Raw genomic sequence first — 57,671 nt, 5'->3', positions numbered from 1 at the left:
TAAGCGTAACGTTGAAGGCGGTCCTCGACAAGATGATTTACGACATACATCTACACGTTATGTCGTTGGTGTAAAAGGTGAAATCAATGATAGCTGGACTTACGACGCCTATGCGAATTTTGGCGAAGTATCTTTTGTTCAAACCTACCAGAATGACCTATCAAAAACAAATATCGCCAGAGCACTGGATGCTGTTAAAGATGACCAGGGTAATATCGTTTGTCGTTCTGTGGTCGAAGGGTACGATACAAACTGTGTGCCTTGGAATATTTTTGAAACCGGCAAAGTTACCCAAGAGCAACTAGATTATCTCATCATTCCTCTTTATTCGCGCGGTGGCACTAAATCGACTCAGATCAGTGGTTATGTTGCCGGTGATTTGACTGATTACGATATTATGATACCTGGTACAACAACAGGTGTTGGCGTAGTGCTTGGTTTGGAACACCGTAAAGAGACACTCACATTCAACCCTGACAGAAACTTCCAAACAGGTGATGGAGCAGGTCAAGGTGGTGAAACTTTACCAGTAAATGGTGAGTATGAAGTAGATGAATTCTTTACAGAATTAAATATCCCATTACTAGAAGATAGCTTTGTTGATAGCTTAACATTAGAGTTGGCGTACCGTTACTCTGATTATTCAACAGGCCACTCAACAGATACATATAAAACGGCTTTTGATGTACGTATCACCGATGGGTTAGGTGTTCGAGCTAGTTATCAGCGCGCGGTGCGTGCAGGTAATATCCGTGAATTGTTCCGCCCGCCAGGCCAAGGGTTGTGGAATGGTGTAGATCCATGTTCTGGTGAATCTCCAGCGTTAACGTTTGAGCAATGTGCTAGAACGGGTGTCACCGAAGAGCAGTATGGTTCAATAGGTGCAAACCCGGCAGGCCAGTACAACGCCATCAACGGTGGTTTTAAAGATCTAGAGCCTGAAGTATCAGACACTTATTCATATGGTGTATTATGGTCACCGGAAGCAATTGAAGGGCTAGATATTGTCATTGATTATTTCGATATCTCCGTTGAAAAAGCAATCCAAAAAATCCCAGAAGCCATTGTTCATAGAAATTGTGCTGTCAACAACGACCAAGAATCGTGTGATCTGATCCAACGCTTACCAAGTAATGGCAGCTTATTTATAGATGGTTCTGCAATTACATCTATGGATAGAAACGTTGGTTATGTTGAAACATCAGGGATTGATTACGATATTTCTTATCGTTATGACATCAATGATTTGGGCGCTCTTCGTTTCTCATTAAAAGGTACTTGGTTAGACAAGTTTGCTACACAAAACTATCCTGGAGAATTTGCGGATGACTGCGCAGGTTATTGGGATAGAGGTATTTGTGAAAAGCCGGTACCTGAGCTAAGACAGAACTTAGTGACAACATGGATCACACCATGGGATGCAAATATCACAGCCACAGTACGCTACTATGGTGAAGTGGATGAGTACACCAAAGATGAAAACAATGTTGTGTCTAATGGCCCTACAACGCTAAAAGCAATGACATACTTTGATTTAGCAGCGACATGGAATGCAACAGATAACATCACGCTTCGTGCGGGGATTAATAACCTGTTTGATGTCTCACCACCATTGGTGCCAAATGGACCTTCTGGTGAAGCGAATGGTAATACATATCCTGGTCAATATGATGCATTGGGACGTTACCTATTTGCAGGGGCAACGTTTACGTTCTAAATCTTAACGCTTGGCGGGCTTAGCCCGTCATTTAGTGATAATAAAAAAAGCAAACCCGTTGGGTTTGCTTTTTTTATTTCTGTTACCAGTAAATATTGTGAGCTGATTAATCTCGACGCAAATAACTCTCAATGTTTGGGGTAATTTACTCCCCTCCCTGACGGCCAACACTGTTCCCGCGAGTATCTAACATGCGCTTTGCTTCTTCTTCTTGACGGTCTATTTGCTCTTGGGTACGGCATGTCCGTTTGCCAAACCGTGTTCCTGTTCTTGCTTCTCTCGTACAAATAAGGCCATTCTCAGCGGCTACTTTATTTTCTGCGGTAGCGTCTTGGCTATCTGTCGGTCCTGTTGCATTACACCCAGCGAGCAGAGCGATTGCAATTGATAAAGGTATCATTTTCATATCAAACTCCTTCTTATTTTATATAGTTAAATTGTGTACGTGGCGTGAAAGTCGAGCTTTTATACCACATATGAATACCTTAGCGGCTTTACATAAACTATACAACACGAGCGGGATTTGAATTACTTTTTACATAAAATGTAAACTTAAATGTTATATTAATTTTTAAGTTTATTTCTGTTTATTTTAAAAATGGAAATATAAAATGGGGTGGCGACTGTTTTTAGCTTTTTATAGCGTTATTTGATTTTTAATTTTAAATTAATGTTTATTTGGTGTGTTGTTTTTGTCTTCGTTGTCATTTGTATTATTTCTTAAATTTGAATTGTTTTGCCTCTCTCAATTGGGATGGATAAAAATACGAGTGGGATAAGCTTTGTAGCTGTACTCCTATACTTCGCTCATGCAGACCTGTCTTAGGTGAAGGGAATGCTCAGGTAGTGAAGACACATTTCATTTTTAGTATGCGCTTGCTATAAAATGATTTTTTCAAAAAAAGTTAGTGTTGGGAATTTTCTACCCATTTAAGATATAATCTGGATCTTTTTTACTCAGAGCCGTCACTCTATGCAAACTTCTAAAGCTGCACCGCTTCAAGCTGAGCGTTCGCTATTTTCTTATCCAAAGTACTGGGCTGAATGTTTTGGTCCGGCCCCATTTTTGCCAACATGCCGCGCAGAAATGGATGCGCTCGGTTGGGATAGTTGCGATATTATCATTGTTACTGGGGATGCATACGTTGATCACCCGAGTTTTGGTATGGCCGTGATTGGGCGAGTGTTAGAAGCTCAAGGGTTTAGGGTGGGGATTATTGCTCAACCTGATTGGTCTGATAAACGTGCATTTGAGTCAATGGGTAAACCTAATCTGTTCTTTGGTGTCACCGCGGGTAATATGGACTCAATGATCAACCGCTACACAGCAGAAAAGCGTATTCGCCATGATGATGCTTACACACCAGGCAATGTTGGGGGGAAGCGTCCCGATCGTGCGGTGGTTGTATATAGTCAAAGATGTCGAGAAGCCTACAAAGATGTACCGGTGATAATTGGAGGCATTGAAGCCAGTTTACGCCGTATTGCGCATTATGATTACTGGCAAGAAAAGGTTCGCCGTAGTGTTATTTTTGATGCGAAGGCCGATATCCTTATATACGGCAATGCCGAGCGCCCCTTAGTTGAGGTGGCTCATCGTATTGCCAATGGTGAATCGATTGGAACAATCCAAGATGTGCGCGGTACTGCCGTTATTCGAAAGCAGCCGTTGGAAGGGTGGCGTGGTAGTGACTCTACCGCGATTGATAAAGTTGGAAAAATAGACCCAATTCCCAACCCATATGGGGCTGATGACATGGGGTGTAGCAAGTCTGAATTTGCGAAAGCTGGCATCGATTTAAAGGCTGATTTGGCTAAGCCTATCACCGTACAGCCTCCGCGGTTAAAACCTTGGGAAAAAGTCTATGTTAAGTTGCCTGCATTCGAGCAAGTAAGTGTTAATAAACCTTTGTATGCTCATGCCTCACGCATTTTGCACCAAGAGACCAACCCAGGGTGTGCGAGGGCGCTATTTCAACGTCATGGCGATCGTTCCGTTTGGGTAAACCCTCCTGCATTTCCACTAGAAACAGACGAAATGGATCACGTCTTTGGTTTGCCTTATCAACGGATTCCACATCCAGTTTACGGAGAAGATAAAATCCCTGCATATGACATGATAAAAACATCGGTTAATATTATGCGGGGTTGTTTTGGGGGGTGTAGTTTCTGCTCTATCACTGAGCATGAAGGGCGTATCATTCAAAGTCGCTCAGAAGAATCAATCATTGAAGAAATTGAGCAAATTCGTGACAAAGTGCCTGGTTTTACAGGGGTCATCTCAGATTTAGGTGGACCCACTGCCAATATGTATAAGTTGCGTTGCAAAAGCAAAAAAGCAGAAAGTACTTGCCGCAGATTGTCATGTGTTTATCCGGATATTTGTAAGCATATGGACACAGATCATACGCCGACAATTGAGTTATATCGCAAAGCAAGGGATGTTGAAGGTGTTAAGAAAATCCTCATTGCATCAGGTGTACGTTATGACTTGGCGATTGAAGATCCTCGCTATGTGAAAGAGCTAGTGTCTCATCATGTTGGTGGCTATCTTAAAATCGCGCCCGAACATACCGAAACAGGGCCGTTGTCTAAAATGATGAAACCAGGAATGGGGACGTATGACAAATTCAAAGAACTGTTCGACAAGTACTCAAAAGAGGCAGGTAAAAAACAGTATTTAATCCCTTATTTCATATCAGCACACCCGGGTACGACAAACGAGGATATGGTGAATATGGCACTATGGCTTAAAGCGCACGACTTTAAATTAGATCAGGTGCAAAATTTCTACCCGTCACCAATGGCAAATGCCACAACGATCTATCACACCGAGATGAACTCGCTGCGCAATATTAAAAATAACCATGAGCAAGTACCTGTGCCCAAAGGCGCTCGTCAACGTCGGTTACACAAAGCTATTTTGCGATATCATGATCCGGCAGGGTGGCCGATTATCCGTGAAGCACTAAAGGAGATGGGGAAAGCGCACCTCATTGGACGCGGCCCTGAGTGCTTAGTGCCAGAGGAAAATAGTCGAGAGCGGCATAATAAAGGGGCAAGTAAGCGAAGTAACAAAGCATTGACTAAGCATACAGGCTTTAGCCAGTTTAATCAGGCTAATACCAAACCTCGAGTTGGCAAAAATAAGCGTAAGCCAAATAAGAAAAAACCAACTCACCATTAATAAAAAAGCCGCTGTTAACAGCGGCTTTTTTTATGGTTTACTCTTCAGGACGATGAGGTTTGCCTGACTTTATCCACTGCGCAGCCGGCATGCCACGCAAATAATGATCAAAATATTCCATCATTCTGACAGAGAAATCGACTTGATTTGGAAACTTTTTCAAGTGATGAGGTTCTCCTTCGTACTGCAGGAAAATCGCATCTTTGTCATGACGGCGCAGGGCTAAGTAGTATTGAATACCTTCTTGCCAGGGAACTGCGCCATCTTTATCACCAAACATAAGTAGAATTGGGGTGTTGACTTTATCTGCGAAAAACACGGGTGAATTCTCAATGTATAGATCTGGTGCAGCTGTCAGCGGTTGCCCAATGCGACTCTGTCCAGATTCGTATTGGAATTGTCTGGCCAACCCAGTTTTGAGTCTGATACCACTGTATGCTGATGTCATATTTGATACTGGAGCCCCTGAGACAACCGCCTTGAACATATCTGTCTGAGTAACTGCGAAGGCACTTTGGTACCCGGCCCAAGAGTGCCCTTGTAGGCCTATTTGGTTTTTATCTGCAACGCCCATATCAATTAATTTCTGTGTTGCATTGATCAGCGTTTGCGTTGAAGAAGGGCCTGGTTTGCCAATTTCAAAACGAATATCTGGTAGGAAAATAGCGTATCCGTTAGATGTGAACATTGGGAAGTTTGGTCTATGATTTAACTCCATTTTAGGGAAGTCATACATGCGCTGACTCATGTAACGGTAAAAATAGATAACCACAGGTAACTTTTGACCTGGTGTGTAATCAGCAGGTTTAATCAGCACCCCTTGCAATGGTTCACCATTATAGCCTTCGTATTGCACCAACTCAGGTTTTTGACCCCACGCAAAATTGGCAACTTGTGGGTTCAAGTTTGTGATTTTTTGCGGTGCACTAAATTGACTTGTCGTCTGCCAAAAGTCGGGGAATTGATGATATGTTTGTTGGGTGAATATCAGCTTGTCAGCCTGTTTTGCTTTTTTCACCAAATCAAAACGCGCAGCGCCTTTTAAAACTGTTTTGAGCGAGCCTGATTTTAGATTGAGCGTGGCAATGTGAGTTTGCTTATTCTGTAAGTTATGTGCCGATAAGAAAAGTGTTTCGTCAGCATCGAATCCTACCTGCTTATTATCCAGTTTAATAACACGATATTGTGTATTACTCTCTTTACCTTGTGTCAGCCTTTTGGCTTGGCCAGTATGACTATCAAACGCCCAAATATCATATTTACTGTAGGCATAGAGTGTACTGCCATCCAGTTGCCAACCTGCAAACCCATAGCCAGGGTTCGGTTCTGGATAATCGTGTTTGTCGTCGGCAAAAATGGCGTCACGCACAGCTTTACTTACCGCATGCTCTTTTTGCTCGTGCAGGTCTTTGAGCCAAAGTTGATCATTCAAAAAGTAAGCTGCATGTCGCCCTGAGGGTGACAGACTAGGGCGGTTTGGGCTGTCTTTCACAATATAGCCTTTTGCACCAGTACTTACTTTAACGGCGTAGTAATCTGAATAAAAACCATCGTACATGATCTTTTTCAGATAAGGCTGATTGTTGCGGCCCAAAATAAAGTCAGCTTCAGTATTGAGTGTCACATCGCGAACGGTTTCATCCGCTAACTGTACGACTTTCTGAGATTCAATATGATAGACCGCTTGATATTGGCGGTCGCGATTGGTTGTTTTCCAAGTGTGCTGTTCACGTGGTTTGATTTCAGGGTCGTGATTGTGCCACAGCTTTAGTCCTGACTGTGCCCGGATGGTATCGAATTGTCGCAGCGAGGGTTCATCACTATATTTGCGAACGTCAACTTTCTCTTCCAATACGGGTCTATTTTCAAAGTACAGCCTTTGACCTTGTTCTGACCATTTCAATTTGGCTGTTTTTGCACTGTACCACCCACTGGGGTTTTGAACTTTGGTAATTTTATTGGTGTTTGCGTCCCAAAGTGTCACATCGTAGCTACGACGGCGCTTGTCTTCATTTACGTAGTTACCGAGGTTGAAAGCGACGATGCTTGAATACGGGTGCCAGGCAATCGCACTCACTGTGACGCCAGGTTCATTAAACAACGAATCGACAGCTTGCGTGTTTAAATCCAGATATTGCACCTGATTGTTCGCGGTGATGGCATCGTGCTGGCTAAATAATATACCGTATTCTGCGGGGCTGAGTCCGTATGCGACGACATTTTCAAGGCGTTGCGTTTGGTTTGTTTGTAAATCTAATACTACTAACGTGAGCGGTGTGTCTTTTTTATCAGCCTTTATTGCTGCTTTTTCTGGGGTCGATTGGTCTTTTTTTTCTTCTTTTTTATTATCTTCGCGATAGGCTAACCAACGACCGTCATCGCTCAATTGATAGTCTTTAACATTGTCAAAACGCTGTTGTTGACCTGTTGTGGTATTTACCAAAACTAAGTTATTAGCCAGTTTTTTGCGTTCTTTTTTTGTCGCTGTTTCAGATTCCAATAAAGTAGGTACTTGGGTAAAGGCAACCCAAGTCGACGACCGATTGATTTGGGCTTTGGTTCCCCGTTCAACGGTGGCAATAAGGGTGTTACTTGTTAGATCATAAACTTGACCCTGTGCGTTTCCTCGATAAGGCGTGGCACTGAAAGCTAAAAACTTCCCATCCTCTGCAAGTTTTGTTGCATGGGGGTATTTAAAGTCGAAAACATCGTCAAATTTTAATGGCGCTTTGTTGGCCATAACTTGGCCTGAAAACAAAGCTGCTGCGACGAGCGAGTATGCAAGCTTCATGGTTTTATCTGTTGTTGTTTTATCACGTTGTGTCTTTGTAACACTTTTATCAGATAAACAAAATCAAGCTGCGTTGTGTGGAAGTGAAAAATCGATAAAAGCGGCTTTCACCGCTTCTTTACAACCAAATCCGTTGTAGCTCTTGCCATTGAGTAACAAAAGTCGTTGTCGGTTTGGCCTTGAAGTCACTGCGAACAAACTGGTTCATTTTCCCTTCGACATGCGCAAGAAAAAGATTCGCAAGTGCAGCCTCGTCAATATTAAACGTTTTGCCTTCACGTAACTTTCTTTCCCTAAGCACCTGTTTAAACTGGGTTTCAAGTTTTTCGAATAGGCTTTGTACACGTTCTCTCAAGCGCTCTTGTTCGCCTTGTAGTGCATCACCAGTCAAAATACGGGTAATACCAGGGTTTTTCTCAGAGAAGGTCAAAAGTAGCGTTAAAATATTATAGACACGGCTTTGTGTATCTTTTTCATTTTCTAAAATTAAGTTAATACGAGAAAGTAACGTATCTTCAATAAACTCAATAAGCCCTTCAAACATGCGTGCTTTACTCGGGAAATGGCGATATAAGGCTGCTTCAGAGACTCCAACTTCAGCGGCTAGCTTTGCAGTGGTGATTCTTTGACCTGGGCTAGTTTCAAGCATTTGCGCAAGAGATTGAAGAATTTGCTCTTTGCGATTACTGCGTTTGGTCGCTGGCATGAACTTTCCTTTAATAATTATCGTTATTCTGGTCTGTATGGTGTATTTTTATTAGGTCCATACTAAGTAAAGGCCTATGTTAATGTTTTATTCAGCTTCTTTCCAGCCTTTTAACATCAACTCAATCAAGTTTACTTGCAATCGCTTTAATGACAGTAAGTGCTAACTCTCTTTTGCTGGAAGCTGGCAAAGAAATCTGATTATCTTGCCAAAATAACGTTAAGGCATTGTTATCTGAGTTAAAACCAAGCCCTTCTTGTGATACATCATTGGCACAAATCATATCGAGTTTTTTATTCTTCAGTTTGCCCTTTGCGTATTGTTCAACATCTTGGGTTTCAGCTGCAAAGCCTACAGTGTAAGGTCGGTTTTGAGATAAAGAAGCAACTTGGGCAATGATGTCGGGGTTTTTTACCAAAGTTAGGGTCATTTCATCGCCCTGTTTTTTGATTTTTTGTGCCGCAACATCCGCAGCTCGGTAGTCCGCAACTGCGGCACAGCCAATAAAAATATCTGACACGATGGCTAAACGAAGTGCTTCATCACACATTTCTACCGCACTATTGACGTGACTGACACACACCCCAGATGGTGCACTGAGCTTTACAGGACCTGATATTAAATGAACGGTCGCCCCCATTTTAACTGCCGCTTCGGCAAGTCCATAGCCCATTTTTCCAGAGCTGTGGTTGCTAATATAACGTACGGGATCGAGCGCTTCTCTAGTGGGACCTGCCGTGATTGTGACGACTTTCCCCTTCAGGGGTTGTTCCTCAGGTACGAGTGCCGTCATGCACCGCTCAACAAGGTCATTAGGCTCAAGCATCCGGCCTTTGCCGATGTCTCCACATGCTTGCTCACCTTGCCCTGGTCCCCAAATTTCAATGCCGTCACGCGCGAGCGTAGCCAAATTACGCTGTGTCGCAGGATGAGCATACATTTGTTGATTCATCGCGGGCGCGATGGCCACTTTAGCGGGCGTTGCCAATAGTAGCGTGGTGATTAGGTCGTCGGCGATACCTGCGGCCATTTTGGCAATGACGTTACTGGTTGCTGGTGCGACAAGGATTAAGTCAGCCCACTTGGCAAACTCAATGTGACCCATGGCAGCTTCTGCATTTGGATCTAGCAAGGAATCTGATACAGGCTCGCCAGAAACGGCTTGCATAGTGAGGGGGGTAATGAAGTGTTTGGCCGAGTCCGTCATTACAACTTTGACTTCGCATTGACGTTCTTTTAGGCGCCTAACTAACTCTGCACATTTATATGCGGCAATCCCACCGCTGATCCCTAACACAATTCTTTTGCCAGATAAGTTCATTTCACAATTCTCACGACTCAAACAGCCCCTAAGATATCATAGCCCATAGGCAGTTTTGAAATGTTCATATACCAAGCTTGGGCAAATTGAATAATTGTGCACCTAGTGGGCGGTTTTTTTATCATCATAAGTGATAAATATGGTGCTGCACTTCAAAAGGAAACCGCTTCAAAGGAGTTGATATGCAAATAAATGCGCTACCCAAGCAATCTAGGCCCAGAGAAAAGTTACTGACTTTGGGACCAACATCCTTAACCGACGCAGAGCTTTTAGCAATATTTATACGCACCGGCGTAACAGGAATGAATGCCATTGAACTGGCTGAGTCACTTTTACTACAAAGTGGTTCGTTACAACGATTATTTAATAGCTCTCAACACGATTTGGTAAAATTAAAGGGCGTGGGTGACGCGAAATATGTGCAATTTCAAGCTGTTTTAGAGCTGTGCAAGCGCTATCTCAAAGAGGGATGTTGCCGCGAAGTCTGTTTTGATAACCCCAAACGGGTCTATGATTACCTCTGTATTCAGTTAAAAGGGCTTGAGCATGAGGTGTTTATGGCACTTTATCTTGATAGCCAGAATCAACTTATCACAGACGAAGTGTTATTTAATGGCACGATTAACGCGGCTTCGGTGTATCCGCGAGAAGTGATTAAAGCGGCATTAAAGCACAACGCGGCAGGGATTATTTTTGCACATAATCACCCTTCCGGTATTTGTGAACCGAGTTGTGCAGATAAAGTTTTGACAGAGAAACTGCAAAAAGCGCTGTCACTTTTAGATATCAAAGTGTTAGATCACATCATTGTGGCTGGAAATCGGCACGTTTCATTTGCACAAATGGGGTTACTGTAGGCACTTTGTGTGTGATTTTTAGTCCGCAACCCATTATTTCGCCTAAAAATTATAAAATAGTTTAATTTAAATGCAGTTTTTACTTTCCACATGGCCCCATGATCATTATAATTGGCCGCTATCAAATTTACCCATGAGCTGACTAGGATATCATCAGATCCTTGATCTCTGCCTGCAGATGCTGTATAAAGAGCGCCCTTTGATTTTACCCGGGGCACACCAGTGTAAGGCCTAAGGGGAAATTAAGCTCGAGCGAAGTTATTGGAGATACATAGACATGTCTAAAGTCTGTCAAGTTACAGGTAAGCGCCCGGTTGTTGGTAACAACCGTTCACACGCGCGCAACGCAACTAAGCGTCGTTTCCTACCTAACCTACAAACACACCGTTTCTGGGTTGAAAGCGAAAAGCGTTTCGTTACTCTACGCACTACTACTAAAGGTATGCGTATTATCGATAAAAAAGGCATCGACGCGGTATTAGTAGATATCCGTGCTCGCGGCGAAAAAGTATAAGGAGCTTAAATCATGCGTGATAAGATCCGTTTAGTTTCAACTGCTGGTACTGGTTATTTCTACACTACCGACAAGAACAAGCGTAACATGCCTGAAAAAATGGAGATCAAAAAGTACGATCCTAAAGTACGTAAGCACGTGATCTTCAAAGAAGCGAAAATCAAATAATTTTGCTTTTTGGATTCAAAAAACCCAGCCATGTGCTGGGTTTTTTATTGTCAAAATTTTAAACACACATGTTATTTATCGCTTAACCTGCTTTAAGGCTGTTTTTGGATTGAGTCCAAATTGTTTTTTAAAGCTGCGACTAAAGTGTGCCGAGTCTGAAAAACCCGCGTACGTAGCAGCCATTGTAATGCTTTGCTGCTGTTGCAAATAGCCTATGGCACAAATTAGGCGTCTCCACATTAAGTAAGGCCGCCAAGCAATGCCCATGTGAGCGCGAAATAGGTGTAAAAAACGGCTTTCAGATAAATGCATTTGAGCTGCAACCTTGCTTGCACGCCAATATGTTGGCTCTAGTTGAATCGCATTTTTGAGGCTGTTATCAAGCTGTGTCACGAGTTGGGCAATGCGCGGATCGAGCGCAGTATGCCCCAGACCATTTTCTATCCCTAATCGCGCCAATAAGGCCGCCATAGATGCATTATGATCCAATGTGGGTAGGTTATGTAATGGACTCACTTGGGTAGATGAATAACGTTGATATAATTGCTGTCCCAAGTCTGAGTGAGGCTCGACGAGTATTATCCAGCCCGCTTCCATTTTAAGTTGGTGAGTATGATTACTAGGAATGATATGTGCACAGTTCAACGTACCATCAACATCTTCTAATACACAGCTTACCTGCGGTAGTGTTATTTGAATTTGATGATGCTGATGGGGGGCTGTGTCTATCACGCCGGTATAAATAGCGAAAACCCCTGGTTGCATGTGCATAAAATAATAAAGCCGGAGAAACCCCGGCTTTTTCAACGCTTATGCAAATGCGTCTTGCAGCGGCGGAACGACTTGCTTTTTACGGCTCAGTACACCGTCAAGCCATACTCGACTTTGTTCAGGGGCTTGACCGTATGCTTGTTCAATGATGCCTTCATTATCGGAAGCGATCAGCATTTGAGAACCTTCTTTCATAATATCTGTAAGCAGCAATAGCACAGAGTGACGACCACCTTCTTCTTTTAGTTTGGCGATGTCAGCTTCCAGATCCGCTTTGATTTCGTCAAATACTGCTAGATCAATAACTTCTAATTGACCAATACCAACTAAGTTACCATTCATATTGAAGTCTTTAAAGTCACGCATAACCAAGTCACGTGCAGGTGTGCCTTCAACCGCTGACTTCACTTTAAACATCTCCATACCGAACGCTTTATAATCTTCGATTCCTGCGATTTCAGCCAGTACTTCAACACACTTTATGTCTGCTGTGGTACACGTTGGAGACTTGAAGATGACGGTGTCAGATAGAATCGCGCCTAGCATAAGACCTGCGATGTCTTTAGGGATCTCAACACTGTAGAAGTCGTACATCATCTTGATAATCGTGTTACTACAGCCTACAGGACGGATCCAACACTCAAGTGGGGTAGATGTTGTTAGGTCGCCTAATTTGTGGTGGTCCACAACACCAACAACCGTTGCTTCATCAATGTCGTCAGGTGCTTGCGTCTTTTCGGTATGGTCGACAATATATACATCTTCGCCAGCGTAGCTCATTTTTAGCTCTGGCGCTTCAAAGCCAAAACGATCCAGAATAAATTGTGTTTCTGGCGATACATCCCCTAGACGTGTCGGGATTGCTTCTTCACCGATTTGGTTTTTAAGGTAAGCAAGTGCGATTGCACCACAAATTGAATCTGAATCTGGGATTTTATGACCCACTACATATATTGCCATTGACGGACTCCTCAAAAAATTTTGGCATCTATTTTAGCAAAAATTAAGTACATTAATACAGCATCAAACCGGTATTTTGGATCTTAACAAATAGTCTTACCTATTTGGATACTGCTATAAAACGTAGGGTTTTTTGCAGCTTTCGGCTGTTGTCATACCCAGAGTAAGGTATAGTAGAGTGATCTAAATAACATCACAATGAGTACCATTGGAGCTTGTATGGGGTTGAGCCGAAAAGCATGGAACAATGTAGTGATCTTTTCCATGCTCATCATGATCTTTTTCTTAAATGGACTACATCACAAGTTAAACCCGTCAGAGGAAGAATTGGGCAGTGTATTGGTATTGCCAGAGCAAAGTTTTGTATTGGCATTGGCATATCCCGGCGTCAAAATTGAACGTATTGGGACATCATGGCGTATAGAATCCGAGCTCCCCAGTGATGGTCAGCAAGTTTACACCGAGCAAGACTTGGTCGACATTGTTACGCTTTGGCAAAGCAGTGAATTAGAGATGATCAGCCCTCCACAGGTGAGTGCTGAGCAAGCGGTATCTGTGGCGACATTTTGGTTAGCTGCAGAAGAACTTCCACTCAGTTACCAGCTATATCAAGTAAATGGGTACTACGTACTGTTTGCCAAACGCAGCCAACGCTGGTTGCAATTGAGCGCGCAGCAAGCACGGCAATTATTTAAACCGATAGAAGTGTAGTTATGCCTGAATTACCAGAGGTCGAAGTCAGTCGACAGGGGATTGAGCCCCACATTAAACAAAAAGTGGTTACGGAAGTACGTATACACAACGGGCGTTTACGTTGGCCAGTGCCTGAAGATGTGCAGCGATTGTGCGGAAAAACAATTGACGCAGTGCATCGCAGAGCTAAGTACCTTTTATTAGAAAGCAAGGTGGGCAGTGCCATTTTGCATTTGGGTATGTCAGGCAGTTTGCGTGTTGTCGAGCAGTCAGAGCCATTGAAAAAACATGATCACGTCGAATTGCTTTTCGACAATGGACTGGCATTAAGACTGAATGATCCGCGTCGATTTGGGGCGTTTTTATGGCAATCGCCCGGTGAAGCACATACAGTTTTTGCTAAGCTGGGGCCGGAACCGCTGACAGATGATTTTGATGCCAAGCACCTCTACGAATGCAGCCGGGGTAAAAAGGTGGCAGTGAAGCAGTTTATCATGGATAACCATGTCGTCGTTGGTGTGGGTAATATTTATGCCAATGAGTCCTTATTCAAAGCGGGCATTCACCCGAAACGAGAAGCGGGTAAAATTTCTCTGGCGCGTTACCAAAAATTGACACCGATTATTAAAGACACGCTAGCTGCCGCAATATTGCAAGGCGGTACAACGCTAAAAGATTTTGCACAAAGTGATGGCAAGCCCGGATACTTTGCGCAAGAGTTGTTGGTATATGGCAGAAAAGGTGAGCCTTGTGTGCAGTGTGGTGCCGAATTACAGGAGATTCGGTTAGGTCAACGCAGCACAATTTATTGTAAAAAGTGCCAGCGCTGACAGCTTCATATTACACATGCCCGACAGTGTGTTTGACCTGTTGCGGGCGGTAACATAGATGCGATAGAATTGCGGTCATCTGCTGAATACGAAGCTCAAAACTTGATTTTAGCGCGCGTTCATTCATCGTATGGTCACCGTCTCCATAGGGCCCAAAGCCGTCCAACGTTGCGGTACCTGTTGAAGCGGCGGTATTTGCATCAGACACCCCGCCGCGATGTTCAACAGGTAAACTCTGGCCAAGAATCTCATTGATTGAGCGTAACAGCGTTTGCTGCGCTTCGGTGGGGGCCATGACGGTACGCTGTAAACCACCTTGAATATCGACTGTGACACCCGTGATCTCAATTGCCATACAGATGTTCTCGATGCCTTCCAATAAACGCAGTTGCTCCGCTTGATTGGTAAATCTTGCCTCAACTTGCAAAGTCGCTTTACCTGAAATCGTATTGGCACCAATGCCACCCTGTACTTTTCCCACGTTGACAGTGCTGCCTTTTTTAAGGTCGGTTAATGAGGTCATTTCAATTAACATATTGGCCATGGCGAAATTAGCATCAATCCCATCTCGATAGTGATTCCCTGCATGCGCAGGTTTACCCGTGACGGTAATGTGATAGGTAGCGATGCCTTTTCGTGCAACAACCAGTTCATGATCTTTCCCGGCGGCTTCAAAGACGAAACAAGCATCATAATGCTTTGCAATTTTTTGGGTTAGGGATTGGCTGTCATCACTGCCAATCTCTTCATCGCTGACAAGTAGCCAATCCACATTTTCCAATTGACCAAACTGACTTTTTAGGTTTCTCAAGACGTTCAGTGCAACCCAATTGCCGCCTTTCATATCACACACCCCAGGCCCGTATACATAGGTGTCATCTTCTTGAAACTCTGTAAATGTGCCGTCGGGGAAAACCGTGTCTAAGTGTCCAAGTAACAGGATCCGTTTGCCACTGCCGCGAGCAGAACGAAAGAACAAGTGATCACCGATATGCTCTCTTTGATAACGCGTCAATGAAAACCCCATTGGTTCTATTAACGCGATCATTTGCTCGCCATGTCGATCTACGCCTGTTTTGTTTTTACTGTGTGAGTTACAGCGTATTAACTCTGCTAATTCTGCATAGTCTAGATTCATCTTAATCTTCTCCCTGCTAAGGTTTGGCCTCATCGTGGCGTTTTTCGGTTGCAGTTCAGTGAAGCTTTTATGAACAGTTTTCAGATCATTAAAAGGATCAAAATACTGTCACACAGATGTTCTTAACTACTGTGACAGTTCAAAGATTAAGCACCTATTTTAAAACCAAGGAGATATTCTATGACAGCCGTATCGCAGGCGCCTCATGTTGGGATTTGGATGTACGAAAATGGCGGAGGAAAAGAAATTGAACAGCAATTGGTGCACGCGCTTGCCGAGCGTGGGATCTTAGCCAGTACAGGTCTCAACTTACGTGATGCTAGAGCGCGAGACGGCGGTATTGAGTGCAATGGGGTGGCAATGGCGCAGTTGGATGCGTTTTTGAGTTACAACGCGGGCCAGCAAACTCAGTATCAGTTATACCTTTATGAAACGTTGAATGAAACGATCCCAACGCTCAATAATTATCGTGCATTTGCTTTGGCAGAAGATAAGTTTCGCACCGCTCATTTGTTAAATAGCCATGGTATTTGTACACCGGATTATAGGCTTTGTCACAAAAATGATATGGCTGGACTGCGTGCTGCATTGCATGATTTTGGTGGCAAGCTTGTTTATAAACCTACTGACGGCTGGGGTGGCGTTGGCATTGTGAAAATTGAAGGTGAACAAGCCCTTGATATGATTATGCCTTTTTTAAGTCGCACCGATTTACGCTATTTCTATGTTGAAAGGTTTATCAATTACGACAATACAGATTTTCGTGTCGACGTTGTCGATGGTGAATTTGTTGGATGTTACGGTAGAAAAGCCCCCAAGGATGATTGGAAAACCAATGTAACCAGTGGTGGCACTGTATTTGTTCGAGAAGCCAATGATGAAGTCGTAGAGTTAGCATTGCGTGCAACCGAGACTCTGGGGTTAGAAATCGCAGGTGTTGATCTGATCTATGATCGCGAGCGAGAGCAGTACGTGGTACTCGAAGTCAATACCATTCCGGCATTTGCAACACCTGAACAAGAACAACTTGGGATCATGTTCAATCAAATAAAGATCCAAGCCATGGCCAATTTGATCGAAAAAACAGTGGCAAAGAAAACTTCCTTCCAATCAGTCAAGGTGGCTTAATGCTATGACAACACAAACGAAACTTCCAAAAATTGGATTATTGTATTTAGATTATGTACTTCGCTTTTTCGACAAGTCTAATTTTAAAGGTTGGCCCGATAAGATTGAGACTGTGGTTTATCATTGGGGTAATGATAAGGCGCGCTTTATTGCTGAAGTAAAGCGCAAGAAAATAGATGTCCTGATTGGGAATATCCCGGCAACGGCCTATGAAACCTTCAGGGACATTGCACGAGCTTTACCAGATGTGCGCTTTTTACCGTCTTTAGATAGCCAGTTTTCAAATAAATCAAAAGAAAATGTCACGCATTTTTGTCGCAAATATAAATTGCCAGCCCCACACACCGAAATTTTCTATATTCCTGAAAAAGCGCAGCAGTATTTGTCTACAGCACAGTACCCCAAAATCATCAAGCGCTCTTATGGTCCATCTAACTACGGTGGTTATTTTGTGCATAAAGTAGATAGTTTTGAGGAAGCGAAGAGTTTACTTGGTGAAAAGCGTTATTACCCTGTATATGTGCAAGACTTTGTGCCAATGGAAGCTGATATACGTGTGATGTTAATTGGACACAAGCCTGTCTGTGCTTTTTGGCGTCGTCCTCCGGAAGGTGAATGGCTAACAAATACCAGCCAAGGGGGCAGCATGGACTATCAAGCAGTGCCTAAATCAGTGCTCAAATTGGCGACTGCGGCATCGAAAGCAGCCAATGCTGAATATTGGGCTTGTGATATCGCGTTAGGTAAAGATGGCAAGCTGCGTATTTTGGAGTGTGCGACGGCGTTTGCCGCGTTTCCTTATATCCGAGATTGGATTGGTCAGTATCTAATGTGGTTGTTATCGCATGGCTACTTCAGAAAGCCAACGATCCCGCTCTATAACTGGGAAGAGCTCGGCAAAATTGATTCGCGTATGTTACGCACTATGCGTCATATCGGGTTTTCAGCTTACATACCGAGCCAAGATGTTGGAGAGGTGTTCAGTCAAATGGATGAACAACACTTTCCTATTCTGGATACGCAGCTAAAACACGGTGAAGAATGGCCAAGTGAGATATGGAACTTGCAAGATAATTTTGTATTTAGAGCAAAAACGGTCGAAGCAAAAATGTTACAGCCAATACCTGCTAGCGATGAGTCAGGGAGTGATTTAAACAGTTATCAGGCACCGACTTTTGATGAAGAGCAGATCCGTGCAATCTTAAACAATGTGAAAGGTATTGGGGAAAAAATGTTAGACGATATTATGTCCACATTTGGTGCCCATGGTGTTGTTGAAGCGCTCAATACCGATCCGCAAAAGCTGTGTGTTGTAAAAAACCTCAAAGATAAAAAACTCGAAAAAATTGTCGAGTATTGGCAAAGCCACGTAGCGCATATCCACTAGCCTTTTAACCCCTGTAATTAATCAAAGCGGCAGCCAGAAGCTGTCGCTTTGAGCGAGACTGAGAGCCAACCTAGATGAAAATTCAATACGCTTCTTACCAAGACACCATCGATGCGCTGCAATGCGCCATGAATGCACATCCACATTTAATACGCTTGCAAAGCATTGGAGAGACTTGGGAAGGGCGACCGATTATGTTGGTGACGGTGTCATTGGATGTTACCTATGCAGATGATAAGCCGGCACTTTTATATACAGGTTCGATCCATGCTCGAGAGTGGATTGGTAATGAGTTGGCACTCAAGTTTATTGAGTATGTAATTGATAATTATAGATTTAACCCTAAGTTACAGACCGCACTTACACGTAACACGCTGTATATGGTGCCCTGCTTAAATCCTGATGGGTTTGAGTATTCACGCAATCACTTTTCGTTTTGGCGTAAAAATCGTCGTAACAATGGCGATGGCACTTTTGGGGTCGATTTGAATCGTAATTTTGATGCAAAGTTTATGCGTAATCAAAATACAGGGTCCAATACCTACGGTGGCCCACATGCATTTTCTGAACCTGAAACGTGTGCTATCCGAGACTTTGTACAAAGTCATGACAATATTCGTATTGCGCTTGATTATCACTCTCAAGGTAATGTGTTTTTCCCTGCCCATAAGTTTAATCACGAAGTTGAAATTGAAGGTGCAGATCTGAATATCTTGTGCGCCAATATGAACCATGAAATTAAAAAAGTAACTGGTCGGCAGTATGGCATTCATCGTGGCAAGCCGCCAGCTCAGCTTATTCATGGCAGTGGCCGTGAGTACTATTATCGCAAGGGCATTATTGCAACAGTCGTTGAAGTCGGCACACGAAATATTCCTGACTACATGAAAAACATGTCAGAAAGTGTGGCTGAGAATATTCCTGCTGTGTTGCACGCATTGAGTGAAGCCATTAACTACTCACCACTTGCACCACAAAGAGTGGCTAATTTTACGATTAAGTCAGTGGATCATGAGGGGGTTGAATTGGAATGGGAGTATGCAGAAAGAGATGACATCTATTTTGAATTGTATCGAAGTGAAAATAATAAGAGTCCCTGCGGGGAAGAAAGTCTGATTGCGATTACGAAATCTTTGTCTTTTACAGATTCTCAATTGAATAGCGGGCAAAGCTATTTTTACAACATTCGCGCCGTAGACAAGGTGACCAAAATTAAGTCGCCATTTAGTCCAGAGTTGAGACTTAAAACCCATTTGGCGCGTCACCAAAGTGCGCGTACGCTGTTTCCTTCAAAGGAGGTGGTTGGCTATTTGTCTGAAAACTACTTAAGCAAAAATAAAGAGCATTTTGGTTATAACTCCATGTTCATTGGCGTTGATAAGAAACGCGGTGTGAGTATAGGCGTCGTGCAGTTTGACTTGAGTAGCTTGGAAAGTGGTGCTCAAATCGAACGGGCTGAATTCTTCTTGTATCCGATGAATCGCGTGGCCGCCAAGATAGAAAAATATGGAGAATGGTCCGTTGCTATCTTGGATGCGCAGAGCATTACTGATCTTTATGATTTTAAAGAAGTGAGTGAAGCGAAACCTTTGCACACCCTAGGACAGACTTTTGAGTCAGATAAAGTGACCCAAGGGATCTGGATGAAATGGTTATTTAATGGTGTGGAAAGAACGTTGCTTACAGAGCTGGTGGCAAAAAATTCGCTCTTACTACGACTGCAAGGGCCGAAAACTTTACCTCTTGGTAACGACTCGCAAGTGATGCAATTTGACATCGGATACGGCCCATTTGGTAGTGGTTTGCACTATCGGCCGAACTTGGAACTGGTATACCAAGTGCCTGAAAAGCTACTCACGCTGAGTCCAACACGATGCAATACCATTTTTAAAGAACATGTTGCTGAAAACCGATTGGCATCAGGTTTCGATGAGGCGGGAGAAATCGTATATGGTCAAATGGCATTTGCTCTGAATGCAGATTTACCCATTGAAAAAACGGTGTTTACACATGCATGCCTGACACTGCGCAGCTGCAATAGCATTGCCAGTGCCAAAGATGTGCGTTTTACCATTGAGTTGGTCGAGCTACAGGATGTCGACTTTCAAGCAGTAAAGCAAAGACAGAAAATAGAATATATTGGCTATGAGGTGAGCAATGAGCAGCTTAAAGAGCGTGCTGAACACCACTTTATTTTCGACAGTTACAGTTTACAAGCCTTAGAGCGGCTTCATCAGGCGCATTCACCATTTTACTTTATTATACGTGCGACTTCAGAATCGCAAGCGACAAACGCATTAGTCAATTGGACAGCTTGCCAGGATCAACACCCTGGGGAATTAAAAATTGGCTACATTAATCGTCGCAAACACCCATTAGATGCCCCTCAATCATTGGTGGCCCAAGTTGAAGGGGGGGTTGTGAAATTGACATGGCAAAATCCTGATGATGAAGATTTTGTAGGTTGTTTTGTGGTGCGTAACCGTTTTCATCCCCCGCGCTCTCCTTTTGATGGAGTCAAGTTGTATGGTGGTAAGGATGAATATACATTGGACAACTTTGGTAATCCGAACTTAGACAAATACTATGCGGTATTTAGCTATGATGATGTACCAAATTATTCTGACCCTACGGTGCTCTTTTACAATGGAAAAGCGCACACTTAATTTCGTTTTGTTTTTGTGGCGTGTTGGTTTTTTAGACTTTAATCACACGCCTAACAGAAACATAAAAAGTTCAAAATTAATTAATTCATCGTGCTCCCTAACCATGCCTGAAAAGTTGTAACTTATTAATTTAATGATTTTTTGTGTTTTTCTTTGTTTTTATCTGGTAAGAAAAATTCCCATGCTAATTGCTAAGTTTGGTGCCCGTTAGCAAATACATTTTCTTGCGGATGAGGTGCTATAACTGGTGGTTGTGTGGTTATAAAAGCTCATATTTTCTAATGTTGCTAACTGTATTGCTCTTCCCTACTTTTTATTGCATTGACCAGTTTTAGGGCGAATTGTATGGGAACGGGAGGGTGGCCAAACTGTCCGTATATGGGTAACCCATTTTATGTTCGATCTAGGCAATGGATTGCTGAGATAAGAGCGATACACAGGGATGCGTAGTATGTCGTGTGTTTTTCTCCAAGTAACCGTATACATGTATGCACGTAGTGGGAAGCAAGCTTGGACTGAAAGGCATGGATTAGACACAATTTATTGACAATAAAACAATGAATTAAGCTTGGTGAGAGCAGGGAAAGTCAGCTAACATCTATTTTTTACGAATGTTGAGTTATCTCTATGACAGAACTTTACCATTGGTTTGATTTGCTTGGTGTAATGGTTTTTGCCATTTCTGGCACATTGCTCGCACACCAAAAGCACATGGATGGGTTTGGGGTTGTGGTACTTGCGACGGTCACAGGTATTGGCGGGGGAACTATTCGTGATGTTATTTTAGACACGCCTGTATTTTGGCTACATGATAGCAGCTACTTTTTTGCAATATTTGCTGCGGTTGCAATGAGTATTTGGTGGCTCAATCGGCAAAAAACAGTTCCGATGCAAGTGTTATTAACGGCAGATGCATTTGGTTTGGCATTTTTTGCTGTGATGGGCATGCAAAAAGCGATGAGTATTGGCATGCCAGATACCACCGTTATTATTATGGGTGTGCTAACGGGTTGTTTTGGAGGTGTAATAAGAGATGTTTTGGCAGATGAAATACCGATACTCCTTAAAGGCGAACTGTATGCCATCACCTGTATTGTTGGTGGATTGGTATATACGCAGTTAACTCATCTCGGATTATCCTTGGAAGTGACCATGTTGAGCGCCATGATGAGTATTCTGATGTTTCGGTTAGCGGCCATACGATGGCGTCTGGTGCTGCATGTATTCAAATACAATGATTAACCGCCCTATGGCGGTGATGATTTGTCGCTACTAACTCGAATGTAATCCATGTACGGCAAACACGTTAAAATTGCCCAAAACTGAAAAGAGACAAGGAATGTCGTTAGCGAAAACGTATACACGCGCGCAAGTTGGTATTGATGCACCACTTGTAACCGTTGAGGTGCATCTAAGCAATGGATTGCCCGCCTTTAATATTGTTGGCTTGCCTGAAACCTCTGTAAAAGAATCCAAGGAGCGCGTACGTTGTGCGCTCAGCAATAGTCACTTTTTATTCCCAGACCAGCGTATTACCGTTAACTTAGCCCCTGCTGATTTGCCAAAACAAGGAGGGCGATATGATCTCGCCATTGCGATTGGCATATTGGTTGCCTCTGGTCAAATTCAACACACAGACATTCAGCAATACGAATTCTATGGTGAGTTAGCGCTTAACGGAGAAGTCAGAGAAATCACAGCTTTGGTGCCTGCATTAATCGCCGCCACCAAAGCACATCATAATTGCTTTATTCCCCAACCCAATGAAATGATGGCTCGGCTGGTTTCTAATAGTCGTCGTAAGGTTGTTACTTGCTTACGAGAAGTATGGGCTGATTTATGCGGACAGCAGGCATTGGCATGGGATAAAACTGATCCCCAGCCAGTCGATGTGGCATTGGCCATTAACATGGATATGAGCGAGGTTAAAGGGCAAGGAGCGGCGAAGCGTGTGCTAGAGATTGCCGCGACAGGGGGACACAATGTACTTTTTTTGGGCCCGCCAGGCACCGGTAAGTCGATGCTCGCACAGCGCATGCCAACCATTATGCCGGCGATGGAGCTACAACAAGCATTAGAGACGGCCTCAGTATATTCTATTATTGGCAAAGAGATTAACCCTAACAATTGGCGGCAAAGGCCTTTTCGGGCACCTCATCACACTTGTTCAGCTGTGGCGCTGGTAGGGGGATCGTCAAATCCAAAGCCTGGTGAAATTTCGTTGGCACATAATGGCATCTTATTTTTAGATGAGCTGCCCGAGTATGAACGTAAGGTTTTAGACTCTTTGCGAGAGCCTATGGAGACTGGTATGGTGAGTATTTCCCGTGCAGCACAACAAGTCGATTTTCCTGCTCGCTTCCAGTTGATAGCAGCATTGAACCCGAGTCCGACCGGTAGCCATACGGATAAACGCGCAACGCCTGAGCAAGTGCTTAAATACCTTGGTAAAGTATCAGGCCCTTTTATCGATCGTATTGATCTGCAAATTGAGTTGCCCAGACTCAGTACCACTGAGCTGCAATCCACTGTGCAGGAGGAAAGCAGTGATGAGATTCGACAGAGAGTCGAACAAGCGCGTAGTCAGGCGCTACAAAGACAAGGGAAGGTGAATGCGCAATTATCAAGCAAAGAGATTGATAGGTATTGCCAATTGTCTGAGCCCGTGGCAGCGTTTTTAGCGAAAGCAACTGAAAAACTGCATCTTTCACCGCGTTCGTACCATCGTGTGATAAAGGTCTCCAGAACGATTGCTGACTTATCACAGAAAGAGGAGATTACGTTGAGCGACTTGAAGGAGGCGCTGAGCTACCGCGCTTTTGAACGCCTACTCGCTCAGCTTACCACTTGAATTAGGTCGACAGCATATAGCCTTTACCACGCACAGTGACGATGCGCTTTTGATCTTTTTCATCACCGAGTTTTTTACGTAATCGACCAATGAGTACATCGACGGTGCGATCACTCGGACTCCAGTCTGGCTGTCCAATATCTTCGGATATTTTAGCACGTGAAGTTGCTTTGCCTGCGTTCGCAATTAAACAAATGAGTACTTTGTGCTCAGCCTCTGTTAGGCGTGCTTCGTCGCCATTTGGGTTGATCAGTGTACGATTGTCTGGATGCAACTTAAAGTCGGCATATTCGATGAACTCTTCAGATTCATCCTCTTCTTTAGAACCTGCGAGTCGCTTATACAGCGCACGCATACGCAACTCCAGCTCTAGCAGATCCACGGGTTTACACACATAGTCGTCAGCACCTTGTGCCAAGCCTGCAATTCTGTCTGCCTGAGAGTCACGACTAGACAGCATTATCACGCCAAGGTCGGTCAATGTGTTGAGCTCTTTTGCAAGCTGCAAACCGTCAGTCGCGGGTAACACGATATCGATGATAGCCATCACAAAAGGATTACCGGTTTGTGCTTGCTCCTGAACCTGCTCAAGTGTGCGAGCACCGGTATTATCTACGGTGATGTGGAATTCCGTTTGTGCAAAATGGCTTTCGACTCTTTTAGCCAATAACTCGTCGTCCTCGACTAATAATACGTTTATGCTCATGGTTTCGAAACTTTTTCAATAATTAATCTATATCTTAGCACCGAGAATTCTCGGCTGAGAACCATAAGTTATCTATTTTTATATAAAAACTCTAATGAAAATTGATAGTAAATTGTGTGGTTAATAACCACTTTTTAAAAATAATGAAATAGTTTTAGCTATTTATTATTTGTACATAAAAAAATAGCAGCACTTTAGTGCTGCTATCATTTCTTATTTACCGTACATATGTTGCCACCACTGTGGCTCATCTTTGAGGTGTTTATCGAAATAAGCCAGCATTGTGTCCCACCACTGGAATCGACGATCACGCGCAAAAATTTGGTGATCAGCGCCTTTATACTCAATCATTTCCACGTCTTGATTTAATAATTTTAACGCGGTGTACATGATGTGGCTTTCCCCAACAGGGACGTTGGTATCGGCGTCACCATGAATGAGTAAAAGCGGCGTTTTAACTTTGTCAGCGTTGAATACAGGGCTTTGCGCACTGTACAGTTTCGTATTGTTCCATGGGTAGCTATTTTTAGATGCTTCCGATGAATACAGGTAACCCCACCAGCCATGGCCCCAATAAGACGTTAAGTTTGAGATCCCGGCATGTGAAATAGATGCACTGAACATATCTGTTTTTGTGGCTAAAGTCATGGTCATGAAACCACCGTAAGATGCACCTAAGTTGCCTAATCGATTTTTATCAACAAACTGATATGAATCTAAAAAGGCTTTGGTCCCTTCGATAATATCGTCTGCAGCGCGATTTCCCCAATCATTAACGTGTTTTGCAGAAAACGCCTGACCAAAACCCGTCGCACCAGATGGTTGTAATACATAGACAACATACCCATTGGTCGCCCAGAAATTAAATGGGTATCGGCCAGTAAAGCCGCGTGATACAGGGGAGGTACCGCCATAGTAATAGATGAGTGCAGGGTGTTGTTTTGATTTGTCTAAGCCGTGCGGAATATAGACTCGGCCTTTGATCTCGGTGCCTGCTGAATTGGTAAAGTTAAACTCTTCCAAACTGGCAATTTCAGCATTTTTATATGCAATAGGTTGTGAGTCCCACAATGTTTTAGCACGATTGTTTTTAACGTTTAGCTGAATCAATTTTTGTGGTGCCGACGCGGTAGTACCGGTAGCAAATACAATCGGACTGCGCTTGTCTGCAATGCTATATCTATCTACGACATCAAGTTTGGTATTGAGCGCTTTAAACTTGCGCTTACTTTCGTCATAGAAGTACAGTTTTTTGCGATCTTCATCAGTCACTTTTAGCACTAAATCTCCGTTCTTTAGTACTTTGAATGAATCAATTGATGGGTCAAATTGTTTACTTAGGGCTTTAACTTGGGCACCCTCATTATTGACCCAATAAAGCTGTGTATCGTAGTTGTTTGCCAGCGTGCCTTCAGCAATGACACGACCTGCACCATTATTAAATTCAGCCCCTGCAGAGATATAAATACCATCGTTGCCGTAGCGCGCATCATTAAATGTACCGTATTGACCAATCACTTTCTGGCTGTTGCGCTTGATATCAAATTCAACGAGTTCTGTGACGCCATGATGAGGCGCTGCGTAGTTCTGAGGATAGCGCGTCGTTAGAATGCGTCCGTTGCCGCCATCAAAATCTTCTAGGCTGTGGCTTAAATCATGCTCTGTGACAGCTTGAATAAGGCCAGTGCTAATATCGATTAAAAATATCTGGCTTTTGTTACGTGCGTATGACCAGCGATCTTCAAGGCCTTTAAGATGCTTGACAATCTTATCGCCTTTAGGCGCTTGTTTCGTCCACGTAAAGATTAAGCTGTTATCGTCAAAGTATTTAAAGCCACTGGCACCAGCAAGCTCTTCTGCGACAACGGTTTCTTGTAGGGTTTTTATGTCTAGGGTTTTAAGTTGCTTATTTTGCACAAACACAAGTTGTTTTGCATCTTGGCGCCACTGTACAGCATTGGCATTCACACCGGGTAAGCGATAAACAATCTCCCCATCTTCATTGTGGATGGTGGTGTCTCTTAGCGCTTTGTTGCCTTGATTATCTTGATAGTGTTGGGTGGTTGCTACATAGTAGTTTGCGTCAGGCGATACTGAGAGCGCGCTGATAGTCGGTGCGTCAAATAATTGTTTTGCTGAAAGCGCTTTGGTTTCTTTGTTATTGAATGCCAAAATGTCATGCGCTTCTTTACCATTGAACGCTACCGCGACTTTTTTCCAATCACTGACTTGTTCGGCAACGATCAGCAATTGATGGTCGCCTGTAACTGCATTGAGTTTATAGTCTGAGCTGCCCTCAAGTGGCTGACCATTTAAGAATACGTGAGCTTTCTCTATACCATTTAGTTTTAAGGTGCCTTGTACAAACCGCGCAGCAGAGAACTCTATCTTGAGTGCTTGCAAACCGCCCATGGTTAATGCATTAACATCCGCTAAAGATTGCCATGTGATGTTTTGTCCAAACACGTCAAGCGACTTGGTATCGCGACTGAGTTTGCCAACGAGGTTACCCACAATTGCCGACTGGTGACCGGTGTGGTGAGGCTTAGTTTGGATATTTTGACCAATTGGGCCTATAAACTGGATGTTTGCCGGATCGATCGGCGCTGCGCTCAGTTGCGTAGCCATTGCGGAAAATAGTAAAGTTACCGCTGATTTAAATTTCATAGTGTGCGCCTATTGTAGGTAAAATATGCGTTAATATAACATATTAATAAAAATTAATAGGTGCTGTGCGATTAAGTGCTGTACAGCTAAGATATAAGTGAACGGTTATTACGTGAGGAGTAGACCTTGTTTTTGTTAATTAGCTACATGTTTTTAGCTATTGCGATTTCTTTTATATGTTCGGTAATGGAGGCTGTGCTGTTAAGTATCACTCCCAGCCATGTGGGAATGATGAAGCAACAGAACCCCACGCTGGCGTCGCGCGTACAAAAATTAAAAGACAATATTGATAAACCGCTTGCTGCGATTCTAACACTTAATACGGTCGCACACACAGCGGGTGCGGCTGGCGTAGGTGCACAAGCTGCCGTGGTATTTGGGGATGCAGCTGTGGGCCTTGCGTCTGCTGTGATGACGCTCTTGGTATTAGTTTTGTCTGAGATCATTCCTAAAACGTTAGGTGCAACCTATTGGCGTAACCTAACACCGAGTGTAAGTTTTGCCTTGGTATGGTTGGTGAGGGTATTAAAGCCGTTTGTTTGGATGTCAGATCAACTGACCAAGTTGATTGGTAAAAAAGGCGACGAATCGATTTATATTCGCCAAGAAATTGAAGCAATGGCTGAGATGGGATCGCAAGCGGGGGCTTTGAAAGAAGAAGAGTCGGCGACAATTCGTAGCTTATTGCAATTTAGACATGCCAAGCTAGAAAACTTGATGACGCCGCGTACTGTACTATTTAAAGTACACAAAGACATGACCGTGCATGACTACTTGGCTGAACATGGTTCAGTGTCATTTTCGCGCGTCTTGGTGTTTGACCAAAATAGCGATGATATCGTTGGCTTTGTCCATAAAAATGACATTATGCTCGCTTACCACCGTTTGGGAGAAGACTATAAAATCAGCAAGCTGATGAAACCCTTGTACACAGTGCCTGAAACATTGGCTGCGCCGACATTATTTCAAACTCTACTTGAAAAACGTATTCATATTGCATTGGTCATCGATGAATACGGCGATATTCAAGGGATTGTGACATTAGAAGATTTACTAGAATCATTGATGGGCATGGACATTGTTGATGAGCGTGAGCAAACCAGCGATATGCAGGCTGCGGCCAAACAAAAGTGGCAGCAGCGTGTTGATAATCATAGCCACTTAATAGTCACAGAAAATGAGCCTGAGGGAGCTGCAGATAGCAAGCTGCAAGTTAAAGATAAGGGGCAGTAAGTCGCTTGGGCAATGGACCCTGAGTTGGGTCCATTTTTATGTCATATTCTTAAGGGTTCGAATTTATCATTCTTTGCCAAGAATGGATCCAGCGAATAAATTCGTTTAGCGCTTTTGGCCTACTTATCAAATAGCCTTGCATTAATAAACTGAATTTATAGCGTTCTAAATACTGAAGTTCTTCGATTCGTTCAATGCCTTCAGCGACAATATCCAGCTGCTCATTCTGAGCAATATCAATCAGGCTATCCACGAGCACCTGTGAGAAACGATCTGACTCAATGTAGGTAATCAAAGAGCGGTCAATTTTGATTTCAGTAAATGGCAGGGTTTTGAGTTGCTGCAAATTAGTGAACCCCGTGCCGAAATCATCTAACGCGAGGTCAAATCCACGCAATCGCAGGCGGTTAATAGTTTCAAGTTGCAGGTTGGAAATGATGGGTTGGTTTTCTGTGATCTCAACGATGACTTCTTGCGGCTTTAAGCGATTAAGCTCTAAGATCAGTGCCAGTTTGTCAGGACAGCTTGTATCGTTTAACTGAATTGGAGAGAGGTTAAAGGCCAGTTTGAATGGGTAATTTAGCTCATTGCGAATACGTTGAAATTCATTTGCTGCCTTTTCAAATAATTGGAAGGTGAGCAAATTAACCAGATCTAAATCTTCTGCGACGCCGATAAAACGCTTGGGTAGCATAACTTGCCCTTCTTCTTTCGAGACAATTCTGGCTAGAACCTCGATACTTTTTATCTGTTTTGTTCCCCTGTGCACCTTTGGCTGATAGAAAGGCGTAATTTCATGATGGCTGATGGCTTCGAGTAGACGATCTTCGGTAATTGGCTGTTCGTAAGTATCCTCAACACCGACAAAGCTATCGAGTTTTTTCAATGTTCTTTCGACATCGATAAGTTGGACCGGTTTTGCGATATTGCCAATCAAATGCGTGTTGTGTTGTCGGGCTAAATTAGCCGCGAGATCAATAATCCGATTTTCCATTTCAGAAATGATGATGATGCCACCAGGGTAACGTAATTCACCCAAATGACGAATAAACTCCATGCCATCCATTTCTGGCATATTCAGGTCGGTAAAAATGGCGTCGAATTGATGAGGTGATTGGCGCATTTTTTCCAATGCTTTCACTGCGCTATTAACGACGGTGACATGTTCAACATCGAGCTCAGACAAAATTGCCTGCATTACGATTAAAATAGCTTGTGAATCATCAACGACCAGTATACGTCGGCTACGATCTTTCATAGTTTCCTGTCCCTAGGGCTAATTTCACAGTAAAAGTGTTCTTTGTTTGTATTCGCAAACAAGTTGCTTTGCTTACCTCCAGACTTATCACATTTTTATTTCAAAGTGGTCTTAAGAGGTTCTGTTTGCGCGACACACTAAGCGTAGTACATGTTGGCAATAATTCACTCATTGTCTCTTCAATCGCAACCCTGAATTTAGGATAATGGGTAAAATTTCACTAAATTGTAAGTGTCATGGTCAGAATTGAGTTGCCGATAGAAGGCATGATGATATCTGTGATGGTGAATCGTCACAACGTAGTACAAGTTTTTAAAGAGCAGCAATCAGTCCCGATAGATGAGCATGATGTACATCACTTTGTGGTCGATCTTGGACACCGTAAATTGCGATTGAACACCGAGCAACTGCCAGCAAATATATTGGCGGTAGCCATTGATAACGCACCATGGCAATGGGTTGAAGTACCCGATACCAATGAACAAAAAAAGGGTAACTGGCTTGGACTAGCGGCGCTCGGCTTTAAACTGTTTAAGAGTGCAAAAGTGGTTAAGGCGGCTTTGATTGGCGCTTCAGTGGCAGGTTATGCATGGTTATTTTCTTGGCAATTCGCATTAATGCTGGTGGTATGCTTAGTGGTACATGAATATGGTCATGTGAGGGCCATGAAATATTTTGGGCTTAAAACAAAAGGATTTTATTTAATCCCCTTTGTGGGTGGTCTGGCGATGAGTGAAGATAAGATGACCACGCGCTGGCAAGATGTCGTTATTTCCTTAATGGGACCAGCTTTCGGATTGTTTACCTCCGTGCTTGGCGTCGTGCTCTACTACATAACAGGTGCAGACATTTTCGCAGGGGTGGCGGTACTCAGTGCGCTATTAAATCTATTTAATTTATTACCTATTCTACCTTTGGATGGTGGGCATGTATTAAAAAGCATTAGCTTTTCCATGCGATCTTGGGTTGGTTTACTTGCTTGTTTGGGAGGGCTTGCTTTGGGTCTTTGGGTGAGTTATGCGTTTGGGCTTATGCTACTGGCTTTTTTCATCTTTATTGGCAGTATCGAAATTTTATTAGAGTGGCGCTCTCGCCATCAAACTCATTTACTGCCTCTTGACCGTTACGGCCAACTGGTCTCTGCTGCGTTATATGTCTTAGTCGCAGTCGGGCATATTGCTGTTATGTGGCACTTTGCAGACTCAGATAATGTTATCTTGAGCCTGCCTGTGAAGATCTTATCGAGCTAAACAAAACTCAATATAGCTGCAATGATGATGCCTGTGACAACCAGTTGAAGCAGGCAGAACCCCATAATATCACGTGCCTTGAGCCCGGCTATTGCCAATACGGGCAGCGCCCAAAATGGCTGAATTAAGTTTGTCCATGCATCCCCCCACGCGACAGCCATAGCAACACGTGCAATATCGGCTTCAAGTGCTTGCGCAGCTGGAATAACAATGGGCGCTTGCACAGCCCATTGGCCTCCTCCGGACGGCACGAAAATATTGACTAAACCAGCGCTTAAAAAGCTCCAAAAGGGAAGCGATTGTGCGCTACTGATGGAGACGAATCCTGCTGATATTTGTTCTGCCAATCCTGTTTTCACCATAATTGCCATAATGCCAGCATAAAACGGAAATTGGATGACAATGCCTGCGCCACCTTTAATCGCTTGCTGTAGGCTGTGCAGAATATTGGCGGCTGAACCGTGCAGTAAAAATGCTAAAAACATAAAGAGTGCAATGATGATATTGAGGTTAAGGCCCCCACCTTGTACCAAGAAGTAATGAGCTAAGTAGCCACAGCCTAAGCAACCGATGAGCCCACCGAGCAAGTAACTATGCTCCAGTTTTTCGGCGGGGGTGAGTGTGTTGTTTGAGGCGGATTTTGGCACGTCTTGTAGCTTTTCTTTGTCGACCAACACTTGCTCTTGTTTAGGCGGCAACATAGCACGGTTTAAGAGTGGTAAAATCACCAGCATGGCGGCTAACAAAATTAAATTAAAATAAGAAAAAATGGTATCACTGGTGGGTAAAATACCAATTTGATTTTGTGCAAAATGCCCACTTGATGCGATGGTGAGTGGCACTGAACCTGCCAAGCCACCGTGCCAAACAATGAATCCGGAGTAAGCACTCGCAACCAATACACGATAATCTACGGAAATATTTCTGGCCAATGCTTTGGCAAATAACGCTCCAACAACCAACCCAAAGCCCCAGTTTAACCAGCTTGCTAGCATCGAAATGATAGTTACCAAGAAAATTGCGTGTGCAGGTGTCTTAGCACAGGCCGCTAGGCGATTGAGTAATTTGCCACATAGCCGAGTGTTTGCGAGCATAAAGCCAGCAATGAGCACCAGTAACATTTGCATCGCAAAGGTGAGCAGATCCCATAACCCCTGTCCCCAAATTTGTACGGTTTCAATGGGGGTCGATGGCGTAAAAAGCACAGCCATTGCCATGACCAGCAACGTCAACAGGGTGACAAAGACAAAAGGGTCTGGCAGATAATGCTCAACGAGGCGACTCAAAGGCCTAGTTAATTTGTTTAACATGCTAAAATCCTGTTATTGTTATTTCGACTTGGCTTACTTGGCAAAGTTTACAACACGAACATCTGCAATGAAGTGTGTGTAATCTTACCCTTTAACCCAGTGAGTTATTTCCAGTAATATAACTAAGAAAAGCACTAAAAGTTAGTGTTTTAGACTAAAAATCGGCAATGCCCCTAATAAGCTTAACAATCAAGTTGTTGATATTATTGTTTTTTAATTTTGGCATACATTGTGTTTGCAGTAATAGGCATATTAATTGGGTAGGAAGTGCTACCACGCTGCTTACATTGGGATGTAGGCAGTGAGAGAAATACAACTAAGAGAGGTATCTATGGCAGGACAAGGTTCTGGTGGTAACGTAATCGCAGCGATATGTAGTGTATTTTTTCCGGGATTAGGGCAGTTGGTGCAAGGTCGTTTATTGGCTGCTATTATCTTTGCAATTATTACAGTGGGAGGATACGCGTTATGGTTTTTAGTCATTCCTCCTGTCATTGCTGCTGTTGCACATTTATGGGCAATTATTGATGCTGCTAAGTACTCTGCGCAAGATTGACAACGTCAAATTTAGCTAATGCATTACGATAGTTAGGTGGTATGGAAGCACATATCACCTAATTGAGTGCGTGTATTTCAGCTCTTTTTTCTTCAAAATTAACCGTCCTTATTTTTACAATAATTCACATTCGCACGTTGAGGTTGTATGTGTGTTGGAATAAGATGCCACCCTTTTGCTTAGGGCATCTCGATGAAATATGAATTCACTAAACGTTTAATTAAAACGAATAAACTACTTGTAGTTGCTGCTATGGCACTCTCTCTTAGTGCTTGTGGCTCTGGTGGTTCCGAAGATGCACCAAGCACGGCGGAAGTGCAAAATATCACTTATGAGGCTTTACCTACTTTGTTGTCTATAAATGAGGGAGAGGTTGTACGTTTATCTTTGAATACCAAAGGAGGCGGCGCTCATACTCTGAAGTTTAAGTGGACGGTGAAATATTTAAATCAAGACATTTCCTTTTCAGGCCAAGGTACTGATACGATCTCTTTCACAGCCCCAGATGTCGAGCAACAGGGGTCAATTGAAGTCAGAGTTGATTTGGAAGAGGGGCAGTCTCAAAAGACATTTGGCTTCCAGAATCAATATACCTTACTCAGTGTTAAAGATTTAGATATAACCGTGACACCGCCTATCTCCGATCTTGGTTTAGGTGAAGAGGTATCACACATAGATACTTCCGTATTGACCATCGGCAGTACGTGGATAGAAACACATAAAAGCAACTTTAGAGTTAATCAAGCAGATAACAGCTATAACAAAGTGGATGCGACACTCATTCGTTCTTTCATTGTCAACTCCGCGGATCAAAGTATGCAAACAGTGAATACCGAATATTGTGGGTTTGATGATTTAAATCGTATTGAGTTAAATGCCAGTGTTTTGTCGGCTGAATGTTCCAAGGGCGAAATAAGCACCCAATTATTCCAGCAAAATAATCGTTTTTCGATAGTGCAAAAGTGTGATGGTGATATCGTTGGCTTGAGTACATTTCAAAAGAAAAGTAGTGACAACGTGACGAGCTTTGGGTCTCTAAATCTGCGTTTTGAACACTACAGTGACATACAAACGCAAGAAGTGTGCGGGGTTGTCGCGACGGCGAATGTTAAAGCATATTCTGCGGATAATCGAGAAACAGCCAGTACAGATTCGACAGCTATTCGCCTTATCACACAACAAGCAGGTAATGACTTCGAGCTACAATTTGCTTTTAATGATTCACCAAATAGGTTGTTGGTTTCTCTGAACAGCTTTTTTGATGAAAACAACAAAGCAACAATGCGCTCGTTAGCCTACCCTGAGCTGAATGCATCATCAGATAGAGGGATGATGGAATTAGACTTGCAAAACACGATTTCGCACATCAAAAGTGAATTTAATTTCACCGTTCAAAAAACCACCGGCTCGGCAGAAAAAGTCGAAGGTGAGTTTGAGCTTATCTTAGAATAAGTAGCTTTAGGGCAGGCTTAAGAGGTTTCTTAGCCTGCCTGAGTCTCTTTCTAGTTTACAGCACCGATGATCTCGGCTCATATAAGCACATATAACCATGCGCTCATACTCAGTGGACTTAAAATGGTCGACATGACCACACTGGCTGCGAGTGTTGCCTGCGCACATTGCTGCTGTCGCGCTACTAAATAAGCATTTACCCCCAACGGCGATGCCGCCATCAGTGTTAACACGGCGGTGTGCATATCAGACAGTCCTAGCCAAGTTGCAAAAGCAAATATCATCATTGGCAATGCGATCAGCTTTGTCATACTCAATAGTAAAGCGCTTTTCCAAGCTTGGCGGATAGAATATTGCACGAGACTGACGCCCAGTACAAACAGCGCCCCTGCGATTGCGGGTTCGGCCAACCAATTTAACCCTGAAATGAAAAGCTTTGGTAAGTGAACATCAAGCGCATTAAATACTAATCCAGTTGAAATACTCAATACGATTGGGTTAATAAACAGTGGCTTGAGGATATCTAAAAAAGACCCTTGATTACTGCTAGAGAGTATAAAACTCAAAGCAAACAGCAATGCACTATGAAAGGTAATTATCATAAATACCAGAGAGCCAGCTTCGGCCCCCAGTGCGGCAATGATCACGGGTAAGCCAACGAGTACAGTATTTGAGTAAGTACCACTCAGTCCCCACATGGCGGCTTCAGCTTTATTATGCTTGTTTACTAACCACTTGGCGCTAAATACGACTAAGTAACATAGCACCAAGGGCGTATAAAATGCGATGAGTAACTGAGATGAAGCAACTTTATCGAGATTCGCTTGGTACATATTGAGAAACAAGAAAACGGGTATGGCGATGTAAAAAACAAATCGACGAAGCCCTTCAAGTTGACTAGCTGCAATAAACCCTGTTTTGCCGCAGATATAACCAGTCAGCACGAGGAATATAAGCGGGAATAAAATGTCGATTGGCGTCATGGGTTTACTTTTTTGAGAGTGAAGTGTGCATTATACGAATTAGAAAAATATTTGCATCGTTGACGACTTGTGAAATATGACAGTGCACTTTGGTCGTGAGATTGAGGTATACTTAGCTATTGTCTGAAGTAATATATAAGTAGTATGGAATATCAGTTTATTCGAGATCCAATCGCGGGTTTTAAGGTACGTATGTCGCAAGAGCATGCATTGGTTGGGCGCTGGTTAAATGAAGAGTTGCCGTTAACTGCGGTTGCTGAATTTCTGGCAAAGATGCAACGTGTCAAACAGAGCACCAATGAACTGAGATTGGATGGCAAAGAAGTCAGATTAACCCTCACGAAAGAAGAAGCCGTTTTTGAGGCGCACTCCCTTTTCCAAAATGATGTCGACTTGTCTCGGTATGAAGATGATTTTTTAGAGCTCGATGAAGAGGGGCTAGTGGCTGGATGTGGCTTTGAAGATTTTGAGGCTCTGATGTACGACTGGCATGCATTTGTTCAGAGCCGAAGGTCGAAAGTTTAAGCTGTTGCGTGCTGAGGTGGTGCACCATAGAGCTGCTCAGCTCTTTGGAACAGTACCCAAGATGTTAGAATATACTTATCATTGGACAGTGGCATATTCCCCCGATGTGTATGCGTAAAATAGCTCGGGGCGATGACCATACTGCCTTTTTTCGGTGCTAGCTTTCTATTTTGATAGAAAAACTCAGTTTCTCCCCCTTCCTCCACATCATTGAGATAAAACATAAAGAGTAGTACGCGGTGCAATGCTTCATTGTGATGTAGTTGTGGGTAGACTTCACTGTGCCAATATGGGTATCCGCCCTTATTGACCGGGTACTTCTGAGCTTGGATGGGTCCAAGTCTAAAAAGTTGTTGCGTCAAAACTGGCAACTGAGGTTTGCCAACCTCCTCAAAGTTATCAACGGTTAAGTTAACGGGTTTACCTGTTGTAGGATGGTAGACGTTCAAGCCGAATGCCCCTAACATCATAAAAAAGTGTTCTTCCACGTACTGAAATAAGTGTTTGGAGGTTGCTTGCTCAATTTCGCGTAACTGTTGCTGGTATTCTGGGTGGTTATTGAGATACAAGTCTTGACTGATTTTCTTATTTAAATCAACACCACCAGAGGTTTGACCTTGAGCTAAATGTGGACTTTTATCAAAGGTTTGCATAAATTGGTCACAAAACTCTGCACTCAGTGCATTGTCGTATACGCGGATAAAATCAGTCATTTCATTCCTCTAAGGTTGTTAGAATTATTATGCTTGCAGAAAAAATCATGCCACGCTTTAGCGAAACAGATGTACTTGGCCACATAAACAATACCGTACTACCGGTATGGTTTGAAGCTGCCAGAGCACCTATTTTCAAAATTTTTACACCTGATTTAAATCCACATAACTGGAAATTGATTGTGGCAAAGGTCGAAGTGACCTTTAAAGGCGAACTTTTTTATGGTCAAGAAGTGGAAATTAAAACGGCAATTGAAAAAGTTGGAAATAGCTCTTTTGTGATTTTACAGCAAGCCTGGCAACACAATGAATGCTGTGCTGAAGGGCGCACAGTGATGGTGCGTTATGATTTCGCAGGCAAAACATCTCGTGCTTTAAGTCAGTCAGAGCGAGATGCACTAGAGGCGTATTTGCTATAACTTGAAGTGAGTACACATCAGTGTACTCACACCATCAATTGGTATGCTTGAATTGGTGCCCTAGGGCTGCTGAGATACATGGAATGACCTCATACAGGTAACTGGATGCGCTGTTATCGTCGTTGAGCTTAGTGATTTGTAATATTTCATAGTCATTTAGCTCTATGATGCGTGTCCCCGGTGCATGCTCACAGCGTGAGCGTGAGTCTGCTTCGTACTCATAGATGAAATGTCTTAAAATACGCTGTAGCTGTGCTTCGTATTGCACGGTGTTATCGCTGGTTATGGATATGTCTGCAGTCAATTCTTGAAGGTCTTTCTCACGCTCATTCAGTGCTTGCTGCAACTTTGCTTGTTCTGCTTCTGTTAATGTTGTGCCGTCTGGGTTGATGTGTTCACTCGATAAAAGCTTTTCATAGCTAGAGGGCGGCACGATGATCTCAAACCAGCCTTTCAGAAACTGGTTTACGCCACCAGATAAGCCGGTATGAGAAATAAGCGTTGCCACTTGCACCAAGATAAGCATACTAAAAACCAGACGCAATATACCGGTTGTGACGGGGTATTTGTAGTCAGTAGGCTGCCACATTCGGTGTAATCCAAATGGACGAAGCAGTACTAATACCAATAGGTATAAAGGTTGGGCGAGTTGCAATAGTACCAACAGCACAATGGTCGTGATAAAAAACCAAGTTGGTAAAGAAAGCAACACACTGAGGTTGTGACTATAAGGAAGCGGATCGGAGCTGACACCTGTTATATCATTGATCATACCTGATGCTTGCACCAGCGCATAATTCGCTATGAATGCATAAAAGAGCAAGATAACCGCTTTGCCTGGCAGACTCTCCCAAAACACTAAAAACTTGGGCCAAAATTCCAACAGCATGGCAATGAGTGCGATGATGGCGACGAAATGAAACCAAGTGTGGTTGTCTTCATTCGTAAATAGAATGACCGCAATACTGAGAAAAAACGCAGAAAAATAAAACCGTTGGGGTGTATTAAGTCTGTGCCAAAATCGTTCGAACGGGGCTGTGAGCTTGCTGGCTGTATCTTTAAACGTAACCAAGGCAGGTTGAGTCATTGTTGTTATAGTCCCTGATGTTTTAAATAGTGTGTGGCAGTAAATTCAGAGAAAAACTGCCACAGCTTACTAGTTATAACATAGGCTTAAGGTATCGACCAGTGTGGGACTCTGTATGGTCTGCGACTTCTTCTGGGGTACCAGAAATTAATATTTGTCCACCTCCAGAGCCGCCCTCTGGGCCCAGATCGACTATCCAATCCGCAGTTTTAATAACGTCTAAATTATGCTCGATAACCACAACAGTGTTTCCATGATCGCGTAAGCGGTGTAAAACAACTAAGAGTTGTTGAATATCATGGAAATGCAAACCAGTTGTTGGTTCGTCTAAGATATAGAGGGTTTTACCAGTATCCCGTTTAGATAGTTCTCTGGCTAATTTAACACGTTGTGCCTCACCACCCGATAAGGTTGTCGCGGCCTGACCTAAACGGATATATGACAAACCGACGTCCATGAGCGTTTGCAGTTTACGCTTGATCGCTGGAATTTTATCAAAAAACTCCCTAGCGTCTTCGACGGTCATCTCCAAGACTTCATGAATATTCTTACCTTTATAAAGAACTTCTAAGGTCTCTCTGTTGTAGCGTTTGCCATGACATACATCACATGGGACGTAAACATCCGGTAGAAAGTGCATTTCCACTTTTAAAACGCCATCACCCTGACAGGCTTCACAGCGACCACCTTTCACATTAAAACTGAATCGGCCCACTTTGTAGCCTCTTGAGCGGGCTTCTTGTGTACCTGCGAATAGCTCTCTAATGGCGGTAAAAATACCTGTGTAGGTTGCGGGGTTAGAACGCGGTGTTCTACCTATTGGACTTTGATCTATATCGATCACCTTATCAAAATGATCTAGGCCTTGAATGTCTTTGTGCGGTGCGGGTTCTGAGACTGTTGCGCCATTGAGTGCACGATGTGCCAGTTTATATAGAGTATCATTGATCAGGGTCGATTTACCCGAACCAGATACGCCCGTGACACAGGTCATCAAGCCAAATGGGATCTTTAAATCAACATTTTTTAGGTTGTTACCAGTCGCCCCAAATAGTTCAAGCCATTTGTCAGACGGTTGATGGCGTTCGGGTGGTACGATAATTTCTTTTGTGCCGCACAAATATTGTCCCGTCAAAGAGTCGGGATTCGCGATAATGTCTTCTCTGGTTCCCTCTGCGACAACGCTTCCGCCATGTACACCTGCGCCGGGACCAATATCAATAATATGATCTGCTGCGCGGATCGCGTCTTCGTCGTGCTCAACGACAATGACGGTGTTCCCTAAATCTCTCAGGTGGGTTAGGGTGCTCAGTAGCCTGTCATTGTCTCTTTGGTGCAAGCCGATTGAAGGCTCGTCTAAGACATACATAACACCAACTAAACCAGCACCTATTTGGCTTGCCAGTCTGATCCGCTGAGCTTCACCACCTGATAATGTGTCTGCACTGCGTTCCAAAGATAGGTAATTGAGGCCAACGTTGATTAAAAATGATAGGCGATCTCGGATCTCCTTCAGTATCTTTTCTGCGATCTGTGCTTTTTGCCCCGTTAAGGTTAAATCATGGAAAAACTGACTTGCTTCACCGATGCTCATCGTTGTCACTGCAGGCAAATTAGTTGTGCCAATAAATACGTGCCTTGCTTCTTCTCTTAATCTTGAGCCGTGGCAACTAGGACAAGCTTGACTGGTCTGGTATTTTGCCAACTCTTCACGTACAGAAGTTGATTCAGTTTCGTGATAGCGGCGATTCATGTTGTTTAATACCCCCTCAAACTCGTGGTTTCGGGTAATTAAATCGCCGCGATCGTTACGGTAATTGAATGCGATCTTCGTGTTTCCGGACCCTTCTAGCACCACTTTTTGAGCAGATTTAGGAAGTTCACCAAAAGGCACTTCTAGATCAAATCCATAGTGCTCGGCGACGGAGCTGAGCATCTGGAAATAATAGAAACTACGTTTATCCCATCCTTTGATTGCGCCACCAGCTAAACTGAGTTCGGGGTTTTGAACGACACGATTGGGATCGAAATACTGACGGACACCTAAACCATCACAACTTTGGCAGGCCCCTGCTGGGTTATTGAATGAAAACATTCGAGGTTCCAGCTCCGTCATCGCGTAGCCGCATGTTGGGCAGGCAAAGTTGGCGGAAAAGATCAGTTCTTCGGCATCCGGATCATCCATACTGGCGATTTGCGCAATACCATCCGCAAGCTCTAATGCGGTTTCAAATGACTCTGCTAATCGCTGCTGGAGGCCATCTTTTACTTTAAAGCGGTCGACAACGACCTCAATGGTGTGCTTTTTATGTAATTCAAGCGCCGGAGGATCGGATAAATCACAGACTTCCCCATCAATACGAGCGCGGATAAATCCCTGACTGGCAAGCTGTTCAAGCAGTTTAACATGTTCGCCTTTACGGTTTTTTACCACTGGGGCAAGCAACATCAGTTTGCTCCCTTCAGGCTGCGCTAATGCCGTGTCCACCATTTGACTGACGGTCTGAGCTTTCAACGGCAAATCATGGGTTGGACAGCGTGGTTCACCAACACGCGCAAATAACAATCGCAGATAATCATATATCTCGGTGATGGTGCCAACGGTCGAGCGGGGGTTGTGCGAGGTGGATTTTTGCTCAATTGAAATGGCTGGAGATAGACCCTCTATATGGTCGACATCTGGCTTTTCCATCAGAGATAAGAACTGCCTAGCGTAGGCAGACAAGGACTCTACATAGCGCCTCTGGCCCTCAGCGTATAAGGTATCGAATGCCAATGAAGATTTACCCGAGCCAGAAAGTCCGGTGATCACAATCAGCTTGTCTCTTGGAATTGTCAAAGAGATGTCTTTGAGGTTGTGCGTGCGCGCGCCTCTTACTTCTATTTTATCCATAGTGGCCTTTTTATGAATCTTGTGTGCTTGCAACAATTGCTCGGGTGTTTTTGCATCAGCTCTTGATGTGCTTGCCAATACTGCCCTGATTAAAAGTTTGAATGATACATTTTTTATAAAATAATTGATGCACAAACTAAGCTATGGGTAGCTGTATACTCATACAGTATACATCAAAGTTGCTGTTATTCTACCCTTGTTACGAGTCATATTATGAACTGGCTCACTTTCTGTCATCTTGGCGTGCACGGGTTTTAGAAGCACAAGTGACAAAATAATGTGACCAACTAGACTTACATCAATGATGGGTCGCTGAGCAGTTTATGTGCGCTTTTTGATTTTAAGTATTTTATTTCTATCTCCCGCTTGGGGCTGTGAGATGGTTGTACGGTTTGAAAACTATGCTGCGCAATCTCGGCTGGATGAAGAAACTGGCTGGCATGGCATGGATGTTGATTTTGCAAAGGCGCTACTGGATGAAGCAGGCTGCGAGTATAAGTTTGTGAGTATACCATGGGGCCGCTCTCTTAAGATGTTAGAAACGGGCGACATTGATCTTGTATTGAGTGTGACCAAAACACAGGAAAGACAAAATTACGCCTACTTTATCGGGCCGCAACGTATGGAAACGATAGTGTTTGCGATGAACGCACAGCGTCGATATACCGTTGATACAATGGAAGACCTCTTTTCACTGCCAGTACCTGTCGCCATTCAACAGGGAGCATTTTACGGGGCAAAATTCACGGATCGCTATCAGCAACTCAAAAAACATGAGACCCAGTTCATCTTTGTGCCAGATAACCAAACTAAATTGAGTTTACTCAAACATGGTCGCATCGCTGGCTTTTTAGAAGAGAAGTTTAATATTATATTTCAATCGGATAACCATCCCGATTTTATGACCATAGAGATCGCATCACTGGTCATTAATGAATCGCCGGTATATTTTGCCTTCAGTAAGCGACGCACTTCAATGGCCCGTCTTGAGCGATTGGAAGCGGCCTATCAAAATTTGCAAAAAACGGGTCAGTTTCAGAGGATATTAAAAAAATATCAGTTACAGTGAGTTTTTGTTAAACTAGCCGCGATTTTTTACTGTTTGACTTTACATGCTTTATGTCCAATCAATCTTTAAACCAAATTGAAAAACGTGCCGCGTTTTCTCTGGCCGGTGTATTTGCATTTAGGATGCTAGGCCTTTTCATGCTGATGCCAGTACTGGCAGTGTATGGCACGTCTTTAGAAGATGTCTCGCCGCTGTGGATAGGGTTGGCGATTGGCGCATACGGTCTGACACAAGCATTGCTACAGATCCCCATGGGGTGGTTATCAGACAAGTTTGGGCGAAAACCAATCATTATTTCTGGATTGCTCATCTTTGCGCTTGGTTCGGTGATTGCCGCTTTGGCTGAGTCAATCTACTGGGTGACCTTTGGCCGAGCATTGCAAGGCATGGGGGCGATCGCCAGTGCATTGCTCGCATTGGCTTCCGATTTAAGCCGTGATGAACAGCGCCCCAAAGTGATGGCTGTAATCGGTATGTGCATTGGGTTGAGTTTTGCTGTCGCTATGTTGCTGGGCCCTATGGTTGCGGCAGCCTTTGGCATTTCGGGCGTGTTTTGGTTAACGGCTGCACTGGCATTACTTGGCATTGCGATTGTGATGTTTGTGGTACCAAATGCTATTCATAAGGCCCCTAAAGGTGATACCGTCGCGTCCATTGCCGACATTAAAAATTTAATCAAGCACCCTCAGCTATTGCGATTGGATTTAGGCGTGCTAATGTTGCATTTGACTTTAACGACATTATTTGTCGTGCTACCTGCAAAGTTAATTGAAGAAGGGTTAGCTGCGCCAGACCATTGGCAAATTTATATTCCAGTGCTTATTCTGGCATTTGTATTAATGGCGCCGATGATGATCGTTGCGATTAAAAAGCAGAAAGAAAAACAGGTTTTCTTGGCTGCGATAGCTGCGCTGAGTGCGAGTGCCTTAATGCTTGTGTGGCTGTCTAATTCACTGATTGGTATTGCGGTTGCAATGACGATCTATTTTATTGCTTTTAACTTCTTAGAGGCAACGATGCCTGCGCTGGTTTCTCGAATATCACCAGCAACACAAAAAGGGTCTGCGATGGGCGTGTTTTCGTCTGGCCAGTTTTTTGGGGCGTTTTTAGGTGGAGTGTTAGGCGGCTATCTTGCACAAAACTACGAAGTGCATTCTGTATTTGCTGCGGCGGCAGGAATTGGGTTAATATGGCTGTTTATTGCATGGCGCATGCAAGTCCCTCCACGTAGTAAAGCGCTAAGCTTTGTAACGGAACTCAATAAATCTCAGCATGCACAAGCACTTGCTGATAAACTGGTGACATTACCAGGGGTGCTAGAGGCGACTGTAGTCAGTGAAGAAAATCGCGCTTATCTTAAAGTGGATGAAAGTAAATTTGATTTAAACCAAGCGAAACAAGTTTTATCGTCTTAGAGCTGTTTAAAAATAGTGTGTTCGTTCGTATTGGTACGAATTTAAATACTGTTAGGCAGCATGATAAAGCTTGGTAACGTTTGTAATTGTGTGAGGAGAGGGTGCCATGGCACGCGGTGTGAACAAAGTAATCTTGGTTGGTAATTTGGGCCAAGATCCAGAAGTACGTTATATGCCAAACGGAAACGGTGTGGCAAATATTAGTATCGCAACAACAGACAGTTGGAAAGACAAAAACACTGGCCAACTTCAAGAACGTACTGAATGGCACCGAGTGGTGTTATTTGGCAAACTAGCTGAAGTGGCGGGTGAGTATTTACGTAAAGGTTCTCAAGTATACATTGAGGGTCGCTTACAGACTCGTAAATGGACTGACCAAAGTGGCCAAGATAAATACACGACTGAAATCGTGGTTGATATGGGTGGTCAAATGCAAATGCTTGGCGGTCGTAATGAGCAAGGTGGCCAGTATCAATCAGGAGGCAACCAAGGCGGGTATGGCCAGCAGCAAGGTGGTTTTGCACCACAGCAAAACACTCAGCAGCAATATGGACAGCCAGCAGCGCAACAAAGTGGATTTGCTCCGCAGCAGCAAGCGCCTCAGCAAAGTGCACCACAGCAGCAAAATAATAACTTTGGCGGCCAAACGCAAAGTGCACAACCACAAGGTGGACAGGCACAAGGTGGGTTTGCACCACAACAGGGTAGTGGCAGTGCTTCAAACCCGATGGAGCCACCCATTGACTTTGACGACGATATTCCGTTCTAACCAACGAACGGTATCGCCTTTGCTAAAAAGCCTCCTATTTGTGGAGGCTTTTTTGTTTTTGCCCCCCTCCCCATAGGAAGCGTATGAGAGGAAGCCCAAGTGAGCGAGTCATAGATGTCATGTCTGTTTTAATGGGGTTAATACCGTAACAGAATCCAGAGAGCTTACATATACCTCGTGTGCTAGGAGGTGAGCGTGAATCTGTTGATGGGCGGCGCCTAGATGACGGATCGATACTTGAGTTGCACTGAAGACACTATCTGTAAAAATATATTACACGCTATATCAGCAGTTTTGCTGATTCTTACCTGCCCTTCCTTGAGTTTTGCAATAGATTGAACAAAACTTTAGACAGAATCACCAACGACTACTTTATATTATGCTTCACTTTGCGCTCCTAGATAACACGTTTAGACGAGGGTATGTACTCTTGATAGCGTGGTGTGTGTTAGCGCTGGTTGGAAATTTGTCCGTGATCCACATGACAAACGTTTGGGTGACGGAGGATGCGACACGTTTGTCTATGCAATTATCAAACTATGTTGAACCTGTGCACCGTCAAGACATTCATAAAGAAGCCCTGAAATTTGGATTTAGCCCGGAAGCGCCAGTCAACTTTCCATTGGCTTGGTTTTCAAACCCATATGAAATAAATCTGGCGCAGCAGAGGTTGACACTGTATCCAAACACGGTCGTATTGAAAGGGCTCAATGCAGGCATATGGCTCAATATCTCACTGTTGCTCATTGGACTGGTGTTTAAGTTAAAAAACAAATTTAAGCGCAGTCAAAGGGGGAGTGTGGATGGTCGAAAGGTGGAAAAAGCGGGTCATAAAATCAAACCACCCAGTGCACAAGAGCTTATTTTACCTGTTAGTACTAGTCAGCAAGTGAACATGTTTGCGATGTTCAAATGGCGTTGTGAACTGCCTAAACACGTTGAACCACAGAGCCATTTCAGTGTGACATTGGCAAAATGCTTTAACAAATATCGCTACTGCTCTGCGAAGTACTTGTCATCGGGAGCATTGGCCGTAACATTGTCTTCTTTGAGCAAAGATGAAGTCGAGCAAACAGTCAAACGCCTACATGAGGTTGTGTATCAAGCACTTTTAGCGTTTCGCGGGGATTTGTCCAGAAGTGCTGTTAAATGTGGGGCGTGTTTTTACAGTGAAGGCGCAGACCAAACTCAGGTTTATCAAATCGCGCGATCCTCGCTCAGTGTGGCACAAAACCATGTGTGGCAACACATTCATATGCTGCCATTGAACCGTACCTTAGCGGAGAGTTTGTTAGACGCAGAGACCAATGTCATTGACGATATTAAGGCTGGTCGCTTTGTACTGTTTTTTCAGCCCTTATTCGATTTTAAGACGCAAGATGTAATCCAAAGTGAGGCATTACTTCGCGTAAGGCATAAAACACTGGGGTTGATCACTGCGGGGCAGTTTATTCACAAAATCCATCGTAGCGAGCACCTTATAGAGTTGGACAAGTCCATTGTACGCCAAGCGCTTAAGGTGTTGAGCAAGGAGCCAAAAGGGTTTACGGTGAGTGTCAACTTGCATGTCGTAAATTGGTCAAACAGTGAATTTTTAAGTTGGTTAATGGCCATTTTAAAAGAATCTGGAAGAGCCAAAGATGTCACTTTGGAATTGATGATTTGTGATTATTATCAACATCGCAGCTATTTTGAGCAATTTTTTGATGCATTGTCTCCGTTAGGAGCCAGCATCGTGCTCGATCACGTCAATGGTCCCTTGGATGTCGCTCCACTGCAAAAAGTACATAACATCGTAGGGATAAAACTCGCATTTGAGCTAATACATGATATTCAATCAAGCGCAAAACGCCGCGCTGTGGTAAAGCAAATTGTTAACCAAGCCAAAAAGTTGCATGTGCCCGTATATGCCGTAGGTGTCGAAACACAAGATGAACTTAATTGCATTAAACGGTTGGGTGTTGATGGGGCTCAGGGTTATTACTTTAGTGCGCCATTACTTGAACTTGAGAATAGTCTAAATTAGGTTGCGATAGCGCAAGCCATCTAAGCCTTGAAGTCCGCCAGTATGAATAGCGACAATTGTACTGTGCTCAGGGAAATAACTTTGTTCGATAAGTTGCCACAGCCCAAACATCATCTTGCCGGTATATATCGGCTCTAGTGGCAGTGCGTGATCTTGTTTCATCTGTTGGCAAAAAGCCCACTGTGCATCGCTGAACTTACCATAGCCACCATCGTGAAATTGATGCATCAGCTGCCAGTTTTGCTGTGATGCGGCATTGGGATTTAATCTACATACTTCTTGAGATAGGTATTCAGCGCCTTTTAAAACACACATACCCAGCGCTTGGGTTGATGTTGGTAATCCGCTCAATATCCCAGCAAGTGTTCCGCCACTGCCAACTGCGCAGCATACGTAATCAGCGTTGGGAAGCGACAGCGCGAGTTCTTTGCAGCCTTGCAATGCAAACTGATTACTGCCCCCCTCTGGCACGATATAGGTATTTGGGAATTGCGTTGCCAAGTCTTGTAAGTAAGCGTTGTCAGATCTCTGTCTGTATTCTAATCTTGTGACTGCATGCAAATTAACACCGCACGCTTTGGCAAAGCGTAGAGTGGGGTTTTGCATATCTAAGTGGGGTCCTCTTACAATGATGTGGGCCGGAATATTGAATAATTTACTTGCCATAGCAGTGGCATATAAATGGTTCGAAAATGGCCCTCCAAAGGTAAGTATGGCACTGCGATTTAGCCGTTTGAGTTCAATCAAGTTGTACTTGAGTTTGCGCCATTTATTGCCCTGTACAGTGGGGTGTAAAAGGTCATCCCTCTTCACGAGCAATGTCACCTTTTTATCACGTAGTAGTGGGTGGTTAATACGTTGAACGGGTGATTCTAGGTGCTTGGAATTGAACATCAGATTTTAGAATTCTCTATAAATAAGCGCTTTGAGGTTATTATTTCATGAAAATGTGCAGAGAACACTGGTAACGACGTGACTAATAGTTGTAAACTCAGATATTAATTGTGCAAAGCTTGTGTTTTACTCCGTAAGTACATAGCATTAAGCATTAAAATATCAAAAATAACAAAGACCAAAACAACTGCCGCTGTTGGGAATGGAATATATGCGAATTGCTCCTTTATCTCTTTTTGTCTCTGCCGCCTTATTGTCTGTAAGTGTTTGGGCACAAGATACTGCGACTGTGACAGCTATCGAGTCAGAGCGCTCTGAAAAACAAGCTGAGTTAGACAGATATACTCAGATTTTAGATAAGCATGTTGCTGAAGAAGCTCGTTTACAGGCTCAGCTAGAATTATTAAGAAACAATTCCAGCGAGCTTGATAAAGAAAAGAACCAAGCTTTAGACGCAATGAATGATTTATATCGTCGTTTAATCGATGATCCATCTATCGATATTTCTTCTGCACAGCTGAGATATCAGCAATCTGTTTCTGATCATAAAGCCAATAAAGAAGACATCGCGATGCAATTAGCGGCCATCGCATCGCACCGAAAAGATATTGAGCAGATCCGCGTTAGCAAACATACACTTGTCAATACAATTGCCAGCTTAAGAGATCAACTTAGCACAGCACGTGTTGAGCGTCTGCGTAATGAGTTTACACGCGAAGGGACGTTAGAAGTTGAACATACGATTAATTGTAAGCGTACAGAAACTTTGGCAGCGTGTGAGCAACGTGGTCAACAGCTTGGCTTACAAAAGGCCACTAAACGGTTTATTGACCAAATTTTTGCAAATCTAACCGAACAACGGCTCGTCGAACCAAAACGCCACATGGCAGGAGCGCAAGTTCAGGTCGTGAGCAGCCACGTTGTCGGCAGTGCCTTCAGTGGCCAAGGTAATTACAGTGTGAATTTGAGTGTCACAATGCGCGGCGATGTGAATAACAGCCGCTTGTGTGGCCTGTTGTCTTTGGACAATCGATTCTGTAGTGAATATGGCACGCCATTGGCTGTGGGGTATCAAGCGAGTTATCCAACGACCTTCAGTGACAGTCAGTTAACTTTCAATGATGAGGTTGAAAGCGTGGAGCGTACTGTCCCGAGTATTGCAACGCTGCAACCAAAGCCAGAGATAAAATCACAAGTACTACAGCAAGCGCCGCAAGATCGACAAGTTGATTTAACGTTACGTTCGAACGTTTATGACGATGAAGTCTTTATCGATGGCGTCAGTTACGGATCTACTAAATTAGTGGTCAGTGTACCGCTTGGAGCGTATGACATTGAGATCCGTAAATTGGGTTATGAGTCATACAAAGCACAAATTGACGTGCGCAGAGCGCGAACGATCAATGCAAAGCTGATAAAAAAGCCTGAGTCGATTGCTGCACCGACGCCAAAAAGCGAGCAACAGAGCACTCCGATCGCAGTAAAGCAGAAAGTGACGCCCAATCTTGTTGAAAACAAGGTTGTGATCATTCCTGCCGGGACATTTCAAATGGGAGATTTGACCGGAAATGGTCTTGCCAATGAAAGACCCGTCGTCGAAAAGGTACTAAGTCACTCTTATGCGATGCAAAGTAAAGAAGTGACCGTTGCCGAGTTTAGACAATTTATTCTGAGTACGGGTTACCAAACTGAAGCAGAAAAAGGCACTGGCTGTGCCCATTATAAAAATGGCGAGCCAATTTGGGAAAGTGAATACGATTGGGATAACCCAGGGTTTGAACAAGCAGATAACTTTCCGGTAGTTTGTGTTACATATGAAGATGCGAAATCGTATGCAAACTGGCTTTCAGGTGAAAAAGGTATCCAATTCCGACTACCTAATGAGGTTGAGTGGGAATATGCAGCCCGTGCTGGCACCAGCTCAGAATACCCATGGGGTAACGAAATAGGTCGTGGACTAGCTAATTGTGGTTGGTGTGGCAGTGATTGGTCAAACAAAAGCCCAGCGCCTGTTGGTGAGTTCTCGCCAAACAATTATGGTTTATACGATACCGTCGGTAATGTTTGGGAATGGACACAAAAGCGTGCTTCACAAGAGGATGTGACAGTGAGAGGCGGGGCGTGGAACTTTGCGCCAAGCTTGGCGAGAGTTTCAACTCGCCTAGCCTTAGCACCAGATTTTAGGGCCAACTACATTGGTTTTAGGTTGGTTCGAGAAAGATAAATTAATATGCGCGAGGAGCGTGTATTCAGTTAAAGTGCAGTTTGCACTTTGTAGACTTAAATATTTCAGCCGTGGCGCATGTCGACACGGCTTTGTTAAAAGAATTCTTTAAGGTTACCCAGCCTCATGTTTAAAAAGCTACGCGGATTATTTTCTAACGACCTGTCTATTGACTTAGGCACGGCAAATACCCTGATTTATGTGAAAGAAGAAGGCATTGTTCTAAATGAACCTTCAGTAGTTGCGATCCGTCAGGAAAGGGCCGGTGGGCCAAAGAGTGTCGCTTCTGTTGGTACTGCGGCAAAGCAGATGCTAGGTAGAACACCTGGTAATATCAAAGCAATCCGCCCTATGAAGGATGGCGTTATTGCTGACTTTTACGTAACAGAAAAAATGCTTCAGCATTTTATAAAACAAGTTCACAACAACAACTTTATGCGTCCAAGTCCACGTGTCTTAATCTGTGTACCATGCGGTGCAACTCAGGTTGAAAAACGTGCTATTCGTGAATCGGCAATGGGTGCAGGCGCACGAGAAGTGTATTTAATTGAAGAACCGATGGCGGCGGCCATAGGGGCGGGTCTACCGGTATCAGAAGCGACAGGTTCAATGGTGGTTGATATTGGTGGCGGCACGACAGAAGTTGCCATTATTTCTTTAAATGGTGTTGTATACTCATCTTCGGTTCGTATCGGTGGCGACAAGTTTGATGAAGCAATCATCAACTACGTAAGACGTAATTTTGGTAGCTTGATCGGGGAAGCCACAGCCGAACACATCAAACATGAAATTGGTTCGGCATTCAAGAGCGAAACCCCGATTGAAATTGAAGTGCGAGGTCGTAATTTAGCTGAAGGTGTACCGCGCTCATTTACTTTGAACTCGCATGAAATATTAGAAGCCCTCCAAGAGCCGCTGATGGGTATCGTCAGTGCGGTTATGGTTGCGCTTGAACAGTCCCCACCAGAGTTGGCCTCGGATATATCCGCACATGGTATGGTGCTAACGGGGGGCGGCGCACTGCTAAAAGATCTAGACCGTCTGCTTATGGAAGAGACGGGGATACCTGTTGTTGTTGCTGATGACCCACTTACATGTGTTGCTCGTGGTGGTGGTAAGGCGCTAGAGATGATAGACATGCATGGTGGCGACGTCTTTAGTTACGACTGATGAATTTACTGTTTGGCCGAAGTGCATCACTACAACTGCGACTTACCGTCGCAGTTGTGCTTAGTATTGTGCTGATCATTGGTGACAGATATACCTCAGGGGGCACGTTTGTGCGCACTACGCTCAATACGTTAGTGAGCCCTGTACTGTATGCGGCGAATGTGCCTTATGAACTCTTCAATGTTGGTGCCAAAAGCTTAAACACACGCGATCAACTGCTACAAGAAAACCAAGCACTACGTGCTAAGCAACTTCTACAAAGTGAGCAGCTCCAACAATATCAATTTCTGCTTAAAGAAAATGTCGAGCTGAGAGCGCTGTTAGGTGCATCGTCTCGTCAATCAAATGCCCGTCAAATTGCACAAGTTTTATCTGTGCGCTCAAACCGTTACAGTCACCAAGTTGTTATCAATAAAGGCACGATAGATGGTGTCGAAGAAGGGCAAGCGGTGATTGATGAATTGGGGTTAGTTGGTCAGCTTACGCAAGTGGGCACGACAACATCTCGGGTATTGCTTATGACGGATACCACGCATGCGACGCCAGTACGTATTCTGCGAAATGACGTCAGTATGGTGATTGAAGGCATTGGGAAAATCAACTTGGTGCAGTTAGCACACGTATCGCACAGTCTTGATATTCGGATTGGCGATATATTAGTTACATCTGGGTTGGGCGGACGCTTCCCAGAAGGATACCCAGTGGCCGTGGTGACAGAAATCGATCGCGATGAGGGATTGCCGTTTGCTAAAGTGTATGCGGAGCCAATAGCTCAGTTGGATCGTATCCGTCTGCTCGTCATTTTAGGTAAAGGTAATCAAGGAGCAGTCAATGAGTCGTAGTTTTTCCTTGGTCGCATTTAGCGTTTTCTTGGCGTTGATTATGGCGCTGATGCCTCTCCCATTTTCCTTGGAGCCATTCAGGCCTGACTGGGTTTTACTGGTTTTGATGTATTGGTCAATTGCTATTCCACATCGAGTAAATATCGGTTGGGCTTGGTGTACGGGCTTGATTATGGATTTGGCTGTTGGCTCACCGTTGGGCATCAATTCCTTAACTTATTCTGTATGTATCTATATTACAGTGAGTAACTTTCAAAAACTGCGTAATTTTTCTTTGTGGCAACAAGCCATGTTAATCGGGTTATTTTTGGCGCTATATCACTTACTACAGTTTTGGTTAAATCACTTTTTGTTAGATATTTATTTTGATCCAGCCTACCTGTGGCCGGCATTGATAGGCATGTTTTGTTGGCCTTGGATTTTCTTGTTACTTAGAAAATATAGAAGGCATTTTAGGATCCGTTAATGACTGTAAAATTATATTTGGCTTCTGCTTCTCCACGTCGTAAAGAACTTCTCACACAACTTGGTTACGATTTTGAACAATTTTCTGTTGATGCAGATGAAACAAAACTTTTAAATGAAACTCCAAGTACTTATGTAGAGCGCTTAGCACGATTGAAAGCACAAAGTGGTGTTGAGTTGGGTTATCACGATAGCCCAGTACTTGGCAGTGATACGATTGTTGTCGCTGATGGCCAAACGCTAGGAAAACCAAGAGACTTTGCTGATTTTAATGCCATGATGACGCTGTTATCTGGCAGTACACACCATGTGATGACGGCGGTTGCACTGGCGCAAGGGGAAAGGGTCTTAAGTACGATAGTGACTACCGAAGTAACATTTAAGCCATTATCAGAACAAGAGATTGTAGCGTATTGGCAAAGTGGAGAGCCCCATGATAAGGCCGGCGGGTATGGTATCCAAGGCTTAGGGGGAAGATTTGTCAGTCAACTAAAAGGTAGTTATTTCGCAGTAGTCGGACTACCTTTATATGAAACAGATGAACTAATTCAAGCATTTATGGCAGGCCAAGATGAGTAGCGAATTATTGATCAATGTGACACCGAGTGAAAGTCGCGTAGCCTTAATTGAAAATGGCGTTTTACAAGAGGTTCAGGTCGAGCGTGTCGGAAACCTCGGCATTGTGGGTAACATCTATTTAGGTAAAGTCAGCCGTGTACTACCTGGGATGCAGGCTGCTTTTGTGGATATTGGTTTAGAAAAAGCCGCTTTTTTACATGCTTCTGACATCGTGAGCAGCGCTTCTATCGAAGAAGATGTCGATGAGCAACCAGTGAAAAAAGTGCAGGATATTCGCGAACTAGTAAAGCAAGGTCAATTTATTATGGTACAGGTCGTGAAAGACCCAATTGGTACCAAGGGCGCTCGCCTGACGACTGACATTACCATTCCTTCACGCTACTTAGTGTTTATGCCTGATGCGACTCATGTCGGAGTCAGCCAAAGGATCGAAACCGAAGAAGAGCGGAGTCGATTGAAGAACATTGTTGCGCAGTACAATGATGAAAATGGTGGTTTCATTGTCAGAACTGCGGCTGAAGGGGCTGCTGAAGCAGAGCTAAAGCATGATGCTGAATTCCTCAAAAAGCTCTGGCAAAAAATTGTAGGTAAGCGACGCAAAACCAGCAAAGCGAGCATCTTACATGAAGACCTAACACTCGCTTTTCGTACTTTGCGCGATTATGTAGGTGAAGATATGGAGCGCATTCGTGTTGACTCTAAACTGACATACCAACAGCTAAAATCGTTTACGGAAGAGTTTGTTCCGCAGTTGTCAAACACACTTGAATACTACCCAGGTGAAAGGCCTATCTTTGATTTATTCGATGTAGAAGCTGAGATCCAAAAAGCGTTGCACCGAAAAGTGGAGTTAAAGTCAGGTGGCTATTTAATCATTGACCAAACTGAAGCCATGACGACAGTGGATGTGAATACCGGTGCCTTTGTTGGCCACAGAAATTTAGAAGAAACGATTTTTAATACCAATGTTGAAGCGACCTCAGCGATCGCGCGTCAGCTTAGGTTAAGGAACCTGGGCGGTATTATTATCATAGATTTTATTGATATGATTTCTGATGAACACAAACGACGGGTATTGCATTCGCTCGAAGCGGCACTCGCAAAAGACAGGGCGAAGGCCAATATAAATGGCTTGTCAGCGCTCGGTTTAGTTGAAATGACGCGAAAACGCACCAGAGAAAGTCTAGAGCATATTCTTTGTGATGTATGTCCATCGTGTTCAGGCCGCGGCTCGTTAAAAACGGTAGAAACAGTGTGCTACGAAATCCTGCGTGAAATTGTAAGAGTCAATCGCGCCTATGAAGCTGATAAATTTATGGTTTATGCATCTGCGGCAGTCAGTGAGGCACTGGTCAATGATGAATACCATAACTTGGCTGAACTGGAGCTATTCATAGGTAAACAAGTCAGTATTCAGACTGAAAACTTGTACAGCCAAGAGCAGTTTGATGTAGTAATGATGTAGGCCAGTATGCAAGCCAAAACGATATGCTTCTTTTGTGTGAGAAAAGTTTGGCAGGTGTTTGCCGTGACCTTGGTGACACTTGCTGTGCTTGTTTCCCTGCTGAAGCTAACGTTACCTTATGCAAATGACTATAAAAGCAATATTGAGTCACTTATTTACGAGCAACTCAATGTTGAACTAAGCATTGGTTCAATCAGTGCGAGTTGGCAAGGCACAGGACCGGCACTGTTACTTAAAGACGTCAGCTTTGAAGACAATCAAGCATCGCCTATTTCGGTGCAAATTGAGAGTACCAACTTACAAGTCAATGTGGTGGAGTCCATTCGCCAGTGGCAACTTATCTCAAATTACTTCGTACTTGATGGGTTTAAAGCACATGTTTACCTAGATAAATTAACGCTGGGTGACAACGCCGGCGAATTCGAGCAGCAAGCGCTTATTGAAGGGCTATTTCTAGGAGATACAGGCCACTTTTCTGTTCAAAATAGCGAAATTCACCTCTACACCAAAACGCAAAAGCGGCATTCGGTGCTTATTCAAGATATGGTGTGGCAAAATAGTGAAGAAGCACACCATGGCGAAGGCCGATTAGTCCTACCCAATTTATCTCAAGGTAGCCTAGACACATTGGTTCGCTTAGAAGGTAAAACTCTGGAAGGGATTGGGGGTGAAATTTTCCTGCAAGCTCGAGAGCTCGATGTACTTGAGTTGATTGATGAGCACTTGGACGAGACGCACGAAGTAATAAGTGCAAGCATCAATGGGCAACTCTGGGCGCAGTTAAAACAAGGCCATATTGACGATGTTTTACTCCAATTTGAGCCAAGTTACTTCAAGTGGCAGGGCCAAGGCTCAGATAATAAATTAGGCCTTGATAGTGGCCAGTTACACTTTAAGAGAAGCGATGAAGGCTGGCGTTTTAGCAGCTCTGAGGTTCTCTTTAGTCATGGTGCGCATCTCTATGACCCCATGTTATTTCAGGGGGAATGGCGTGATGAAAAAAGTCAGTTTTGGCTGAAGCAGCTCAATGTTGATTTGCTCATCGATGCAATGTCACTCACGCACTATGCGTGGGCGAATGAACTGGTAAAAAGTGATATTCAAGGACGCCTGACCCAAGCCAAACTTACATGGGATAAACCCTCTGGCTTAAATGTATGGGGCGTTATGGAAGACCTAAGTTGGCAAGAAACCGAGTTAGCGCCGGGGTTTGCAGGTTTGGGCTTGGAGTTTCATTGGGTTGCTGGACGCGGTGTGGTGAGCGTTAATGCACATAAACAACAGCTAGTGACAGGCCCACGCTTTATCGACCCTATTGCCGTAGATGAGCTCAATGGTGATATTCATTTTTGGCCAGATGAGCAACAGTATTGGCATGTTCAATCGGACAACCTATGGTTAAGTAACCCGGACTTAAGCGTCGCATTAGAATTTCATACGCGTTTATTCGAAGAGCCTGAGTTGGACTTATATGCCGAAGCCTATGGCGGTGATGCACGAATAGCTGGCCGTTATTTTCCATTAGAATTAATGCATACCAACCTTGTTAAGTATTTAAATAAAGGGATTTTAGCGGGACAAAATAACGGCACACAGGTCCTTGTCTCAGGCCCTTTGAAAGACTTTCCTTATCGCAGCACCTATGGTCAGTTTGAAGTGCTGGCACAGATCAAAGACGCTGAATTTCTTTTTGCTCCGGATTGGCCCAGTATTCATAGCGCTGATGTGCTATTGCATTTTATCAATGAACGTATGGACATCACGACGCGTTCGGGCCAGCTTGCTAATCAACATATCAAAGGCGATGTTGCGGTCCGTTTAGCTGACTTAGAGCAGGCAGATATCTTAACTGTGGATATTAATCAGACCACTGAAGCAGAGACATTACAGCCATTTTTTGCGCAAACCCCGATTGCACAACCTTTGGTGGATGTGCTAGACGTTGTGCAAGGGAAAGGGCCCGTTTCTGGTCGCGTGGGCTTAGAGATTGCGTTAGACAGTTTAGATGTGCTTGCAACAGGGGCTGTGCATTTCACTGATAATGCAATTTATCTCAGCCAACCGGGGATGAAGCTCGAGCAAGTTTCTGGTACGTTGCAGTTCAAGGATGATGAGATTGCCTTTTTAGATGGGCAAGCCTTTTGGCTAGATATGCCAATGTCTTTTACCGTTAAAGGAGGTGGGGACAATCAGGGTTACTTAGTCAGCGTGGATACGGACATGCTGATTTCAAGCGAGAAATTATTACCCTATGGTCACGGAATTATGGATGGCTTTATCGCAGGTGAAACTAAACTTGAAACCAGTGTTACCTTGAACTTCGAAGATGCGGGATTTAATTATCTAGCGAGTTTCCAATCAGATCTGAAGGGAGTGTCTATCGATTTACCGGCCCCTTACCAAAAGACACCAACAGACACTTATTTATTGTCGGGTGAAGTCAGAGGTGATGATATCTCCAACCTCATCACAGCCAATTACCATGACCTGCTGTATTTTAACGGCATCCTGAATAATCAAAATGGGCAATTAGACAAGGCACACTTGGTCGTTAGCGAACAAAACCGGGGTTTGGATAAATCAGGTTTTGTGGTGACGATAGAGCATCCAGAACTTGCGTTGGACCCTTGGTTTGATTTTATTGATCGGATTATCGACAAGAGCACACAGGCCAACACTGACGAACCAAGGATCTTACCTGAGTTGAATGAGATTCGTGCCAATTTAGGGCAGTTGGAAGTGGGTGGGTTATTGTTTAATGATTTCGAAATGCGAATGACGCCAGACCCGCAAGCATTAAAAATGCGTTTAGCAGGTAAAGAGCTGCGGGCACAAGTGAAGATCCCAAACAAAGAAACTAACCTACCTATTCACGTTCAAGCAGATTATCTGCGCTTAAACTCAAAAAAAGTAGATGAGGCAACGGCACAAGAAAATAACACCGAATTGCAGGACCACACCTGGTTAGCTTCAATTCCCGCCATAGAGTTTGGGTGTGATGATTGTCGATTGAACCAGTATCAGCTAGACAGAGTCAACCTTGCGTTATTCGGAGATGGAACGCGTCTTAATGTGACTAATTTGAGCGTGGATAAAGGCACGCATACCCTCACCGCCAAAGGTAGTTGGCAAAATGGTACGTCAGAATTCAGAGGAAACCTCAGTAGTGCGGATTTTGGTGATCTGATGGAGGAGTTTGATATCACCTCCACTGTTAAGGACTCTCAAGCAAACATTGATTTTGACTTACAATGGCAGTCTGCACCGTATGATTTTCAGTGGACAAGCCTCGGTGGAGAAATTCAGTGGCGATTAGGTGAGGGGCATTTAACGGACATCAGTGATCAAGGGGCGCGCGTATTTTCGTTACTGAGCTTAGATTCATTGGTTCGTAAACTCAAATTAGATTTTCGAGATGTGTTTGCAAAGGGCTTTTTCTACAACCAAATGGAAGGCAGTCTGCAATTGGAAAATGGTATCGCTTATACCCAAGATACAAAAATGGATGGTGTACCCGCGGATCTGAGCATTTCCGGCTATGCAAACTTGAAAACACAAGAAATTAACTATGACTTAGCAATTGCTCCTCAAGTGACTTCGAGCTTACCTGTTATTGTTGGGTGGATGGTCAATCCAGTAACTGGTTTAGCGGCTTTGGCGATCGACAAAGTGATTCATTCTGCGCGTGTGATTTCTGAAATAAACTTTAAAGTAACTGGGACAATGAAAGAGCCGGTGGTGACAGAGGTCGATCGTAAGAGCCGTGAAGTGACGTTACCTGGTGCTAAAAAGCCCCCGGTTGAAACAAACAGGAAGCCCAAATCAGATGCGGGTAACTCGGTACCTCCAGTGCGCACTGAAACTCATCCACAAGGCGGACCTGACACATCGAATCGCATGACTGAGGCCCAAGAGAATGTCACAGAGGACAAGCATACTGGCGAGCTTTCACCAGTGCTTCAGGAGACTCAATCAATGAAAAAATCAGAAAGTACTGCGCCGCAGACTCATCAAGC

General features: G+C 43.8%; 45 protein-coding genes (2 of these 45 only partly in view). 29 read left to right on the top strand and 16 right to left on the bottom strand.

Features of this window, described 5'->3' with window-relative positions; genetic code table 11:
* Positions 1-1,717 carry the 3' portion of a TonB-dependent receptor domain-containing protein gene (locus L1286_RS08695; RefSeq protein WP_235406499.1) on the top strand. The gene continues 1,187 nt to the left of window position 1, outside the view, so only the last 1,717 of its 2,904 coding nucleotides appear in the window; the start codon falls outside the window, past its left edge; it ends in the stop codon at positions 1,715-1,717.
* Positions 1,718-1,862: 145 nt separating this feature from the next.
* Here the strand turns inward: L1286_RS08695 and L1286_RS08690 are convergent, their stop codons facing one another.
* Positions 1,863-2,123: a hypothetical protein gene (locus L1286_RS08690; protein WP_235406498.1), complete on the bottom strand. Its 261-nt coding sequence runs from the start codon at positions 2,121-2,123 to the stop codon at positions 1,863-1,865.
* Positions 2,124-2,690: 567 nt separating this feature from the next.
* Here L1286_RS08690 and L1286_RS08685 point away from each other — a divergent pair.
* Positions 2,691-4,904, top strand: a complete 2,214-nt coding sequence (locus tag L1286_RS08685; RefSeq protein ID WP_235406497.1) for a YgiQ family radical SAM protein — start codon at positions 2,691-2,693, stop codon at positions 4,902-4,904.
* A 37-nt stretch (positions 4,905-4,941) separates the two neighbouring features.
* On the opposite strand, the gene L1286_RS08680 is transcribed toward L1286_RS08685, so the two are convergent.
* The 3 genes from L1286_RS08680 to coaBC form a co-directional block, all read right to left on the bottom strand.
* Positions 4,942-7,695: an alpha/beta hydrolase family protein gene (locus L1286_RS08680; protein ID WP_235406496.1), complete on the bottom strand. Its 2,754-nt coding sequence runs from the start codon at positions 7,693-7,695 to the stop codon at positions 4,942-4,944.
* Positions 7,696-7,813: 118 nt separating this feature from the next.
* On the bottom strand, positions 7,814-8,401 hold the full coding sequence (gene slmA / locus L1286_RS08675; RefSeq protein WP_235406495.1) for a nucleoid occlusion factor SlmA: 588 nt from the start codon (positions 8,399-8,401) through the stop codon (positions 7,814-7,816).
* Between the two features lie 121 nt (positions 8,402-8,522).
* Complete coding sequence (coaBC, locus tag L1286_RS08670; protein ID WP_235406545.1) at positions 8,523-9,722, bottom strand: bifunctional phosphopantothenoylcysteine decarboxylase/phosphopantothenate--cysteine ligase CoaBC; 1,200 nt, start codon at positions 9,720-9,722, stop codon at positions 8,523-8,525.
* 182 nt (positions 9,723-9,904) lie between these two features.
* On the opposite strand from coaBC, the gene radC reads away from it, so the two are divergent.
* The 3 genes from radC (at position 9,905) to rpmG (ending at position 11,261) form a co-directional block, all read left to right on the top strand.
* Positions 9,905-10,579: a RadC family protein gene (gene radC / locus L1286_RS08665; RefSeq protein WP_235406494.1), complete on the top strand. Its 675-nt coding sequence runs from the start codon at positions 9,905-9,907 to the stop codon at positions 10,577-10,579.
* A gap of 277 nt (positions 10,580-10,856) precedes the next feature.
* On the top strand, positions 10,857-11,093 hold the full coding sequence (gene rpmB / locus L1286_RS08660) for a 50S ribosomal protein L28 (RefSeq protein WP_023397288.1): 237 nt from the start codon (positions 10,857-10,859) through the stop codon (positions 11,091-11,093).
* 12 nt (positions 11,094-11,105) lie between these two features.
* The gene (rpmG, locus tag L1286_RS08655) at positions 11,106-11,261 is read left to right on the top strand and encodes a 50S ribosomal protein L33 (protein ID WP_005493124.1); all 156 of its coding nucleotides are present in this window, start codon (positions 11,106-11,108) and stop codon (positions 11,259-11,261) included.
* A gap of 75 nt (positions 11,262-11,336) precedes the next feature.
* Here the strand turns inward: rpmG and L1286_RS08650 are convergent, their stop codons facing one another.
* Positions 11,337-12,032 carry a helix-turn-helix transcriptional regulator gene (locus tag L1286_RS08650; protein ID WP_235406493.1) on the bottom strand — a complete coding sequence of 232 codons (696 nt, stop codon included), beginning with the start codon at positions 12,030-12,032 and terminating at the stop codon, positions 11,337-11,339.
* A gap of 39 nt (positions 12,033-12,071) precedes the next feature.
* A complete protein-coding gene (locus L1286_RS08645) occupies positions 12,072-12,992 on the bottom strand; it encodes a manganese-dependent inorganic pyrophosphatase (protein ID WP_235406492.1) in 921 nt (306 codons plus the stop codon).
* 219 nt (positions 12,993-13,211) lie between these two features.
* Here L1286_RS08645 and L1286_RS08640 point away from each other — a divergent pair, with 219 nt between their 5' ends.
* Complete coding sequence (locus L1286_RS08640) at positions 13,212-13,703, top strand: hypothetical protein (protein WP_235406491.1); 492 nt, start codon at positions 13,212-13,214, stop codon at positions 13,701-13,703.
* A gap of 2 nt (positions 13,704-13,705) precedes the next feature.
* The gene (gene mutM / locus L1286_RS08635; RefSeq protein WP_235406490.1) at positions 13,706-14,515 is read left to right on the top strand and encodes a bifunctional DNA-formamidopyrimidine glycosylase/DNA-(apurinic or apyrimidinic site) lyase; all 810 of its coding nucleotides are present in this window, start codon (positions 13,706-13,708) and stop codon (positions 14,513-14,515) included.
* 10 nt (positions 14,516-14,525) lie between these two features.
* Here mutM and L1286_RS08630 read toward each other — a convergent pair whose 3' ends face one another.
* The gene (locus L1286_RS08630; RefSeq protein ID WP_235406489.1) at positions 14,526-15,653 is read right to left on the bottom strand and encodes a M20 family metallopeptidase; all 1,128 of its coding nucleotides are present in this window, start codon (positions 15,651-15,653) and stop codon (positions 14,526-14,528) included.
* Positions 15,654-15,833: 180 nt separating this feature from the next.
* Between L1286_RS08630 and L1286_RS08625 the strand changes: the two genes are divergently transcribed.
* The 5 genes from L1286_RS08625 to L1286_RS08605 all read left to right on the top strand — a co-directional run bounded on the left by L1286_RS08625 (position 15,834) and on the right by L1286_RS08605 (position 23,685).
* Positions 15,834-16,781, top strand: a complete 948-nt coding sequence (locus tag L1286_RS08625) for an ATP-grasp domain-containing protein (protein WP_235406488.1) — start codon at positions 15,834-15,836, stop codon at positions 16,779-16,781.
* A 4-nt stretch (positions 16,782-16,785) separates the two neighbouring features.
* Complete coding sequence (locus tag L1286_RS08620; protein ID WP_235406487.1) at positions 16,786-18,168, top strand: ATP-grasp domain-containing protein; 1,383 nt, start codon at positions 16,786-16,788, stop codon at positions 18,166-18,168.
* 74 nt (positions 18,169-18,242) lie between these two features.
* The gene (locus tag L1286_RS08615) at positions 18,243-20,834 is read left to right on the top strand and encodes a M14 family zinc carboxypeptidase (protein WP_235406486.1); all 2,592 of its coding nucleotides are present in this window, start codon (positions 18,243-18,245) and stop codon (positions 20,832-20,834) included.
* 627 nt (positions 20,835-21,461) lie between these two features.
* Positions 21,462-22,076 (top strand): trimeric intracellular cation channel family protein, encoded by a 615-nt coding sequence (locus tag L1286_RS08610; protein ID WP_235406485.1) that lies wholly within the window; start codon positions 21,462-21,464, stop codon positions 22,074-22,076.
* Positions 22,077-22,173: 97 nt separating this feature from the next.
* The gene (locus L1286_RS08605) at positions 22,174-23,685 is read left to right on the top strand and encodes a YifB family Mg chelatase-like AAA ATPase (RefSeq protein ID WP_235406484.1); all 1,512 of its coding nucleotides are present in this window, start codon (positions 22,174-22,176) and stop codon (positions 23,683-23,685) included.
* 1 nt (position 23,686) lies between these two features.
* Here L1286_RS08605 and L1286_RS08600 read toward each other — a convergent pair whose 3' ends face one another.
* Together L1286_RS08600 and L1286_RS08595 are read right to left on the bottom strand one after the other, a co-directional pair.
* Complete coding sequence (locus L1286_RS08600; protein ID WP_235406483.1) at positions 23,687-24,391, bottom strand: response regulator transcription factor; 705 nt, start codon at positions 24,389-24,391, stop codon at positions 23,687-23,689.
* A gap of 213 nt (positions 24,392-24,604) precedes the next feature.
* Positions 24,605-27,058, bottom strand: coding sequence for an alpha/beta hydrolase family protein (locus tag L1286_RS08595; RefSeq protein WP_235406482.1), 2,454 nt, complete (start codon positions 27,056-27,058; stop codon positions 24,605-24,607).
* Between the two features lie 126 nt (positions 27,059-27,184).
* Between L1286_RS08595 and L1286_RS08590 the strand changes: the two genes are divergently transcribed.
* Entirely contained in the window at positions 27,185-28,291 is a 1,107-nt protein-coding gene (locus L1286_RS08590) for a CNNM domain-containing protein (protein ID WP_235406481.1), read from the top strand.
* A gap of 49 nt (positions 28,292-28,340) precedes the next feature.
* Here the strand turns inward: L1286_RS08590 and L1286_RS08585 are convergent, their stop codons facing one another.
* Positions 28,341-29,549: an EAL domain-containing response regulator gene (locus tag L1286_RS08585; RefSeq protein WP_235406480.1), complete on the bottom strand. Its 1,209-nt coding sequence runs from the start codon at positions 29,547-29,549 to the stop codon at positions 28,341-28,343.
* Positions 29,550-29,785: 236 nt separating this feature from the next.
* Here L1286_RS08585 and L1286_RS08580 point away from each other — a divergent pair, with 236 nt between their 5' ends.
* Complete coding sequence (locus L1286_RS08580) at positions 29,786-30,799, top strand: site-2 protease family protein (protein WP_235406479.1); 1,014 nt, start codon at positions 29,786-29,788, stop codon at positions 30,797-30,799.
* Here L1286_RS08580 and L1286_RS08575 read toward each other — a convergent pair.
* On the bottom strand, positions 30,796-32,109 hold the full coding sequence (locus L1286_RS08575; RefSeq protein ID WP_235406478.1) for a short-chain fatty acid transporter: 1,314 nt from the start codon (positions 32,107-32,109) through the stop codon (positions 30,796-30,798). The genes L1286_RS08580 and L1286_RS08575 overlap by 4 nt on opposite strands.
* Positions 32,110-32,440: 331 nt before the next feature.
* Between L1286_RS08575 and L1286_RS08570 the strand changes: the two genes are divergently transcribed.
* Both L1286_RS08570 and L1286_RS08565 read left to right on the top strand, forming a co-directional pair.
* Positions 32,441-32,665, top strand: coding sequence for a hypothetical protein (locus L1286_RS08570; RefSeq protein WP_235406544.1), 225 nt, complete (start codon positions 32,441-32,443; stop codon positions 32,663-32,665).
* Positions 32,666-32,857: 192 nt separating this feature from the next.
* Positions 32,858-34,117, top strand: a complete 1,260-nt coding sequence (locus L1286_RS08565; protein ID WP_235406477.1) for a hypothetical protein — start codon at positions 32,858-32,860, stop codon at positions 34,115-34,117.
* Between the two features lie 77 nt (positions 34,118-34,194).
* Here L1286_RS08565 and L1286_RS08560 read toward each other — a convergent pair whose 3' ends face one another.
* A complete protein-coding gene (locus L1286_RS08560; RefSeq protein WP_235406476.1) occupies positions 34,195-35,100 on the bottom strand; it encodes an AEC family transporter in 906 nt (301 codons plus the stop codon).
* A gap of 144 nt (positions 35,101-35,244) precedes the next feature.
* On the opposite strand from L1286_RS08560, the gene L1286_RS08555 reads away from it, so the two are divergent.
* Positions 35,245-35,625: a YacL family protein gene (locus L1286_RS08555; RefSeq protein ID WP_235406475.1), complete on the top strand. Its 381-nt coding sequence runs from the start codon at positions 35,245-35,247 to the stop codon at positions 35,623-35,625.
* On the opposite strand, the gene L1286_RS08550 is transcribed toward L1286_RS08555, so the two are convergent.
* On the bottom strand, positions 35,622-36,338 hold the full coding sequence (locus L1286_RS08550; RefSeq protein WP_063355581.1) for a 2OG-Fe(II) oxygenase: 717 nt from the start codon (positions 36,336-36,338) through the stop codon (positions 35,622-35,624). The genes L1286_RS08555 and L1286_RS08550 overlap by 4 nt on opposite strands.
* 29 nt (positions 36,339-36,367) lie before the next feature.
* On the opposite strand from L1286_RS08550, the gene L1286_RS08545 reads away from it, so the two are divergent.
* Positions 36,368-36,757: an acyl-CoA thioesterase gene (locus tag L1286_RS08545; RefSeq protein ID WP_235406474.1), complete on the top strand. Its 390-nt coding sequence runs from the start codon at positions 36,368-36,370 to the stop codon at positions 36,755-36,757.
* A gap of 34 nt (positions 36,758-36,791) precedes the next feature.
* Here L1286_RS08545 and L1286_RS08540 read toward each other — a convergent pair whose 3' ends face one another.
* The gene (locus L1286_RS08540) at positions 36,792-37,844 is read right to left on the bottom strand and encodes a hypothetical protein (RefSeq protein WP_235406473.1); all 1,053 of its coding nucleotides are present in this window, start codon (positions 37,842-37,844) and stop codon (positions 36,792-36,794) included.
* A 73-nt stretch (positions 37,845-37,917) separates the two neighbouring features.
* Positions 37,918-40,737 carry an excinuclease ABC subunit UvrA gene (gene uvrA / locus L1286_RS08535; RefSeq protein WP_235406472.1) on the bottom strand — a complete coding sequence of 940 codons (2,820 nt, stop codon included), beginning with the start codon at positions 40,735-40,737 and terminating at the stop codon, positions 37,918-37,920.
* A 379-nt stretch (positions 40,738-41,116) separates the two neighbouring features.
* Between uvrA and L1286_RS08530 the strand changes: the two genes are divergently transcribed.
* From L1286_RS08530 to L1286_RS08515, 4 genes are all read left to right on the top strand, one after another.
* A complete protein-coding gene (locus tag L1286_RS08530; RefSeq protein WP_235406471.1) occupies positions 41,117-41,806 on the top strand; it encodes a substrate-binding periplasmic protein in 690 nt (229 codons plus the stop codon).
* 50 nt (positions 41,807-41,856) lie between these two features.
* The gene (locus L1286_RS08525; protein WP_235406470.1) at positions 41,857-43,221 is read left to right on the top strand and encodes an MFS transporter; all 1,365 of its coding nucleotides are present in this window, start codon (positions 41,857-41,859) and stop codon (positions 43,219-43,221) included.
* A gap of 106 nt (positions 43,222-43,327) precedes the next feature.
* The gene (gene ssb, locus L1286_RS08520) at positions 43,328-43,990 is read left to right on the top strand and encodes a single-stranded DNA-binding protein (RefSeq protein ID WP_235406469.1); all 663 of its coding nucleotides are present in this window, start codon (positions 43,328-43,330) and stop codon (positions 43,988-43,990) included.
* A 430-nt stretch (positions 43,991-44,420) separates the two neighbouring features.
* The gene (locus tag L1286_RS08515) at positions 44,421-46,016 is read left to right on the top strand and encodes an EAL domain-containing protein (protein ID WP_235406468.1); all 1,596 of its coding nucleotides are present in this window, start codon (positions 44,421-44,423) and stop codon (positions 46,014-46,016) included.
* Here the strand turns inward: L1286_RS08515 and L1286_RS08510 are convergent.
* A complete protein-coding gene (locus tag L1286_RS08510) occupies positions 46,008-46,910 on the bottom strand; it encodes a 1-aminocyclopropane-1-carboxylate deaminase/D-cysteine desulfhydrase (protein ID WP_235406467.1) in 903 nt (300 codons plus the stop codon). The genes L1286_RS08515 and L1286_RS08510 overlap by 9 nt on opposite strands.
* A gap of 211 nt (positions 46,911-47,121) precedes the next feature.
* On the opposite strand from L1286_RS08510, the gene L1286_RS08505 reads away from it, so the two are divergent.
* From L1286_RS08505 to L1286_RS08475, 7 genes are all read left to right on the top strand, one after another.
* Positions 47,122-49,134, top strand: a complete 2,013-nt coding sequence (locus L1286_RS08505; protein WP_235406466.1) for an SUMF1/EgtB/PvdO family nonheme iron enzyme — start codon at positions 47,122-47,124, stop codon at positions 49,132-49,134.
* Between the two features lie 126 nt (positions 49,135-49,260).
* Positions 49,261-50,304 carry a rod shape-determining protein gene (locus L1286_RS08500; protein ID WP_010376642.1) on the top strand — a complete coding sequence of 348 codons (1,044 nt, stop codon included), beginning with the start codon at positions 49,261-49,263 and terminating at the stop codon, positions 50,302-50,304.
* Positions 50,304-51,146, top strand: coding sequence for a rod shape-determining protein MreC (gene mreC, locus L1286_RS08495; RefSeq protein WP_235406465.1), 843 nt, complete (start codon positions 50,304-50,306; stop codon positions 51,144-51,146). Before L1286_RS08500 ends, mreC begins: the two co-directional genes overlap by 1 nt.
* Positions 51,136-51,612 (top strand): rod shape-determining protein MreD, encoded by a 477-nt coding sequence (gene mreD, locus L1286_RS08490; protein ID WP_235406464.1) that lies wholly within the window; start codon positions 51,136-51,138, stop codon positions 51,610-51,612. The genes mreC and mreD overlap by 11 nt, the downstream gene beginning before the upstream one ends.
* Positions 51,612-52,190 (top strand): Maf family protein, encoded by a 579-nt coding sequence (locus L1286_RS08485; protein ID WP_235406463.1) that lies wholly within the window; start codon positions 51,612-51,614, stop codon positions 52,188-52,190. The genes mreD and L1286_RS08485 overlap by 1 nt, the downstream gene beginning before the upstream one ends.
* Positions 52,183-53,655, top strand: coding sequence for a ribonuclease G (rng, locus tag L1286_RS08480; RefSeq protein ID WP_235406462.1), 1,473 nt, complete (start codon positions 52,183-52,185; stop codon positions 53,653-53,655). The genes L1286_RS08485 and rng overlap by 8 nt, the downstream gene beginning before the upstream one ends.
* A 6-nt stretch (positions 53,656-53,661) precedes the next feature.
* Positions 53,662-57,671, top strand: the 5' portion of a protein-coding gene (locus L1286_RS08475; RefSeq protein ID WP_235406461.1) for a YhdP family protein. The gene runs 61 nt beyond the window's last position; 4,010 of the gene's 4,071 nt are visible here — the first part of the coding sequence; the start codon lies at positions 53,662-53,664; its stop codon lies beyond the right edge, outside the window.

Origin of the sequence: Pseudoalteromonas sp. SMS1 (assembly GCF_021530565.1) — a bacterium.
Lineage (GTDB): Bacteria > Pseudomonadota > Gammaproteobacteria > Enterobacterales > Alteromonadaceae > Pseudoalteromonas.
This window is presented reverse-complemented; position numbering and strand designations above follow the sequence as displayed.

Coding starts and splice junctions, on each gene's coding strand:
- rpmG (WP_005493124.1), top strand. CDS start 11,106: ATGCGTGATAAGATCCGTTTAGTTTCAACTGCTGGTACTGGTTATTTC.
- L1286_RS08610 (WP_235406485.1), top strand. CDS start 21,462: ATGACAGAACTTTACCATTGGTTTGATTTGCTTGGTGTAATGGTTTTT.
- L1286_RS08585 (WP_235406480.1), bottom strand. CDS start 29,549: ATGAAAGATCGTAGCCGACGTATACTGGTCGTTGATGATTCACAAGCT.
- L1286_RS08650 (WP_235406493.1), bottom strand. CDS start 12,032: ATGCACATGCAACCAGGGGTTTTCGCTATTTATACCGGCGTGATAGAC.
- L1286_RS08575 (WP_235406478.1), bottom strand. CDS start 32,109: ATGTTAAACAAATTAACTAGGCCTTTGAGTCGCCTCGTTGAGCATTAT.
- L1286_RS08540 (WP_235406473.1), bottom strand. CDS start 37,844: ATGACTCAACCTGCCTTGGTTACGTTTAAAGATACAGCCAGCAAGCTC.
- L1286_RS08565 (WP_235406477.1), top strand. CDS start 32,858: ATGAAATATGAATTCACTAAACGTTTAATTAAAACGAATAAACTACTT.
- L1286_RS08640 (WP_235406491.1), top strand. CDS start 13,212: ATGGGGTTGAGCCGAAAAGCATGGAACAATGTAGTGATCTTTTCCATG.
- L1286_RS08570 (WP_235406544.1), top strand. CDS start 32,441: ATGGCAGGACAAGGTTCTGGTGGTAACGTAATCGCAGCGATATGTAGT.
- L1286_RS08615 (WP_235406486.1), top strand. CDS start 18,243: ATGAAAATTCAATACGCTTCTTACCAAGACACCATCGATGCGCTGCAA.
- L1286_RS08560 (WP_235406476.1), bottom strand. CDS start 35,100: ATGACGCCAATCGACATTTTATTCCCGCTTATATTCCTCGTGCTGACT.
- L1286_RS08580 (WP_235406479.1), top strand. CDS start 29,786: ATGGTCAGAATTGAGTTGCCGATAGAAGGCATGATGATATCTGTGATG.
- L1286_RS08595 (WP_235406482.1), bottom strand. CDS start 27,058: ATGAAATTTAAATCAGCGGTAACTTTACTATTTTCCGCAATGGCTACG.
- L1286_RS08555 (WP_235406475.1), top strand. CDS start 35,245: ATGGAATATCAGTTTATTCGAGATCCAATCGCGGGTTTTAAGGTACGT.
- uvrA (WP_235406472.1), bottom strand. CDS start 40,737: ATGGATAAAATAGAAGTAAGAGGCGCGCGCACGCACAACCTCAAAGAC.
- slmA (WP_235406495.1), bottom strand. CDS start 8,401: ATGCCAGCGACCAAACGCAGTAATCGCAAAGAGCAAATTCTTCAATCT.
- rpmB (WP_023397288.1), top strand. CDS start 10,857: ATGTCTAAAGTCTGTCAAGTTACAGGTAAGCGCCCGGTTGTTGGTAAC.
- ssb (WP_235406469.1), top strand. CDS start 43,328: ATGGCACGCGGTGTGAACAAAGTAATCTTGGTTGGTAATTTGGGCCAA.
- L1286_RS08485 (WP_235406463.1), top strand. CDS start 51,612: ATGACTGTAAAATTATATTTGGCTTCTGCTTCTCCACGTCGTAAAGAA.
- mreC (WP_235406465.1), top strand. CDS start 50,304: ATGAATTTACTGTTTGGCCGAAGTGCATCACTACAACTGCGACTTACC.
- coaBC (WP_235406545.1), bottom strand. CDS start 9,722: ATGAACTTATCTGGCAAAAGAATTGTGTTAGGGATCAGCGGTGGGATT.
- L1286_RS08525 (WP_235406470.1), top strand. CDS start 41,857: ATGTCCAATCAATCTTTAAACCAAATTGAAAAACGTGCCGCGTTTTCT.
- L1286_RS08630 (WP_235406489.1), bottom strand. CDS start 15,653: ATGAATCTAGACTATGCAGAATTAGCAGAGTTAATACGCTGTAACTCA.
- L1286_RS08625 (WP_235406488.1), top strand. CDS start 15,834: ATGACAGCCGTATCGCAGGCGCCTCATGTTGGGATTTGGATGTACGAA.
- radC (WP_235406494.1), top strand. CDS start 9,905: ATGCAAATAAATGCGCTACCCAAGCAATCTAGGCCCAGAGAAAAGTTA.
- mreD (WP_235406464.1), top strand. CDS start 51,136: ATGAGTCGTAGTTTTTCCTTGGTCGCATTTAGCGTTTTCTTGGCGTTG.
- L1286_RS08645 (WP_235406492.1), bottom strand. CDS start 12,992: ATGGCAATATATGTAGTGGGTCATAAAATCCCAGATTCAGATTCAATT.
- rng (WP_235406462.1), top strand. CDS start 52,183: ATGAGTAGCGAATTATTGATCAATGTGACACCGAGTGAAAGTCGCGTA.
- L1286_RS08530 (WP_235406471.1), top strand. CDS start 41,117: ATGGTTGTACGGTTTGAAAACTATGCTGCGCAATCTCGGCTGGATGAA.
- L1286_RS08690 (WP_235406498.1), bottom strand. CDS start 2,123: ATGAAAATGATACCTTTATCAATTGCAATCGCTCTGCTCGCTGGGTGT.
- L1286_RS08505 (WP_235406466.1), top strand. CDS start 47,122: ATGCGAATTGCTCCTTTATCTCTTTTTGTCTCTGCCGCCTTATTGTCT.
- L1286_RS08500 (WP_010376642.1), top strand. CDS start 49,261: ATGTTTAAAAAGCTACGCGGATTATTTTCTAACGACCTGTCTATTGAC.
- L1286_RS08600 (WP_235406483.1), bottom strand. CDS start 24,391: ATGAGCATAAACGTATTATTAGTCGAGGACGACGAGTTATTGGCTAAA.
- L1286_RS08510 (WP_235406467.1), bottom strand. CDS start 46,910: ATGTTCAATTCCAAGCACCTAGAATCACCCGTTCAACGTATTAACCAC.
- L1286_RS08680 (WP_235406496.1), bottom strand. CDS start 7,695: ATGAAGCTTGCATACTCGCTCGTCGCAGCAGCTTTGTTTTCAGGCCAA.
- L1286_RS08685 (WP_235406497.1), top strand. CDS start 2,691: ATGCAAACTTCTAAAGCTGCACCGCTTCAAGCTGAGCGTTCGCTATTT.
- mutM (WP_235406490.1), top strand. CDS start 13,706: ATGCCTGAATTACCAGAGGTCGAAGTCAGTCGACAGGGGATTGAGCCC.
- L1286_RS08620 (WP_235406487.1), top strand. CDS start 16,786: ATGACAACACAAACGAAACTTCCAAAAATTGGATTATTGTATTTAGAT.
- L1286_RS08545 (WP_235406474.1), top strand. CDS start 36,368: ATGCTTGCAGAAAAAATCATGCCACGCTTTAGCGAAACAGATGTACTT.
- L1286_RS08550 (WP_063355581.1), bottom strand. CDS start 36,338: ATGACTGATTTTATCCGCGTATACGACAATGCACTGAGTGCAGAGTTT.
- L1286_RS08605 (WP_235406484.1), top strand. CDS start 22,174: ATGTCGTTAGCGAAAACGTATACACGCGCGCAAGTTGGTATTGATGCA.